At 73.8% G+C, this 57407-nt stretch carries 50 protein-coding genes and 1 pseudogene (2 of these 51 cut by a window edge); 20 read left to right on the top strand and 31 right to left on the bottom strand.

Annotated features, from left to right (window positions below; translation table 11 throughout):
* The 3 genes from O7627_RS12860 to O7627_RS12850 form a co-directional block, all read right to left on the bottom strand.
* Window positions 1–1119, bottom strand: the 5' portion of a protein-coding gene (locus O7627_RS12860) for a methyltransferase domain-containing protein (protein ID WP_278093735.1). 27 nt of this gene lie to the left of the window's left edge; the window shows 1119 of its 1146 coding nt (coding positions 1–1119); it begins with the start codon at window positions 1117–1119; the stop codon falls past the left edge of the window.
* On the bottom strand, window positions 1116–1787 hold the full coding sequence (locus tag O7627_RS12855) for a hypothetical protein (protein ID WP_278093734.1): 672 nt from the start codon (window positions 1785–1787) through the stop codon (window positions 1116–1118). The genes O7627_RS12860 and O7627_RS12855 overlap by 4 nt, the downstream gene beginning before the upstream one ends.
* Window positions 1788–1857: 70 nt before the next feature.
* The gene (locus O7627_RS12850; protein ID WP_278093733.1) at window positions 1858–3147 is read right to left on the bottom strand and encodes an aminoglycoside phosphotransferase family protein; all 1290 of its coding nucleotides are present in this window, start codon (window positions 3145–3147) and stop codon (window positions 1858–1860) included.
* A 94-nt stretch (window positions 3148–3241) separates the two neighbouring features.
* On the opposite strand from O7627_RS12850, the gene O7627_RS12845 reads away from it, so the two are divergent.
* Window positions 3242–4156 (top strand): transglutaminase family protein, encoded by a 915-nt coding sequence (locus O7627_RS12845; protein WP_278093732.1) that lies wholly within the window; start codon window positions 3242–3244, stop codon window positions 4154–4156.
* 10 nt (window positions 4157–4166) lie between these two features.
* Here the strand turns inward: O7627_RS12845 and O7627_RS12840 are convergent, their stop codons facing one another.
* The 11 genes from O7627_RS12840 to uraD form a co-directional block, all read right to left on the bottom strand.
* The gene (locus tag O7627_RS12840) at window positions 4167–4739 is read right to left on the bottom strand and encodes a hypothetical protein (RefSeq protein ID WP_278093731.1); all 573 of its coding nucleotides are present in this window, start codon (window positions 4737–4739) and stop codon (window positions 4167–4169) included.
* Between the two features lie 85 nt (window positions 4740–4824).
* Window positions 4825–5943 carry an allantoicase gene (gene alc / locus O7627_RS12835; RefSeq protein ID WP_278093730.1) on the bottom strand — a complete coding sequence of 373 codons (1119 nt, stop codon included), beginning with the start codon at window positions 5941–5943 and terminating at the stop codon, window positions 4825–4827.
* Window positions 5940–7271, bottom strand: a complete 1332-nt coding sequence (allB, locus tag O7627_RS12830; protein ID WP_278093729.1) for an allantoinase AllB — start codon at window positions 7269–7271, stop codon at window positions 5940–5942. Before allB ends, alc begins: the two co-directional genes overlap by 4 nt.
* A gap of 177 nt (window positions 7272–7448) precedes the next feature.
* A complete protein-coding gene (locus tag O7627_RS12825) occupies window positions 7449–8630 on the bottom strand; it encodes a hypothetical protein (protein WP_278093728.1) in 1182 nt (393 codons plus the stop codon).
* Entirely contained in the window at window positions 8631–10889 is a 2259-nt protein-coding gene (gene pucD / locus O7627_RS12820) for a xanthine dehydrogenase subunit D (protein ID WP_278093727.1), read from the bottom strand.
* A 164-nt stretch (window positions 10890–11053) separates the two neighbouring features.
* Complete coding sequence (locus O7627_RS12815; protein WP_278093726.1) at window positions 11054–12409, bottom strand: 8-oxoguanine deaminase; 1356 nt, start codon at window positions 12407–12409, stop codon at window positions 11054–11056.
* On the bottom strand, window positions 12406–12906 hold the full coding sequence (locus tag O7627_RS12810; RefSeq protein WP_278093725.1) for a (2Fe-2S)-binding protein: 501 nt from the start codon (window positions 12904–12906) through the stop codon (window positions 12406–12408). The genes O7627_RS12815 and O7627_RS12810 overlap by 4 nt, the downstream gene beginning before the upstream one ends.
* Window positions 12897–13766, bottom strand: a complete 870-nt coding sequence (locus O7627_RS12805) for an FAD binding domain-containing protein (protein WP_278093724.1) — start codon at window positions 13764–13766, stop codon at window positions 12897–12899. The genes O7627_RS12810 and O7627_RS12805 overlap by 10 nt, the downstream gene beginning before the upstream one ends.
* Window positions 13766–14632: a factor-independent urate hydroxylase gene (pucL, locus tag O7627_RS12800; protein WP_278093723.1), complete on the bottom strand. Its 867-nt coding sequence runs from the start codon at window positions 14630–14632 to the stop codon at window positions 13766–13768. Before pucL ends, O7627_RS12805 begins: the two co-directional genes overlap by 1 nt.
* Window positions 14632–14991, bottom strand: a complete 360-nt coding sequence (gene uraH, locus O7627_RS12795; protein WP_278093722.1) for a hydroxyisourate hydrolase — start codon at window positions 14989–14991, stop codon at window positions 14632–14634. Before uraH ends, pucL begins: the two co-directional genes overlap by 1 nt.
* Entirely contained in the window at window positions 14988–15506 is a 519-nt protein-coding gene (gene uraD / locus O7627_RS12790) for a 2-oxo-4-hydroxy-4-carboxy-5-ureidoimidazoline decarboxylase (protein WP_278093721.1), read from the bottom strand. Before uraD ends, uraH begins: the two co-directional genes overlap by 4 nt.
* A gap of 169 nt (window positions 15507–15675) precedes the next feature.
* On the opposite strand from uraD, the gene O7627_RS12785 reads away from it, so the two are divergent.
* The gene (locus O7627_RS12785) at window positions 15676–17472 is read left to right on the top strand and encodes a PucR family transcriptional regulator (RefSeq protein ID WP_278093720.1); all 1797 of its coding nucleotides are present in this window, start codon (window positions 15676–15678) and stop codon (window positions 17470–17472) included.
* A gap of 55 nt (window positions 17473–17527) precedes the next feature.
* On the opposite strand, the gene O7627_RS12780 is transcribed toward O7627_RS12785, so the two are convergent.
* Window positions 17528–18085 (bottom strand): nucleotidyltransferase family protein, encoded by a 558-nt coding sequence (locus O7627_RS12780; protein ID WP_278098263.1) that lies wholly within the window; start codon window positions 18083–18085, stop codon window positions 17528–17530.
* 275 nt (window positions 18086–18360) lie between these two features.
* Here O7627_RS12780 and O7627_RS12775 point away from each other — a divergent pair, with 275 nt between their 5' ends.
* Window positions 18361–19191: a SigB/SigF/SigG family RNA polymerase sigma factor gene (locus O7627_RS12775; protein ID WP_278093719.1), complete on the top strand. Its 831-nt coding sequence runs from the start codon at window positions 18361–18363 to the stop codon at window positions 19189–19191.
* A gap of 85 nt (window positions 19192–19276) precedes the next feature.
* Here the strand turns inward: O7627_RS12775 and O7627_RS12770 are convergent, their stop codons facing one another.
* The gene (locus O7627_RS12770; RefSeq protein WP_278093718.1) at window positions 19277–20104 is read right to left on the bottom strand and encodes a MerR family transcriptional regulator; all 828 of its coding nucleotides are present in this window, start codon (window positions 20102–20104) and stop codon (window positions 19277–19279) included.
* A gap of 81 nt (window positions 20105–20185) precedes the next feature.
* Here O7627_RS12770 and O7627_RS12765 point away from each other — a divergent pair, with 81 nt between their 5' ends.
* Entirely contained in the window at window positions 20186–22918 is a 2733-nt protein-coding gene (locus tag O7627_RS12765; RefSeq protein ID WP_278093717.1) for an ATP-dependent helicase C-terminal domain-containing protein, read from the top strand.
* Window positions 22919–22978: 60 nt separating this feature from the next.
* On the opposite strand, the gene O7627_RS12760 is transcribed toward O7627_RS12765, so the two are convergent.
* Complete coding sequence (locus tag O7627_RS12760) at window positions 22979–23707, bottom strand: protein phosphatase 2C domain-containing protein (protein WP_278093716.1); 729 nt, start codon at window positions 23705–23707, stop codon at window positions 22979–22981.
* Between the two features lie 176 nt (window positions 23708–23883).
* A complete protein-coding gene (locus O7627_RS12755) occupies window positions 23884–24933 on the bottom strand; it encodes a transporter substrate-binding domain-containing protein (RefSeq protein ID WP_278093715.1) in 1050 nt (349 codons plus the stop codon).
* A 227-nt stretch (window positions 24934–25160) separates the two neighbouring features.
* Between O7627_RS12755 and O7627_RS12750 the strand changes: the two genes are divergently transcribed.
* The gene (locus O7627_RS12750) at window positions 25161–28220 is read left to right on the top strand and encodes a glycoside hydrolase family 9 protein (protein ID WP_278093714.1); all 3060 of its coding nucleotides are present in this window, start codon (window positions 25161–25163) and stop codon (window positions 28218–28220) included.
* Window positions 28221–28331: 111 nt separating this feature from the next.
* Here the strand turns inward: O7627_RS12750 and O7627_RS12745 are convergent, their stop codons facing one another.
* Window positions 28332–28721 (bottom strand): hypothetical protein, encoded by a 390-nt coding sequence (locus O7627_RS12745; RefSeq protein ID WP_278093713.1) that lies wholly within the window; start codon window positions 28719–28721, stop codon window positions 28332–28334.
* A 248-nt stretch (window positions 28722–28969) separates the two neighbouring features.
* On the opposite strand from O7627_RS12745, the gene O7627_RS12740 reads away from it, so the two are divergent.
* The 6 genes from O7627_RS12740 (at window position 28970) to O7627_RS12715 (ending at window position 34285) form a co-directional block, all read left to right on the top strand.
* On the top strand, window positions 28970–29752 hold the full coding sequence (locus tag O7627_RS12740; protein ID WP_278093712.1) for a helix-turn-helix transcriptional regulator: 783 nt from the start codon (window positions 28970–28972) through the stop codon (window positions 29750–29752).
* Entirely contained in the window at window positions 29743–29940 is a 198-nt protein-coding gene (locus O7627_RS12735; protein ID WP_278093711.1) for a DUF397 domain-containing protein, read from the top strand. The genes O7627_RS12740 and O7627_RS12735 overlap by 10 nt, the downstream gene beginning before the upstream one ends.
* A 273-nt stretch (window positions 29941–30213) precedes the next feature.
* Complete coding sequence (locus O7627_RS12730; protein ID WP_278093710.1) at window positions 30214–31233, top strand: alcohol dehydrogenase catalytic domain-containing protein; 1020 nt, start codon at window positions 30214–30216, stop codon at window positions 31231–31233.
* Between the two features lie 21 nt (window positions 31234–31254).
* Window positions 31255–32136: a LysR family transcriptional regulator gene (locus O7627_RS12725; protein WP_278093709.1), complete on the top strand. Its 882-nt coding sequence runs from the start codon at window positions 31255–31257 to the stop codon at window positions 32134–32136.
* Window positions 32137–32253: 117 nt separating this feature from the next.
* Window positions 32254–33198 (top strand): TIGR04222 domain-containing membrane protein, encoded by a 945-nt coding sequence (locus O7627_RS12720; RefSeq protein ID WP_278093708.1) that lies wholly within the window; start codon window positions 32254–32256, stop codon window positions 33196–33198.
* Window positions 33199–33202: 4 nt separating this feature from the next.
* The gene (locus O7627_RS12715; protein ID WP_278093707.1) at window positions 33203–34285 is read left to right on the top strand and encodes a DUF692 domain-containing protein; all 1083 of its coding nucleotides are present in this window, start codon (window positions 33203–33205) and stop codon (window positions 34283–34285) included.
* A gap of 109 nt (window positions 34286–34394) precedes the next feature.
* Here O7627_RS12715 and O7627_RS12710 read toward each other — a convergent pair whose 3' ends face one another.
* The 3 genes from O7627_RS12710 to O7627_RS12700 all read right to left on the bottom strand — a co-directional run bounded on the left by O7627_RS12710 (window position 34395) and on the right by O7627_RS12700 (window position 38786).
* The gene (locus tag O7627_RS12710; RefSeq protein ID WP_278093706.1) at window positions 34395–35819 is read right to left on the bottom strand and encodes an Nramp family divalent metal transporter; all 1425 of its coding nucleotides are present in this window, start codon (window positions 35817–35819) and stop codon (window positions 34395–34397) included.
* Between the two features lie 124 nt (window positions 35820–35943).
* Entirely contained in the window at window positions 35944–36924 is a 981-nt protein-coding gene (locus O7627_RS12705; RefSeq protein ID WP_278093705.1) for a trypsin-like serine protease, read from the bottom strand.
* Window positions 36925–37373: 449 nt separating this feature from the next.
* Window positions 37374–38786 (bottom strand): cellulase family glycosylhydrolase, encoded by a 1413-nt coding sequence (locus O7627_RS12700; protein WP_278093704.1) that lies wholly within the window; start codon window positions 38784–38786, stop codon window positions 37374–37376.
* A gap of 645 nt (window positions 38787–39431) precedes the next feature.
* Here O7627_RS12700 and O7627_RS12695 point away from each other — a divergent pair.
* Window positions 39432–39983: an endonuclease V gene (locus O7627_RS12695; protein ID WP_278093703.1), complete on the top strand. Its 552-nt coding sequence runs from the start codon at window positions 39432–39434 to the stop codon at window positions 39981–39983.
* On the opposite strand, the gene O7627_RS12690 is transcribed toward O7627_RS12695, so the two are convergent.
* The 4 genes from O7627_RS12690 to O7627_RS12675 form a co-directional block, all read right to left on the bottom strand.
* Window positions 39947–40789, bottom strand: a complete 843-nt coding sequence (locus tag O7627_RS12690) for an endonuclease/exonuclease/phosphatase family protein (RefSeq protein WP_278093702.1) — start codon at window positions 40787–40789, stop codon at window positions 39947–39949. The genes O7627_RS12695 and O7627_RS12690 overlap by 37 nt on opposite strands.
* A gap of 42 nt (window positions 40790–40831) precedes the next feature.
* On the bottom strand, window positions 40832–42379 hold the full coding sequence (locus O7627_RS12685) for a phosphatase PAP2 family protein (protein ID WP_278093701.1): 1548 nt from the start codon (window positions 42377–42379) through the stop codon (window positions 40832–40834).
* 102 nt (window positions 42380–42481) lie between these two features.
* Window positions 42482–43552, bottom strand: coding sequence for a saccharopine dehydrogenase NADP-binding domain-containing protein (locus O7627_RS12680; RefSeq protein ID WP_278093700.1), 1071 nt, complete (start codon window positions 43550–43552; stop codon window positions 42482–42484).
* Complete coding sequence (locus O7627_RS12675; RefSeq protein WP_278093699.1) at window positions 43549–44445, bottom strand: class I SAM-dependent methyltransferase; 897 nt, start codon at window positions 44443–44445, stop codon at window positions 43549–43551. Before O7627_RS12675 ends, O7627_RS12680 begins: the two co-directional genes overlap by 4 nt.
* Window positions 44446–44597: 152 nt before the next feature.
* On the opposite strand from O7627_RS12675, the gene O7627_RS12670 reads away from it, so the two are divergent.
* Window positions 44598–45563, top strand: coding sequence for a LysR family transcriptional regulator (locus O7627_RS12670; RefSeq protein WP_278093698.1), 966 nt, complete (start codon window positions 44598–44600; stop codon window positions 45561–45563).
* On the opposite strand, the gene O7627_RS12665 is transcribed toward O7627_RS12670, so the two are convergent.
* Complete coding sequence (locus tag O7627_RS12665) at window positions 45554–46606, bottom strand: YihY/virulence factor BrkB family protein (RefSeq protein ID WP_278093697.1); 1053 nt, start codon at window positions 46604–46606, stop codon at window positions 45554–45556. The two genes, O7627_RS12670 and O7627_RS12665, sit on opposite strands and share 10 nt — an antisense overlap.
* Window positions 46599–47543 (bottom strand): diacylglycerol kinase family protein, encoded by a 945-nt coding sequence (locus O7627_RS12660; protein ID WP_278098262.1) that lies wholly within the window; start codon window positions 47541–47543, stop codon window positions 46599–46601. The genes O7627_RS12665 and O7627_RS12660 overlap by 8 nt, the downstream gene beginning before the upstream one ends.
* 301 nt (window positions 47544–47844) lie before the next feature.
* Here O7627_RS12660 and O7627_RS12655 point away from each other — a divergent pair, with 301 nt between their 5' ends.
* Window positions 47845–48111, top strand: a complete 267-nt coding sequence (locus O7627_RS12655; protein ID WP_278093696.1) for a cellulose binding domain-containing protein — start codon at window positions 47845–47847, stop codon at window positions 48109–48111.
* A gap of 4 nt (window positions 48112–48115) precedes the next feature.
* Here the strand turns inward: O7627_RS12655 and O7627_RS12650 are convergent, their stop codons facing one another.
* Window positions 48116–48733 carry a bifunctional 4-hydroxy-2-oxoglutarate aldolase/2-dehydro-3-deoxy-phosphogluconate aldolase gene (locus O7627_RS12650; RefSeq protein WP_278093695.1) on the bottom strand — a complete coding sequence of 206 codons (618 nt, stop codon included), beginning with the start codon at window positions 48731–48733 and terminating at the stop codon, window positions 48116–48118.
* Between the two features lie 130 nt (window positions 48734–48863).
* Here O7627_RS12650 and O7627_RS12645 point away from each other — a divergent pair, with 130 nt between their 5' ends.
* From O7627_RS12645 to O7627_RS12625, 5 genes are all read left to right on the top strand, one after another.
* Window positions 48864–49751 carry a serine/threonine-protein phosphatase gene (locus tag O7627_RS12645; RefSeq protein WP_278093694.1) on the top strand — a complete coding sequence of 296 codons (888 nt, stop codon included), beginning with the start codon at window positions 48864–48866 and terminating at the stop codon, window positions 49749–49751.
* A 132-nt stretch (window positions 49752–49883) separates the two neighbouring features.
* On the top strand, window positions 49884–52331 hold the full coding sequence (locus O7627_RS12640; protein ID WP_278093693.1) for a phosphoketolase family protein: 2448 nt from the start codon (window positions 49884–49886) through the stop codon (window positions 52329–52331).
* Window positions 52332–52341: 10 nt separating this feature from the next.
* Window positions 52342–53322, top strand: coding sequence for a universal stress protein (locus tag O7627_RS12635; RefSeq protein ID WP_278093692.1), 981 nt, complete (start codon window positions 52342–52344; stop codon window positions 53320–53322).
* Window positions 53319–54314: a nitroreductase gene (locus O7627_RS12630; protein ID WP_278093691.1), complete on the top strand. Its 996-nt coding sequence runs from the start codon at window positions 53319–53321 to the stop codon at window positions 54312–54314. The genes O7627_RS12635 and O7627_RS12630 overlap by 4 nt, the downstream gene beginning before the upstream one ends.
* A gap of 108 nt (window positions 54315–54422) precedes the next feature.
* Window positions 54423–56042 carry a GAF domain-containing sensor histidine kinase gene (locus O7627_RS12625; protein WP_278098261.1) on the top strand — a complete coding sequence of 540 codons (1620 nt, stop codon included), beginning with the start codon at window positions 54423–54425 and terminating at the stop codon, window positions 56040–56042.
* Between the two features lie 23 nt (window positions 56043–56065).
* Here O7627_RS12625 and O7627_RS12620 read toward each other — a convergent pair whose 3' ends face one another.
* Complete coding sequence (locus tag O7627_RS12620; protein WP_278093690.1) at window positions 56066–56368, bottom strand: hypothetical protein; 303 nt, start codon at window positions 56366–56368, stop codon at window positions 56066–56068.
* Complete coding sequence (locus O7627_RS12615; protein WP_278093689.1) at window positions 56361–57014, bottom strand: response regulator transcription factor; 654 nt, start codon at window positions 57012–57014, stop codon at window positions 56361–56363. The genes O7627_RS12620 and O7627_RS12615 overlap by 8 nt, the downstream gene beginning before the upstream one ends.
* A gap of 223 nt (window positions 57015–57237) precedes the next feature.
* On the opposite strand from O7627_RS12615, the pseudogene O7627_RS12610 reads away from it, so the two are divergent.
* Window positions 57238–57407 (top strand): annotated as a pseudogene (locus tag O7627_RS12610) (nitroreductase) (its annotated part continues 781 nt past the right edge of the window); the annotation flags it as partial.

Here is a 57407-nt window from a genome sequence, read left to right as displayed (position 1 = left end):
GGCCGGCACCAGGATCGGCTGATCCGGGTCGCCGCCGGGCGCCATCGTCGTCGACCAGCGGGTGATGGCCGGCTCGCCGAGGCGTACCCAGCGGTCGAGCAGGAGGCCGAGCTGGGCGGCGTACCAGCGGTCCCGGCTGCCGGTGGCCAGGATCGCGCCGTCGGTGCCGAGCAGGGCACCGCCGTCGCCGGCCCCGTCGACCAGGGCGCAGCCGCCGGGTCCGTGGCCGCCGAGCATGCCGGCGAAGGTGACCCGCCGGTCCCAGACGCCGGCCGCGAACCAGAGGTCGTGGTAGCGGTACAGCCCCAGGCCGCGCCGCCACCGCGGCCGCCGCCGCACGGTCGGGGCGGCCAGCGGCTCCCGGGGCGGTTCCGGGTGCGCGCCCGGATAGCGGGCCGACAGCGGCCCGGCGGCGGCCATGAAGCCGGCCGGGAAGATCGGGTCGGCGGTGACGTCGCCGGCGGCCGTCCGGCCGACCCGCAGCACCGGATGGTTGCCGACGTGCCCCACCGGCACCAGGGCGAACCCGCCCGGCGCGAGCTGGTCGAGCCAGTGCGGCGAGACCCCGTTGACCCCCACCGTCACGATCACCCGGTGGTACGGGGCGGCGTCGGGCGCGCCCAGGTAGCCGTCGCCGAGCCGGACCTCGACCCGGGCCGCCTCGGCCACCACCGGCGCCACCGCGGCCAGCGAGGTACGCGCCCGCTCGACCACGTCGGGTTGCACGTCGACGCTTGTCACCTCGGCGCCCGCGGCCGCCATCAACGCGGCGTTGTAGCCGGTGCCGGCGCCGATCTCCAGCACCCGCAGCCCCTCGACCGGCCCCAACGCCTCGATCATCGCCGCCATCAGCGACGGTTGGCTCGACGAGCTGACCGGCGTCCCGTCCCGCACCTTCGTGATCAGCACGTCGTCGCGGTACACCGCGGCGAGGAACCCGTCGTCGCCCGGCCCGACCCGGCGGCCGTCGCGGCCGACGAACCCGTCGGCCACGAACATCTCCCGCGGCACCGTCGCGAACGCCCGGACCACCTCGGCCCGGGTGGCCCTGGCCTCGCGGCGCAGCCGGTCCGCGTACCAGTGGCGCAGCCGCACCGGGTCGGATCGGCGGACGGTCACCTCGGGGCCGTCTCCCCGCCGGGGCAGGCGAACGACGACCGGGGCGAGTAGGACCCCCAGTACAGCTCCAGCGGGTTGGCCGGGCGCAGCGCGTAGACGGGGTGGTCCGGGCGGAGGAACTCGACCGACTCGACCTCGAAATCGTCGACCGGCTCCATGACGTACGGATACTGCCCGACGACCCACCGGCTCTCGAACCGGCTCAGATAGTTGATCTCGCCGCGCCACACCCGGTCACCGCAGTGGCCGGCCCGGGCCACCGTCCGGATCAGCGGAACCCCGTCGACCTCGGTCACGGCCACCACTCTGCCCCGGTCGACGTCGATCGTGGTGACGCCGGGCCGGGCCGGCACCCCCCGGGACCGGGCGTACGAGCGGATCTGGGGACTGGAGGTGAGGTAGTGGTCCCACCACCGGATCGGGCCGGTGACCGCCCCGCCCGGGGAGCCGTCCAGGTCGATGCCGAAGTAGGTGACCGAGTAGGCCCCCGTGCCGGAGGTCTGGGCAAGATCGTCGACGACGTACTGGTTCATCGAGACCGGCTGGTCGGGCAGCGGCTTGACGCCGTCCGGGAGCATCGCCGCCACCGCTTCGGCGTCCGCCGGCAGCCAGCAGAAGTGCAGCATGCGGCTGTTGACGACGAGATGCGCCGCGGTGGGTGCGGTCACCGGGTCTCCTCTCCTGCAGCGGATCGTAGGCGCGACGCTACGGGCCGTCCAATTTGGAGGCAAAGACAGATTACCGACAGTCGGATGTTCCCGGTCCGCTCCATTCTGCCGCCAGTCGCAGCCAGGCGGGCACGTCGGCGGCGTGGAACGGGTGTTCGGACGGCTCGATGCGGGCCAGGAATCCGGCGTACATGGCCGCGTTGCGCAGCGCCGCGACCGGGCGCAGGAGCGCGACCGCCCGGTCCGGGTCGCAGCCGGGCACGTCCCGGCGCCAGCGGTCCCGCCAGGCCGCCAGCAGCTCGGCCGCCGCCGGCGGCGGCAGGCCCTCGGCGAGCCGGAGGATGTCGAACGCGGGGGGTCCGACGAACGAGTCACCCCAGTCGATGATGACGGGGTGGCGCCCGTCGGACCGCACGTTGCCCGGGTGCAGGTCGCCGTGGACCAGGGTCTCCGGCACCCCGCAGGACGCCACCCGCGCCAGCCGGTCCGCCAGCCCGTCGAGCAGGTCCCGGACCGGGCCCAGGTCCGCGCCGTGCCGGGCCAACTCGCCCCGCACGGTCCGCGCCAACGCCACCCCCCGACCATCGGGTACGCCCCGAGCGACGAGTTCCGCGGTCCGGCCGGCGGCCAGCGTCTGGATCCGGTGCTGGCTCGCGCCGATCGCGTGACGTTCGGCCAGCTCCGCTCCGTACCGGTCCTCGCCGGGCACGTGGTCGAGCAGCAGCCGGCCCTGCCCGGCCGGACCGTCGTCGGCGGCGAGCAGGGTCGGCGCCGCGCCCGGGGCGACCTCACCGAGCCAGCGCAGCACCGCCGCCTCGTGCCGGAAGAACGGCGGCACCTGCTTGAGCCACACCGGCCCACCCGGCGCCATCGCCCCGGTCGGTGCGGTCGGTGCGGTCGGTGCGGTCGCCCCGGTCGGCCCGGTCGGTTCCAGCCGCCAGATCGCGGACAGGTTCCAGGCGCGCTGCTGGATCGCGGTGTGGCCGGCCCGGCCCAGCCGGGCCAGGGCGGCCGCCGCCCAGTGCAGACTCCGGGTCGGGCCACCCGGCACCGCCCAGGGCGCCCGCAGCGGATGCGGTGCCAGCACCGCCGGGTCGGGCAGCCCGGCGTCGGCGAAGGTCGGCGCGCCGTCCGGCGCCCGATCGAGCTGGGCCAGGTAGCGGAGCGCCCCGCCGGGCGGTGCACTCCGGTCGGCATCCACCAGCCGCAGCACCGAAACGTCCACCCCGAACCGTTCCCGGGCCCCGTCGACCACGTCGCTGACCTCCTGCCACCAGGGCATCGCCACCTGGTACGGCGGCAGCGCGCCCAGCGGCGCGCCGAGTGGATCGACGAGCAGCAACGTCACGGTCCGGGACACCGCCGCATGCTAGCCCGCGGGCGGCCGATGGGTCAGGCGAGATTCCGGGCACTCCATCGGGCGACGGGCGGCCGCCGGGCACACAATTGCAGTCATGGCGCAACCAGCGGGCGGGGTCGAGAGTGTCCTCGAGTTTCAGGTCTCGGAACCGGCGACGGTGGTCGTCCAGATGGCGTTGCCGGGGCGGCCGGACGGGGAGCGGCTCTCGGTCACCGGCGCGGGTGGGCTGCCGCTGTCGGAGCCACCCGTCGAGCTGCCGCCGGCCGGACGGCTCGACGGCGGCCGGCAGCACCTGCTCCGGCTGCCGGCGGGACCGGTCACCGTGCGCTACACCGCGCCGGTTCCCGCCCCGCCGGCCACTGGTCGGCGGGCCGAGCCGGGTACCGCCGACCAGAGCCAGGAGCCGTTGACCTCCGGCCAGCCGCCCGAGCCGGCGACCTGCGGCCAACAGCCGGAGCCGTTGACCGAGCTGGACCGGGTGCTCGCGCTGCGACCCAGCCGGTACTGCCCGTCCGACCGGCTGGCCGGCTTCGCGCTGGGTACTTTCGGCCACCTGACCGGCGACGCCGAGCGGGTCCGCGCCATCACCGACCATGTGTGGCGGCACCTGGCGTACGAGGCGGGGGTGAGCGGCCCCAGCACGGACGCCGCCGACACGTTGCTGGCCGGACGCGGGGTGTGCCGGGACTTCGCGCACCTGACCACCGCGCTGTGCCGGGCGGTCGACGTCCCGGCCCGGGTGGCCGCCGTCTACGCCCCCGGACTGTCCCCGATGGACTTCCACCTGGTGACCGAGGCGGCGGTCGACGGCGCCTGGTACGTCTGGGACAGCACCCGGCTGGCGCCCCGGCAGAGCCTGCTGCGGATCGCCACCGGCCGGGACGCGGCGGATGTGGCCTTCTCCACGGTGCTGGCCGGGCGGCTGGAGCTGACCGGGATGCAGGTCACCGCCGTGGCCCCCGGCGACCTACCCACCGACGACCACACCGCACCGGTGGCGCTGGCCTGAACGCGGCGGGTCAGCTCCACCACTGGCGGACCGACACCTGCGCGCCGCCGCCGTTGTCGCCGAGGTTCGGATCGTTGAACGAGAAGACCAGCTGCGGTGAACCGACGTCCCGGCCGCTGAACAGCACGCACCAGCTGTCGATGCCGACCGGGAACCACCTGTTCGCCCCGTAGATGACGCCGGTCCGGGGTGACCAGACCGACCCGGCGGTCACCTTCGCGACGAGGGCCCAGCGCGGCGAGTCCGGGGCCGGCCAGCCACTGTTGCGGCCCGGGGCCGGCAACTCGCCGGCGATGTTCTTCGAGGTGCCCCAGTAATCGATCCGGACCGTCCCGTGCGCGGTGATCCGGAGAACGTCGCCGTCCTGGATCCCGGCCGGCGCCGCCCACGGTGTCTGGTGGTTGCCCGGCGCGGCCCAGAAGACGGCATCGCCGTGCTGCGGCCGGGCATTGTCGTAACAGTCGTCGAGCGGCAGGGCCAGCGCCGGCGCGGCCGGCCCCGTCACCGCCAGCGCGGCCCCGGCGAGCACCCCGACCAGCCCGGCCGCCACCGACCTACCCCACCTGCCCGGTCCGAGCCCCATCCGCGTCCCCTCCAGAGTCGGGTCTGAGTCCCATCCGCGTCCCTCCAGAGTCGCGTCTGAACCGGCCCGACCGTAGCCGCCGCCGTCAACCCTCCGACCCGGCCGTCCACTCCGGCCAACCACCGACGATCGCGCGGGCGTGGGCCGGTGGTAACGCGGCCCGCCAGGCGCGACGCAGCTCGGCCAGCCCGGCCGCATCGATTACCCCGGACAGCCGCATCCGGGCCATCCCACCGTCCGGGTAGACGTCCAGCCGGACCTCGGTGACCGTCGGCCCGACGCCGGCCCCGGCCGGACCGGGACTGCCCACGATCGGGCCGAAGCCGACCGGGAACCGGTGCCGGGTGTCCGGCTGCAGCCGGGTCCGGGGCAGGATCTCGACCCAGGCCGCCGGGTCGGCCGGGTCGGCGACCCGGGTGTCCACCCCGGTCAGCCGGGCCGCCGCCGGGGCGTTGCCCTTGAAGTGGCTGGTGTCCAGCTCCACCAGGCGGATCCGGCCGGGCGCGGCGAGCCGGACCCGGACCCAGTCGTTGCCGGCGTCGCGGCGCCGGGCGGTCTCCCAGCCCTCCCCCATCACCCGGGCCAGCCCCGGCATGATCAGCTGCTGCGGCGAGCCGTAGAACATGTCGCTGCAGCCGACCACCAGGCCGCCGTACTCCATCGCCGCGAGATCAACCAGGCCGTCGGGGAAGAGCCGCGGATCGGGTACGACGGTGCCGTGCACCCGCAACCGGGCCACCCCGCCGTCGGGGTAGATCCGCAGCCGGACGTGGGTGTACCGGTGCCGGTCGGTGACCGGGAACGGGTTGCGGGCGTCGCCGCGCAGCGCCGACCGGGCCACGATCGGCGTCCACTCGGCGGCGGCCAGCTCGGCCGGACCCGGATAGCCCTCCATCCCGCACGCCTCCACCGACGCGTACGGCGGGTAGTTGCCGGTGAAGAAGGCGGTGTCCACCACCACCCCGTGGATGACGCCGGGCGCGCCGAGCCGGACGATCGCGTGGTCGTCGCCGGGTTCCCGGCGGCGGCGGGTCTCCCAGCCGTCGTACACCTGGCCCTTGGCGCCGAAGGTGGCCGGGGCGAAGGTCGGCGGCGCGGCGGTGATCAGGTTGTCGCGGGCGGCGAAGAACTCGTCGTTGGCGTGCACGACGGTGCCGCCGAGCGCCCGGGAGGCCAGCTCCGGCAGGTCGGTGAAGTCCGTCATCCGGCCGCCCCGTTCCTGGTCAGCAGCCGGCCGGTCGGCGGGCCGTGCGGGGTCACCGGCCGACCGCCCAGCCAGGCGGCCCGCACCACCCCGGTCAGCCGCTGACCGGCGTACGGGGTGACCGGATGCCGGTGCCACAGCAGCGCCGGGTCGACGGTGAACTCGGCGTCCGGGTCGACGGCGATCAGGTCGGCGTCGGCGCCCGGGGCGATCCGGCCCTTGGTCGGCAGGCCGGCGACCCGGGCCGGGCTGGCGGCCATCCAGCGGGCGACGTCGGCCAGGGTGTGTCCGCGGCGCCGGGCGGCCGTCCAGACCACCGGGAGGCCGAGCTGCACCGACGCGATCCCGCCCCAGGCGGCGGCGAAGTCGCCGGTGTCGAACCGCTTGAGCGCCGGTACGCACGGCGAGTGGTCGGAGACGACGCAGTCGATGTCGCCGTCGGCGAGCGCCGCCCAGAGCGCGTCCCGGTTGGCCTCGTCCCGGATCGGCGGGCAGCACTTGAACTGGGTGCCGCCGTCCGGGACCGCCTCGGCCGACAGGGCCAGGTAGTGCGGGCAGGTCTCCACGGTGACCGCGACGCCGTCGGCGCGGGCCGCCGTGATCAGCGGCAGCGCGTCGGCGGCCGACAGGTGCAGGATGTGCACCTTCGCGCCGGTGGCGCGGGCGGCCTGCAACGCGACCGCGACCGCCCGGGTCTCGGCGGCCGGCGGGCGGCTGGCGACGAAGTCCGCGTACCGGTCGGACGGCGGCGCGGCGGCGACCGCGGCGGGATCCTCGGCGTGCAGCACGAACAGCGCGCCGGGCACCGCCCGCAGCGCGGCGACCAGTCCGGCGGGGTCCAGCGGCGGGAACTCCGGCACCCCGGAGTCGATCAGGAACGCCTTGAATCCGAACACCCCGGCGGCGTGCAGGTCCGGCAGGTCGGCCAGATGGCCCGGCACCGCGCCGCCCCAGAAGCCGACGTCGACGTGGCAGCGGCCGGCCGCGGCCAGCCGTTTGATCCGCAGTGCGTCGGCGGTGACGGTGGGCGGCAACGAGTTGAGCGGCATGTCCACGATGGTGGTCACCCCGCCGGCCAGCGCCGCCCGGGTGGCCGTCTCGAAGCCCTCCCATTCGGTCCGGCCGGGCTCGTTGACGTGCACGTGGGTGTCGACCAGGCCCGGCAGCAGAGCCAGCTCACCGAGGTCGACGCCGTCCGCCGGGAAGTCGTCGTGCTCGGTCAGCCCGACGATCCGTCCGGCGTGGATCCGGACCACCGCGGCCCGCTCCCCGTCGGGGGTGACCACCCGCCGGGACCGTACCGCCAGCACGCCGACTGCCTCGGTCATCCGCCACCTCCTCGCCGGATCATCCGCCACCTCCTCGCCGGGTCAGCCGGCCCGACTGCCGGGATCGCCGGCCCAACTGCCGGGATCGTCCGTTCACCTGCCGGGCCTGACGGCTCACCTGCCCCGGCTCGCCGCTTACCTGCCCCGGCTGGTGGCTCTCCAGCCCCGGCTGGTGGCTCACAGCGCGGCCAGGTCGGCGCGGGAGAAGCCGGTCTCCGACTCGTCCAGGGCGCCGCAGTCCAGGCCGCGCAGCAGGAACCCGGCGAGCGCGCGAGCCGTCGCCGGCTCGTCCAGCACCCCGGTCTCGCGCCGGTCCAGGTAGGCCCGCAGCCGGTCGGTGGCCGCCCGGCTGCCGTCGCGGAAGAACGCGTAGGTGGCCGCGAACCGGGTCGGCAACTGCGCCGGGTGCAGGTCCCAGCCCTGGTAGAAGCCGCGTTCCAGGGAGCGGCGGACCAGGCTGGCGTGCTGCGCCCAGGCGGCGTGCACGGCGGCCGGTTCGCCGACCGGCAGCAGGTTCGTCGAGCCGTCGCAGACCCGTACCCCGGTGCCGGCCGCCGTCACCTGCATCACCGCCTTGGCGAAGTCGGCCACCGGGTGGGCCAGGCTCTGCTGGCCGGCGGCGATGCCGCAGGCCGCGCTGTAGTCGTAGGTGCCGTAGTGCAGGCCCGCGCAGCGCCCGCCGGCGGCGGCGATCAACCGGGCCGGGGTGGCGGTGCCGTCCCCGCCGAACACCGCCGGCGGCGTCTCCACCTGCACCTCGAAGCGCAGCCGACCGGCCGGCAGGGCGTAGGAGCGCTCCAGTCGGTCGCAGAGCACGGCCATCGCCGCCACCTGCTCGGGCACGCTCACCTTTGGCAGCGTCACCAGCACGTCGGCCCGCAGGTCGGCGGGCAGTTCGGCGAGGAGGAGGTCCAGGGTGCGCACCGCCCGGTGCCGGGTGGCCGGCTCCAGGCTCTTGATCCGCAGCCCCCAGAACGGCGGTCGTTCGCCGGTGCGCAGCGCCCGCGCCGCCGCCCGTACGGCGGTGTCCTCCTCGGCGTCGCCGCGCCGGCCGTAGCCGTCCTCGAAGTCGATCCGCAGGTCCTCGACCGGTTCCGCGCGCAGCTTGGCCAGCACCCGGTCGTGCAGCTCCGCCGGGTACGGCAGCGGCGGGTTGGCCCGCAGCGCGGCCAGCGCGGCGGCGCGCCACCGGTCGACCAGGTCGGCGTCGTACCGGTCGGCCGGCACGTAGACGGTGTGCACCGGCTGCCGGCCGGCGGCGTCGCCCGGGTAGCGGCGGCGCAGCTCGGCGTCGACCGGGGCCAGCCGGTCGTCCAGCTCGGCGTAAACCTCGGCCGCGAGCCGGCCCGGCCCCGCCACTCAGCCCACCCCGGTCAGGTGCTCGGGGCGGACCGGCACCCGGGGCAGCGGCAGCCCGGTGGCGGCCCGGATGGCGGCCACCACCGCTGGCGTCGAGGAGATGGTCGGCGGCTCCCCCACCCCGCGCAGCCCGTACGGGGCGTGCGGGTCGGCCAGCTCCAGCACGTCCACCGCCATCGGCGGGACGTCGAGGATGGTCGGGATCAGGTAGTCGGTGAACGACGGGTTGCGGATCAGCCCGTCGACCACCTGGATCTCCTCCATCAGCGCCAGCCCGAGGCCCTGCGCGGTGCCGCCCTGAATCTGGCCGAGCACCGCCGCCGGGTTGACCGCCTTCCCGACGTCCTGGGCGGTGGCGATCTCCACCACCCGGACCAGGCCGAGCTCGGTGTCCACCTCGACGGTGGCCCGGTGCGCGGCGAACGCGTACTGCACGTGCGCGTCGCCCTGGCCGGTGACCGGGTCGAGCGGGTGGGTCGGCCGGTGCCGCCAGCGTACGGTCTCCTCGATCGGCTCGTCACTGACCAGGTCGACCAGGTCGGCCACCACCGCACCACCGGCGTCGACCACCTTGCCGTCGACCAGCCGCAGCTCCGCCGGTCCAGTCGGCAGCCGGGCCAGCAGCCGGGCGCGGACCGCCTGGCAGGCCGCCCGGACCGCGCCGCCGGTGACGTAGGTCTGCCGGGACGCCGACGACGACCCGGCGCTGCCGACCGAGGTGTCGGCGGCCGCGACGGTCACCCGCGCGACGCCCAGCTCGGTGCGGGCGATCTGCGCCTGCACGGTCACCAGGCCCTGGCCGACCTCGGCGGCGGCGGTGTGCACCAGCACCGCCGGCACCCCGCCGAGCAGTTCCAGCCGGACCCGGGCGGTGGAGTAGTCGTCGAAGCCCTCGGAGAAGCAGACGTTCTTGATCCCGATGGCGTAGCCGACGCCGCGGACCACCCCCTCGCCCCGGGTGGTGTTGGCCACCCCGCCCGGCCACTCCCGCGGGTCGCCGCCGGCCGGCGGCGGGGGCGGCCGGTCACGGACCAGCTCCAGCAGCCGGGCCACCGGCGCCGGGCCCTCCACCCGCTGCCCGGTCGGCAGCACCGAACCGGTCTCCATCGCGTTGCGCAGCCGCACCTCGACCGGGTCCAGGCCGAGCGCGGCGGCCAGCTTGTCCATCTGCGACTCGTACGCGAAGCAGGCCTGCACCGCGCCGAAGCCGCGCATCGCCCCGCACGGCGGATTGTTGGTGTGTACGCCGTACGCGTCCATCACCACGTTCGGCACCTGGTACGGGCCGATGCCGAGGGTGGCGGCGTTGGCCACCACCGCCGGGGTGCTGGAGGTGTACGCACCGCCGTCGAGCAGGATGCGCGCCCGCACATAGACCAGCCGGCCGTCGGCGGTGGCGCCGTGCTCGTACCGCAGGGTCGCCGGATGCCGGTGCACGTGGCCGAAGAAGGACTCCTCCCGGGAGTAGACCATCTTCACCGGCCGGCCGGTGCGCAGCGCCAGCAGGCTGGCGTGCACCTGCATCGACAGGTCCTCGCGGGCGCCGAACGCGCCACCGACGCCGGCCAGGTGCAGCCGGACCAGATCGGTGGGCAGGCCGAGCGCGGCGGCCACCTGCCGCTGGTCGACGTGCAGCCACTGGGTGGCGATCCAGAGGTCGACACCGCCGTCGGCGGCCGGCACGGCCAGCCCGGACTCCGGCCCGAGGAATGCCTGGTCCTGCATGCCGACCTGGTAGTCGCCGGTCACCACCACCTCGGCGGTGGCGGCCGGGTCGCCGCGCCGGACCGGTACGTGCCGGACGAGCTGACCGGCGGCCAGCGCCGCCTCCGGGTCGGTGACCGGCGGCCGGACCCGGTAGTCGACGGTGATCAGGGCGGCGGCGCGGCGGGCCGTCTCCGGGTGGTCGGCGGCCACCACCGCGACCGGTTCCCCCTGGTAGCGGATCTCGTCGTAGGCGAGCACCGGCTGGTCGACGACCTCCAGCCCGTAGTGCCGCTCACCCGGCACGTCCTCGGCGGTCAATACGGCGTGCACGCCGGGCAGGGCGAGCGCGGCGGCGAGGTCGATCCGTGCGATCCGGGCGTGCGGGTGCGGGCTGCGCAGGGTCGCCCCCCACAGCATGTCGTCGGCCCAGAGGTCGGAGGAGAAGGCGAACTCGCCCTTGGCCTTGCTGGTGCCGTCCGGTCGCAGCGGGCTCTGCCCCACCCCGCCGGGCACCACGGCGGCCGGCGCCCCGACCCCGGTCGTCACGCTCATCGCTGCCCCCTGACTGCTGGTGCCGACGCTCGTCGCTGGCCCCTGGCTGCCGGTCCCGACGTTCGTCGTTGGCCCTTGACGCCTGGTGCCGACGCTCGTCGCTGGCACTTGACGGCTGGTGCCGACGCTCGTCGCGGTTGCCCGTGCACCGGCGGACCCGTACCTCATCGGCGGGCCTTGCGCAGCAGCGCCCGGTGCGCGCGCCGGCCGCGCCGGACCAGGTCCCGTTCGTCCACTGTGCGCAGTTCGGCGCGCTCCACCACCGGCCGGCCGCCGACCAGCAGCAGCTCCAGCGGGGCCGGCGGGCCCAGCACCAGGGCGGCGACCGGGTCGTCGATGCCGGCGTGCCCGAGCCCGTCGAGCCGCCATAGGGCGACGTCGGCCAGCTTGCCGACCTCCAGCGAACCCAGCTCCGCGGCCCGCCCCAGGCAGCGGGCGCCGCCGACGGTGCCCAGCGCCAGCGCCTCGCGGGCGGTCAGCGCCGCCGGGCCGCCGCGCAGCCGGGCGGCGTAGAGCGCCTGCCGCAGCTCGGCGCCGAGCTGCCCCGCCTCCTGCGAGGCGGGGCCGTCCACCCCGAGGCCGACCGGCACGCCCCGGTCGAGCAGGTCCCGGACCCGGGCGGTGCCGGCACCGAGCCGGGCGTTCGAGCTCGGGCAGTGCGCCACGCCGGTGCCGGTGCCGGCGAGCCGGTCCACCGCGGCGTCGTCGAGGTGTACGCCGTGCGCCAGCCAGACGTCGTCGCCGAGCCAGCCGAGCTGCTCGGCGTACTCGACCGGCGTACAGCCGTGCTCGGTGCGGCAGTAGTGCTCCTCCTCGACGGTCTCGGCGAGGTGGGTGTGCAGCCGGACGCCCGCCGACCGGGCCAGCTTCGCCGCCTCGGTCATCAGCTCCGGGCTGACCGAGAACGGCGAGCAGGGCGCGACCGCGACCCGGACCATCGCGTCGGCGGCGGGATCGTGGAACCGGTCGATCGCGTCGGCGGTGCCGGCGAGCGCGTCGTCGATGGTCTCCACCACGTGGTCCGGCGGCAGCCCGCCCCGGGACGCGCCGAGGTCCATCGAGCCGCGGCACGGGTGGAACCGCAGCCCCACCTCGCCGGCCGCGGCGACCTGGGCGGCCATCAGGTCGCCGGCGCCGGCCGGGTGGACGTAGTGGTGGTCGGTGCTGGTGGTGCAGCCGGACAGCGCCAGCCAGCCGAGGCCGGCGGCGGTGGTGGCGGCGACCGTCTCGGCGTCCAGCCCGGCCCAGACCGGGTAGAGCGTGGTCAGCCAGCCGAACAGGTTCTCCTGCTGGGCCAGCCCCCGGGTGGCCCACTGGTACAGGTGGTGGTGGGTGTTCACCAGTCCCGGGGTGGCCAGGCAGCCGGTGCCGTCGACCCGGCGCACCGAGCGGTGGTAACGGCCGGCGTGCCCAGGGCCGACCGCGACGATGCGGCCCTCGTCGAGGACCAGGTGCCCGTCAGCGTACTCGGTGCCGGCCGCGTCGACGGTGGCGACCGCGCAGTTCTCGATGATGATCACGACTCGGCCCGCCGGGCGGCGGCCAGCCGGACCGCGTCCAGGATCTTCTCGTACCCGGTGCACCGGCACAGGTTGCCGGCGAGCGCCTCCCGGATCTCCGGATCGCTCGGCCGGGCCCGCCGGGCCAGCAGGTCGTGGACGGCGACGATCAGGCCGGGCGTGCAGAATCCACACTGGATGGCGCCGGTCTCGACGAAGGCGCTCTGCACCGGGTCGAGCGGCACGTCCTCCCCGACCGGTTCGGCGGTGCCGGCGGCACCGGCCAGTCCCTCCACGGTGGTCACAATGCGGTCCTGCGCCTGACCAGCCGCGACCAGGCAGGCGCAGACCGGCGTGCCGTCCAGGTAGACCGTGCAGGAGCCGCACTCGCCCTGCTCGCAGGCGTTCTTGGCGCCGGGCAGGCCGAGCCGTTCACGCAGCACGTACAGCAGGCTCTCGCCCGGCCAGACGTCGTCGGCCCGCCTCGGCTGGCCGTTCACCACACAGGTCAGCCGCATCCGTCTCCCCCTTCGCGGTGCTGCGCCCAGGCCCAGGCCAGCGTCCGGCGGGCCAGTACCCGCAGCGCGTGTCGCCGGTAGGCGGCGCTGCCGCGTACGTCGTCGATGGGCGCGGCGGCGGCCGCGACCAGGTCGCCGAACCGGTCGACCACCGGCGCCGGCAGCGCCGCCCGGTCGTGCCAGGGCAGCTCGGCGGCGAGCAGCTCCTCGGCTTCTCTCGCCCGCAGCGGGGTCGGACCGGCCGAGCCGATCCCGGTGCCGGCGGTCCGGGTGGCCGGACGCAGGGCGAGCGCGAACGAGCAGACCGCGATCACCATCGCGTTGCGGGTGCCGACCTTCGCGAACTGCTCCGGCCCGGCCGGGGTCGGCACCAGGACCGCGGCGATCAGCTCGTCCGGTCGCCGGACGCTGCGCTTGGGTCCGGTGCAGAACTCGGCCACCGGCACCCGCCGCACCCCGCCCGCCGAGGCGAGTTCGACGAGCGCGCCGGCCGCCAGCAGGGGCGGCAGCGCGTCGCCGGCCGGCGAGGCGGAGCCGAGGTTGCCGCCGACGGTGCCCCGGTTGCGGATCTGCGGCGAGCCGACGGTCCGGGCGGCCAGCGCCAGCCCGGGCAGCCGGCCGGCGAGTTCGTCGAGAATCCGCCGGTAGGTCACCCCGGCGCCGACCCGCAGCAGGTCCCCGTCGGTGCCCCACTCGGCCAGCTCGGTCACCCGGCCCAGGTCGAGCAGGGCCGGTGGCCGCCGCCGGTCGAAGTTCAGCTCGACCATCACGTCGGTGCCCCCGGCGATCGGCAGCGCGTCCGGGTGGGCGGCCTTCGCGGCCAGCGCCTCGGGCCAGCTGGCCGGCTGCAGGAACTCCATCACGAACCGCCGGCCGGGTGCTCGCGGGTCACCGTCGCCTCGATCAGCCCGTACGGCCGGTCGGTGGCGACGTACACCTCGTCCGGGTTGTCCAGCCCGAACGGGGTGAGGTCGACAAGCAGGTGGTGCCGGTTGGGCAGCCGGAGCCGGATCTCGGCCACCTCGGGCCGCTCCCGCAGCACCCGCTCCCCCATCGCGTAGAGGGTCTGCTGCAGCGAACGGCTGTAGGTTTCCACGAAGGCGCCGACCAGGGCCGCCCGCACCGCCCCGTGCGAGTCGTCGAAGTCGACCTCGACCCCGGTGTGCCGCCAGCGGGCGTCGACGGCGGTGGCGAGGATCCGGTCCGTGGTCTCCGGCAGGGTGGTGTATTCGTCGCGCGGGTAGCCGGTGAACTCCGAGCCGGTGGAGTTGAGCAGCGTCAACCCGATCAGCCCGGACTCGACGGTCACGCTGCCCGGCTGGTCGCTGCCCGGCTGGTCGGTGACGGTGACGGTGGCGAGCCGGGTCTCGCCGCCGTCGCGCTGGAACGAGTGCGGGCCGAGCCGCCGCCACGGGTCCTCCTCGATCCGGACCCGGGCGCTGTGGATCGCCGGCTGGGAGTCCACGAAGTGCCGGGCCAGCCGGAGCGCGAACGTCTCGATCTCGGCGATGCCGTGCCGGCGGGCGAACGCGTACACCGTGTTCTTCTGGGTGTCGGTGGGAAGCACGTGGGCGTTGTCGCCGGTCAGGTGGGTGTCGGCGAGGTCACCGGTGAGCGCGACGCTCACCGTCAGGTCGCGCAGTTCGTGCCGGGCGCCGTCGCGTACCACCCGGACCAGGCGCACCTCCGCCTTGCCGTACCGGTTGGCGCCGAGTGTGATACCCATCAGCTGCCCAGATAGGTCGTGTAGCCGTACGGGCTGAGCAGCAGCGGCACGTGGTGGTGCCGGTCGGGATCGCGGACCTGGAACGCCACGGTGATCTCCGGGAAGAAGGCGCCACCGCCGAGGTACGGCTCCACGTAGAAGATCAGCCGGTACCCGCCGGCCTGCCAGCCGAGTCGGGGCACCCACCGGCGCAGCCGCCCGTCGTCGTCGGTGTGGCCCTGCGCGAGCTGGTTCCATCCGCCGGTGTCGCGGCGCTCCAGCCGGACGTGCACCCCGGCGGCCGGCTCGCCGCGCGCGGTGTCCAGCACGTGGGTGGAGATTCTGGCGTACGCCTGCGCGGCGCCGGCCGGTTCGGTCATCCCAGCAACCTCTCCAGGCGTAGCAGGGCGATCCGGCGCAGCTCCTCCCGGACCACCAGCCGCTCCGTCTCGTCGTCGTTTCCGAGCCGCTCGCGGGCCGCGGCCAGGATCTCCGCCTCGGTCCGCCCGCTCGCGAAGATCAGGAACAGCTGGCCGAAGCGCTGCTCGTACTCGCGGTTCGCCGCCGCCAGCGCGGCCCGGGTGCCGGCGTCGGCGCCGGCGACGCCGGCCTGCTCGCGGCGCGACCAGGCGGACTCGCGGTCCGCGCCGGCCGGTCGTTCACCGATGCGCGGGTGGGCGGCCAGCGCCTGCGCGACGCCGTCGGGGGTCAGCCGCCGCAGCGCGGCGTCGGCGCGGCCGAGCAGCGCCGGCAGGTCCGGGTACGGCCGACCGGCGACCACCTCCCGTACCCAGCCGTCGGCCGCGCAGCAGGTCCGCAGGTCCCGTTCCGCCTCGGCGGCCGGGGCGGTGTTGAAGACGGCCAGACCCGGGTGGTGACCGGCGATTGCGACCACCCCTCTCGACCCCGTTCCGAGAAACTGGTGAGAAGTACAGCACCGGGGTACGGCCACCGGGAACCGGTGGGACGACCGAAGCCGAAACATCGCGGCCCTATCGTTTTTGTAGCTTCCTCCAAACCCCGCCGCCCGGCGGGGCGGACCGACCAGGCGAGCGGAGCCCGTGATGCTGCTGCGTGAGGCGTTGGACCTGCCGGCGCTGCGGCTGACCGTACTCGCCGGCGCCGACGACCTCGACCGACCGGTGTCGCGGGTCTACGTCACCGACCTGCCGGACCCCCGGCGCTACCTGACCGGCGGCGAGATCGTGTTGACCGGGCTGATGTGGCGGCGACGGCCGGCGGATTCGGAGCTCTTCGCGGCCGCCTGCGCGGCCGCCGGGGTGGCCGCGATCGGGGCCGGCGACGCGGCGTACGGCAGCGTGCCGGACGACCTGGTGGCGGCCTGCCGCCGGCACCGGATCCCGCTGTTCGAGGTGCCGGTCGAGGTGTCGTTCCGGGAGATCCTGGACGGGGTGAACCCGACGCTGTGGGCTCGGCGGGCCAGCGGCCTGGCCACCGTGCTGGGTCGTCACCGTGGCCTGGTGGCGGCGATGGCCGGCGGCGCCCGGCTGGCCGATCTGCTCCCGCCGGTCGCCGCCGACCTGGGGGTGGACTGCTGGGTGCTGACCCCGACCGGTCGGCTGGTCGCCGCGACGGCGCCGCTGCCGGCGACGACCGGCGCGGCGGCGGCGACGGCCTACCTGACCGCCGTCCGGCTGCCCACCCCGGTCGTGTTGGACGGCCGCCCGATGGTGCTGGCGGCGGTGCCCGGCCGGCCCGAACACCGGCTGTCCGGCTGGCTGCTCGCGGTGGCCGCCGCCGGCGGACCCCTCGGGCCGAACCGCAACGGTACGGCCGCCGCTGCCGGACCCCTCGGGCCGAACCACACCGGTACGGCCGACGGCGGGCACCCGGGGACGGACCGGGCCGGGATGGCCGTCGCCGGCGAGCCGTCCGCGCCGGATCTGGCCGGGGTGGCGGCCGAACTGGTCAGCCCGGTGGCACTGGAGCGGGCGCAGTTCGACGAGGCGGGCCGGATCGAGCGGCGGCTGGCCGACCAGGTCGGCGCGGTGCTCGCCGGCCGGGGGGCGGGCGCCGACCTGCCGGGCCGGCTGCTCTCCTGCGGGCTGCCGCCCGACGCCACCTTCCTGGCGGTGGCGGCCCGGCTGACCGGGTTGCGCACGCCGCCGGAGCTGGCGGTGGCGGTCTGCGAGGAGGTGGTCCGCACGGCCGGCGCCGGGCAACCGGCGGTGGTCACCGGAGCCGGACCGCCGGACGGCGTACTCGGGGTGCTGGTCGTGGCACCGCCGCAGGTGGCGACGGTGGTGGCCGGCATCCGGGCGGCGGCGACCGGACTCGCCGCCGGGTTGACCGGCACCAGCCGGCTGGCGATCGGCGTCAGCGACCCGGCCGACGGAGCGGGGGCACTGGCCGGCGCCGTGGAGGAGGCCCGGCACGCCCTCGGCGCGGCCACCGCCGGCACCGAAACCGCCGGCACCGAAACCGACGGGACAGCCACCGCCGGGACAGCAGTCGGCGGGGTGGGGCCGGCCGGCGGGACGGCGGGGCCGGGCGGTGCGCCGGAGCGGGTCCGGGTGGTGGCCGCCAGCGAGCTCGCCTCGCACCTGATGCTGCTGGCCGGGCTGCCCGTCGACGCGCGGCGGTCGTTCCGGGACCGGCTGCTCGGTCCGCTGCTCGCCTACGACCGGGCGCACGACGCGGAACTGGTCCGCACCCTCGACTCGTTCTTGGCCAGTTCGGGCTCGTGGAGTCGGTGCGCGGCGCTGCTGCACGTACACGTCAACACGCTGCGGTACCGGATCGGCCGGATCGAACAGCTCACCGGACGCGACCTGACCCGGTTCGAGGACCGGGTGGATTTCTTCCTGGCTCTTCGCCTGCCCGCCGAGACGACCGGGTAGCGGCCCACGGGCCGGCCCGGTTTCCGCCGGCCCGTTTCCGCCGGTCCGCCACCGGTCAGGGCGACGGGGTGTCCAGATCGGTGTCGTCGGCGACGTCGGCGCAGTCGACCACCCGCACCTGCGCCGCCCGCCCGCGCAGGTAGGGGCGCGCTCCGACGTCGCCGACCGCCAGCGCGGCCACCCCCGGCCAGTGCCGCCGGCCGAGCAGCACCGGGTGGCCGCGCCGGGGGCCGTAGCCACCGACCGCGAGCGCGTCCGGGCCGGCCAACGAGACCAGCCTGCGGACCGCCGCCGGGGTGACGCCGGGCATGTCGACGAGCAGCACCATGGCGGCGACCGCCGGGGTGCCGGCCAGCGCGCCCAGCCCGGTCCGCAGCGACGAGCCCATTCCGGTGGCCCAGTCGGGGTTCGTCACGTGCGCAGCGGTGCCCAGATCCGCCTCCGCCAGGATCCGGTCCGCGGCCGCGCCGAGCACCGCCAGCACGGGCGCGCAGCCGCCCTCGGCGGCGGTGCGGACCGCCCGCTCCACCAGCAGCCGGCCGTCGAGGCGGACGAGCGCCTTGGGCCCGCCGTAGCGCCGCCCGGCGCCGGCCGCCAGGACGATCGCGGCCACCGAGGAGGTGGGATCGCCGGGCGTTGCGGGTAGTTGAGCACTGGACGTTCCGGGTGGATGGACCACGCCGGAAGCGTAGTTCAGCAAAATTCTTGGCGAGATTTGCCCGATATGAGTTACATGAGGCTTTTATCCATCAGCCTTTCGGCTAGATTTCCTCGGACTGATCGGGTTAGTGTGTCCACTGAACAGCCAAGCCGGCCGATACGACCGGCGCCTGATTAACCAAACAGCGACTTGTCTTTTTCCGCGGACGAGGTGCAGGGAGGACCACCATGACCGCGTCAACCACCACTGAGCAGACCACAGCTCCGGCGGCCACCACAGCCGACGTCGAGCTCGACCCGAAGGCGCTCTCCGACAGCGCCACCGACCTGCTCCAGGCGATGGCGGCCCTGCCGGCCACGCACCCGTCGCGGGCTGCCCTGCGGGCCAAGGCCATCGAGGCGTGGCTCCCGCTCGCCCAGCACCTCGCGCACCGCTACAGCGGCCGCGGCGAGCCCAGCGACGACCTGGTGCAGACCGCGTCCGTCGGGCTCATCAAGGCGGTCGACAAGTTCGACCCGACGCGCGGCGTCGACTTCGCCGGCTACGCGATCCCGACCATCATCGGCGAGCTCAAGCGCCACTTCCGCGACCGCACCTGGGACATCCGCGTGCCGCGCCGGCTGCAGGAGCTGCGGCTGAGCATCTCCGAGGCGAACAGCAGCCTGCTGCAGACCCTCGGCCGCTCGCCGACGGTCGCCGACATCGCCGCGCACCTCAAGCTCACCGAGGAAGAGGTGCTGGAGGGCCTGGAGGGTGCCCGCGCCTACAACGCGGTTTCGCTCTCCACCCCGACCGGGGACGGCGAGCGGGCCACCGAACTCGGCGACATGCTCGGCGGCGAGGACGGCGAGTTCGAGCTCGCCGAGCTGCGGGTGGCGCTCGGGCCGGCCCTGGCCAGCCTCGACGAGCGCGAGCAGAAGATCCTCACCCTGCGGTTCTACGGCAACCTGACCCAGTCGCAGATCGCCGACCAGATCGGCGTCTCCCAGATGCACGTGTCGCGGCTGCTGGCCCGGGCGCTGACCAAGCTGCGCGGTCAGCTCGGCGACTCCTACTGAGCCACCTGAATCACCTGCTTGCCTGATACACACCGCTGGCGGCGGTCGGTTCCCCTGCGGGGAGCCGGCCGCCGCCGCGTTGTGGTCAGTCCCGACTGACGGCCAGCTGCAACTCGTGCACCCAACGGTCCGGCCGGTCCGGATCGAACTCCAGGCACACCTCACGCGCGAAGCCGACCATCCGGTACCCGTTCTCCTCGATCCACCGGGCCAGCATCTGCATGCTGCGGTCCGCCTCGTCCATCGAGCCGCGGTGCACGATGGTGGCCGCGGTCGGGATCGCCGGCAGATCCCGTACGTCGAAGTCGTACCCGGTCGTCGTGGTGACGCCGACCGGCACCGCCGCGTGCACGGTCACCGCCTCCCCCGAGCCGGCGACCGGTTCGTAGTAGGCGACGCTCGGCCCGGTCGGCGACACCCCCGCGGCCTCGATCCGGCGGAGCACCTCCGGATAGAGCGGCTGGATGACCGGACCGATGTCGGCCCCCTGGTAGCTCGCGGCCACCGCCGTCAGTTCCGCCACCCGGACAGCGGGGACCGCCCTGAGTACGACGTCCTCGGTGCTCATCTGACCCTCCCTTTCGATCATCCGGAGCCGCGCCTCGACGCCGGCCAGCCGGGCGGTGTCCGCCGCCATCCGATCGGCCAGCTCGGCCCGCCGCAGCCGCAGCATGCCGCGCAGTTCCCCACCGTCGACCTGGCCGTCGATGATCATCCGAACCTGCTGGAGCGTGAAGCCGAGATCCTTCAACGCGATCACCCGGTTGAGTCGACCGAGCTGCGCGGCCGTGTAGAAGCGGTACCCACTGGCCTGGTCCACCTTGGCCGGCACGAGCAGGCCGATGGCGTCGTAATGCCGCAACATCCGCACCGACACCCGGCCGAGCCTGGCGAAGTCTCCGATACTGAACATGGTCCCCCTACGGTCGGCCCTGACACGGTGGCAGAGTCAACCGGCGTCCGGCCACGGCACCGGGTGCGGCAGACTTGCCGGGTGTCCGCCGACCTCGCCGCCGATCTGCCGGTCCGGCACCTCCTACCGGCGATCCGGGACACCCTTCGCCGGGCCGGCGCCGCCGTCCTGGTCGCCCCGCCGGGCAGCGGCAAGACCACGCTGGTGCCGCCCGCGCTGCTCGACGACGTGGCCGGGAAGGTCGTCATCGCCCAGCCGCGCCGGGTCGCCGCCCGCGCCGCCGCGCACCGGATCGCCGCGCTGCTGGGCGAGCGGGTCGGCGGCACCGTCGGCTACGCGGTACGCGGCGAGCGGCGGTCCGGTCCCCGTACCCGGGTCGAGGTGGTCACCACCGGCCTGCTGGTCCGGCGGCTGCAGGCCGACCCCGAACTGGCCGGCACCGACGCCGTGCTGCTCGACGAGTGTCACGAACGGCACCTCGACTCCGACCTGGCGCTCGCCTTCTGCGTGGAGGCACGCGCCGCGCTCCGCCCCGATCTGCGGTTGCTGGCGATGTCCGCCACCGCCGAGGCCGAGCGGTTCGCGGCCCTGCTCGGCCCGCCGGGCCACCCGGTGCCGGTGCTGGCCGCCGAGGGGACCCCGCATCCGGTCGAGGTGGTCTGGGCTCCCCCGCCCCGGCCGCTCGACGCGCCGCACGGGCTGCGCGTCGACCCCCGGCTACTCGACCACGTCGCCGCGACCGTCCGGTGGGCGTTGCGCGAGGCCACCGGCGACGTGCTGGTCTTCCTGCCCGGCGCCGGCGAGATAGCCGCGGTCACTGGCCGGCTGGCCGACCTGCGATTTCCAACCGATCCGGCCAAGGACGGACCGGTTGGCAGGGACCGGGCCGGGGGTCCCCGGGAGCCGGAGGGGCGGGTGGAGCTGGTGCCGCTGCACGGCCGGCAGTCCGGCTCGGCGCAGGATGTCGCGCTGCGGGCGGGCGCGCGGCGCCGGGTGGTGCTGGCGACGGCGGTCGCCGAGAGCAGCCTGACCGTGCCCGGCGTCCGGATCGTGGTCGACGCCGGGTTGAGTCGGGTGGCCCGCACCGACCTGGCCCGCGGGCTCGGCGCCCTGGTGACGGTGCCGGTGTCCCGATCGTCGGCCACCCAGCGCGCCGGCCGGGCCGGTCGGCAGGGTCCCGGCCGGGTCTACCGGTGCTGGTCGGAGGCGACCCACGACCGGCTGCCGGAGCACCCGGAACCGGAGATCGCGGTGGCCGACCTGACCGGGTTCGCGCTGCAGCTGGCGGTCTGGGGGCACCCCACCGGCGCCGGGCTCGCCCTGCCCGACGAGCCACCGCCGGCGGCGCTGCGGATCGCCCGGGAGACCCTGGCGGCGCTCGGCGCGGTGGACGCCGACGGGCGGGCGACCGGGCGCGGACGGTCGATGGCCGCCGTCGGTGCCCATCCCAGACTGGCCCGGGCGCTGCTGGACGGCGCCGGTCCGCTCGGCGCCCGCCGGGCCGCCGAGGTGGTCGCCCTGCTCGCCGAGGATTCGCTGCGCGGCACCGCCGGTGGCGACGACCTGGCCGCCGGCTGGCGCCGACTGCGGTCGGGCGCCGACGCGGCGGCAACCGCCCGGTGGCGGGCCGAGGTTGACCGGCTGCACGCGGCCCTGCCACGCCCGACCGGGAAGCAGGTGACCGGCAAGACCACCGGCCCCGGTCGGCTGGACCCGACCAGCAGCCAGTCCCGCCGTTCGACCGCCAGCCAGGTCAGCAACCCGACCAGCGGCCAGGCCGGCAACCCGACCAGCGACCCGGCCAGCGGCCAGGCCGGCCGTTCGGCCGGGTTGCCGGACGATCTGGCGGCTGGGCTGCTGGTCGGGTTCGCGTACCCGGAGCGGCTGGCCCGGCTGCGCGAGCCGGGCGGGACGGCGTACCTGATGGCCGGTGGCACCGCCGCGGACCTGCCGGCCGGCTCGGCGCTGGCCGGCTCGCCCTGGTTGGCGATCGGGGTCGCGGACCGCCCGGCCGGCCGCCGGTCGGCGGTGATCCGGCAGGCCGCGGTCATCGACGAGGCGACCGCCCGGGAGGCCGGCGCCGCGCTGCTGCGGCAGGAGCGGGAGGTGCGCTGGGCCGGCGACGACGTGGTCGCCCGGGACGTCCGATCGCTGGGCGCCATCGTGCTGTCGGAACGCGCCCTGGACCAGCCCGACCGGGATCAGCTCACCGCCGCCCTACTGGACGGTCTGCGCCGGGTCGGGCTCGACCTGCTGCGCTGGTCGGACGGAGCCCGGTCGCTGCGCGCCCGGCTGGCCTTCTGCAGGGCGGCGCTCGGCGACCCGTGGCCGGACGTCGGCGACGAGGCGCTGCTGCGTACCGCCGGGTCCTGGCTCGGCCCGGAGCTGGCGACCGCGCGGCGCCGCACGGACCTGGGCCGGATCGACGTCGCGTCGGCCCTGCGCCGGCTGCTGCCCTGGCCGGCGGCGGCCCGGCTGGACGAGCTGGCCCCGGAGCGGATCGCCGTGCCCAGTGGCTCCCGGCCCCGGGTCGACTACGCCGACCCGGCGGCGCCGGTGCTGGCGGTGAAGCTGCAGGAGACCTTCGGCTGGCGGGCGGCGCCGCGGATCGGCGACGCGCGGGTGCCGGTGCTGCTGCACCTGCTTTCGCCGGCCGGCCGGCCGGTGGCGGTCACCGCCGACCTCGGCTCCTTCTGGCAGACCGGCTACCCGCAGGTCCGGGCGGAGCTGCGGGGCCGCTATCCACGGCATCCGTGGCCGGAGGACCCGACGACCGCCGTGGCGACCGCACGCGCGCAGCCCAGGCGGCGCTGAGGCGGGCTCGGTTCTCGCCGGGCGCGGCGGCGCCAGCCCACAGCGGGCGTCGGGGTGGGTTCAGTCCTCGGCGACCACGTCGGCGACGATGACGGTGATGTTGTCCGGGCCGCCGGCCCGCAACGCGAGGTCGACCAGGCGCTGCGCGCAGTGCTCGCGGTCCGGGTACGAGGTCAGCGCCTCCGCGAGCGTGTCGCCCCGTACCACATTGGAGAGGCCGTCGCTGCAGAGCAGCCAGCGGTCACCGGCCTCCGGCACCAGGGTCAGGTAGGCGGGGCTGACCTTCTCGCCCTGCAGCGCCTGGGTGACCACGGCCCGGCGGGGGTGGCTGCTCGCCTCCTCGGGGGTGATCACGCCGTCGTCGACGAGCATCTGCACGAAGGTGTCGTCCCGGGTGAGCTGCCGGAGGTTCTCGCCGCGCAGCAGGTAGGCGCGGGAGTCGCCGATGTGGCCCAACGCCAGGCAGGTGCCGGTGGCGGAGAAGAGCAGCGCGGTCAGGGTGGTTCCCATCCCCTGCCGGTCCGGGTCCTCGGCGACCGCCTGCCGGATGCCGGCGCTGGCCACCTCCACCGCCTCCTGCAGGGCCCCGACCAGGGCCTCGTCGGGCGTCGCCACGTCCAGCGGCGCGATCGCCTCGATCACTATCGTGCTGGCGAGATCACCGGCGGCCATCCCGCCCATGCCATCGGCGACGGCGACAAGCCAGGGACCGGCATGCACCGAGTCCTGGTTTCCGCTCCGAATCAGGCCACGGTGGGTCACCGCCGCGGAGCGCAGCTTCAGGGTCATGGCAGGCAGCCTGCCAGGAAGAGGGCCACGATGTCTCTAGTAGATCACCACACCGTCACCCCTGCCGACCGAAGTTTACGTTGGGTTGCCAGAATGTGACCTTCCGCGAGCAGAGATCACCCGCCCGGTCGGCGGGACCGAGCCGGTTGGCCGGCCGGGTGCGGGCGGGCCGCCGGCTACCACGGCCACTGCCGTACCGGCACCTCGCGGGCCCCGGGCTGCCGGTCCACGGCGATCGGCTGCGGTAGGTTCATCGGCTGCTCCGGACGCAGATGGCGTTCGAAGGCGTCCTCCCAACGCCGGTCGCGCGGGTCGGTCAGCGACCGGTACAGGCAGAGGTCGACCAGGTCCCGCAGGGCCTCGTTGCTGCCGGTGTTCACCCCCCAGGACTCCTGCACGTCCAGGCCGATGTCGTGGTGCCGCAGCCGCTCCGGATGCCGGGCGACGAAGCCGGCCAGGATCGCCGCGTCGGTGGTGACCGCCTCGACCTTCCCGCGCAGCAGGTCGTCGACGCACTCACTGATCCGCTTCTTGCTGGTCAGGTCGACGCCGGCCCGGCCCGCCGCGGACTCGCTGGTGGCCGTGGAGAGGCTGCAGACCCGGCGGCCGCGCAGATCCTGGAGGGTGTCGACGGAGCCGGCGTAGTCCGTCCGGGTGACCACCGACTGCTCGGTGCTCAGGTACGGCGAGGAGAAGGTCACCCCCTCGACCCGTTCCCGTTCCTCGGTGACGCTGTAGGTGGCGATCACCAGATCGACGGTGAGGAACTGCCCGTCGTCGGTGCGGGCGATCATCCGGGCCCGGTCCTCGCTCTCGATGGCGACGAAGCGTACGGCGTCGGGCCCGAAACCCAGGTCGGCGGCGATCATCAGGGCGATGTCGATGTCGAACCCGGAGTACCTGCCGGTCTCCGGGTCACGCAGCGACACCCCCGGCTGGTCGTCCTTCACCCCGATCAGCAGTTCGCGCTTGCCGACCAGACCCGCCTCGGCGAGCAGGTCCTGCTCCGACGGCGGGCCGGTGAGCACGACCGCGGTGACCACCGCCAGCCCGAGCAGCACCAGGCCCACCAGGAACGCGACCAGGCGTACGCCGCGGGACCGCGGCCGGCGACGGGCCGTGCGGTCGCCGGCGGTGGTGGCGCCGGCCGGGACGCCGGTGGTGGCCCACCCGGGGTCCGGTCCGGCCGGCGGGTTGCGCCGCCACGGCCCGTCAGACTCGTCCACGCCCCTCCTCACCCGCACCCCGTTGAGAACAGGGATTCATCTTTGCCCATCGCGGATGATCGACGACACTCCCCGTCCGCCCGGCGACTGGCTCCGTCCGGCGGTGGCGGGCGGCATCTTCGTCCAGGTCGGAAATGATCCAGTGCCATCGATTGACAGCCCGGAAACAGGGTGGCAACATCGGCACGACACTGGGAGCGCTCCCAATTTTCCGGAAGGATCCCCCCGTGACCCGACCTCGACGCCGCGGGCGGGCGGTGGCGCTGCTGGCCACCGTGGCCGCCGCCGCGCTCGCCGGCACCAGCCTGCTCATCCCCAACGCCCAGGCCCAGGCCGAGCCGACCGAGCACATCGCCAACGGCAGCTTCGACTCCGGCACCGACCCCTGGTGGTCGACCGAGAACGCGCCCATGTCCATCGTGGACGGGCAGCTCTGCGTGGAGGTGCCGGCCGGCCTGGCCAACCCCTGGGACGCCAGCCTCGGCCACAACGACATCCCGCTCGCCGACGGCGCCGGCTACGACGTCACCTTCCGCGCCTCCGCCAGCGCCCCGGTCACGGTCCGCGCGAACGTCCAGCTCAACGAGGACCCGTACACCACGGTCTCGTCCCGGGAGCTGGCGCTCACCGCCGACGGGGAAACCTTCGCGTACGAGTTCACCGGCAACCTGGACTCCGCCAACGGCACCCTGACCTTCCAACTCGGCGGGGCCGCCGAGCCGTTCACCTTCTGCCTCGACGACGTCTCGCTCACCAGCGAGGAAGCCGGGCCGCCGGCCGACGGCGCCGAGCAGCTGCAGAACGGCGACTTCTCCGACGGCACCACCGGCTGGTTCTCGTACGGCACCAGCAGCTTCGGTGTCGACGACGGCCGGCTCTGCTCCGGGGTGCCGGCCGGACTGGCCAACCCGTGGGACGCCGGCGTCGGACAGAACGCGGTGACCCTGCTGGCCGGCGAGGCGTACGCCTTCTCGTTCGACGCCTCGGCCGACCCCGGCGCCACCGTCCGGGTCGCCGTGCAACTGGGCGCCGAGCCGTACACCTCGTACTTCTCCGAGGAGCTGACGCTCACCGCGACCGCGCAGCGGTTCGAGCGGACCTTCACCGCCCCCGAGGACACCGAAGCCGCCCAGGTCGTCTTCCAGGTCGGCGGGAACGCCGACGCCTACACCCTCTGCGTCGACAACGCCTCGCTGCGCGGCGGCGAGGAGGAGCCGCCGTACGTGCCGGACACCGGCCCCCGGGTCCGGGTCAACCAGGTCGGCTACCTGCCGGGCGGGCCGAAGCACGCCACCGTCGTCACCGAGGCGACCGAGGCACTGGACTGGGAGCTGCACTCGGCGGCCGGCGCGGTCGTCGCCTCCGGCCAGAGCACCCCGCGCGGCGTGGACCAGGCGTCGGCCCAGAACGTGCAGACCATCGACTTCTCGTCCTACCGCACAGCCGGCACCGGCTACACCCTCGTCGCCGACGGCGAGACCAGCCACCCGTTCGACATCGCCGCCGACCTCTACGAGCAGCTCCGGTCGGACTCGATGCAGTTCTTCTACATCCAGCGCAGCGGCATCGCCATCGACGGCGACCTGGTCGGCGAGGAGTACGCCCGCCCGGCCGGCCACCTCGGGGTGGCGCCGAACCGGGGCGACACCGACGTGCCCTGCCAGCCCGGGGTCTGCGACTACCGGCTGGACGTGCGCGGCGGCTGGTACGACGCGGGCGACCACGGCAAGTACGTGGTCAACGGCGGCATCGCCACCTATCAGCTGCTGAGCGCGTTCGAGCGGACCAAGACCGCGCCCACCGCCGACGGCGGCGCCGGCCTGGCCGACGGCACCCTGCGGCTGCCGGAGAACGACAACGGCGTGCCGGACATCCTCGACGAGGCCCGCTGGGAGCTGGAGTTTCTGCTGCGCATGCAGGTCCCGGCCGGTCAGCCGCTGGCCGGGATGGCGCACCACAAGATGCACGACCGGAACTGGACCGGCCTGCCGCTGCAGCCGGAGGACGACCCGGAGCTGCGCGAGCTGCACCCGCCGTCGACCGCCGCGACGCTCAACCTGGCCGCCACCGCCGCCCAGTGCGCCCGGCTCTTCGCGCCGTACGACGCGGCGTTCGCGCAGCGCTGCCGCACCGCCGCGACCACCGCGTACGCGGCGGCCAAGGCCAACCCGACCCGGTACGCCGACCCGAACGACGGCAACGGCGGCGGCACCTACAGCGACAACAACGTGACCGACGAGTTCTACTGGGCGGCCGCCGAGCTGTACCTGACCACCGGCGGGCAGCAGTACCTGAACGACCTGACCGCGTCGCCGCACCACACCGGCGACGTGTTCGAGCCGAACGGCTTCGGCTGGGGCAGCACCGCCGCGCTGGGCCGGCTCGACCTGGCCACCGTGCCCAGCGGCCTGACCACCGCCGAGCGCGACCGGCTGCGGGCCTCGGTGGTCGAGGCCGCCGACGCCTACCTGGCCACCGCCGCCGGGCAGGCGTACGGGCTGCCGATGCCGGGCAGCCCGGGCAGCTACTTCTGGGGCGCCAACAGCAACATCATCAACAACGCCGTGGTGCTCGTCACCGCCTACGACCTGACCGGTCAGGTGTCCTACCGGGACGGGGCGGTCGAGGCGATGGACTACATCCTCGGCCGCAACGCGCTGAACCAGTCGTACGTGACCGGCTGGGGCGAGAACGCGGCGGAGAACCAGCACAGCCGGATCTTCGGCAACCAGTACGACGAGTCGCTGCCGAATCCGCCGGCCGGCTCGATCGCCGGTGGCGCGAACGCCAGCCTGGACGACCCGTTCGCCAAGCAGCTGCTGGACGGCTGCGCGCCGATGTTCTGCTACGTCGACGACATCGCCTCGTACGCGACGAACGAGGTGGCGATCAACTGGAACTCGGCGCTGGCCTGGATCTCGTCGTTCCTGGCCGACCAGGGCGGGGCGAGTGCACCGGTCGCGTCGTCGTGCAGGGTCACCTACACCAACTACGGCTCCTGGGCCGGTGGCGGCGGTTTCACCTCGCAGGTGACGATCACCAACACCGGTGACGCCGTGATCGACGGCTGGACGCTGCGGTTCTCGTTCCTGGGTGACCAGAAGCTGCGGGAGGCGTGGATGGTGCAGGCCAGCCAGACCGGCGCCACGTTGACCGCCCGCAACGAGAGCTACAACCGCCGGATCCAACCGGGCGCCACGGTCACCTTCGGCTTCAACGCCACCACCGGCGGCGGCCCCAACCCGTCGCCCGGACTCTTCACCCTCAACGGCGCGGCCTGCTCCTGAGGCGCCCGTGGTCGAGGGTCGGCCCGCCCACCGGCAGGGGCGGGCCGGCCCTCGACGCACCCAACCTGGATCTTGGTAACTTCGGCCCCAGGGGGCGATTTCTTGCCAGGATCACGTGTCCGGGTCGTCCTCGTCGCCCAGGAGGTCGTGGAGGCGTTGCTGGGCCTGTCGGCCGTACCAGCACAGGCCGGTCTCCTCGCCGAGTTGTTGACCGCACAGGCAGGTGATGTCGTCCCGTGGCTGGTGCCGGGCCAGCATCATCCGCAGGGTGTCCGCCTGGACGTGGGCCGGAGTACGATCAGGAACCGGATCACCGAAGCCGCCGGACAGGGTGCCGGTGGGAAATGCCGGCGCGACGAATCCGCCGCCGTTCGGAATATCCGGTCCCGGCCCACCATCGGTGTCGACCCACCGGTCCAACGGCCGATTACCCGGCCGCGAAAGATCGTGATGTCCACCGATCCGCCGGCCGTTGATCGGCCGCCACTTCCTGCGTTTCACCGGCCGTTCCTGATCCTCGTCTTCCGGATTCACGATTTGCCCCCCAATCCGTGAGTGCCGATTCCCGGACGCCCCGCACCGCACATCCACGCCACCCCGGGCACCGGCGCCTGGCTGCCTTTCCTGTCGTGTCCACCCTGGACCGAGACGGCTCCCCGATGGAAGATGGGAAATGGCGTCGCGTGCCGCCGTACGCCCGGAACAGGGGACCAACACCGTCTGGCGAGATGTGAGGAACGTGAAGGGCTATGTCAGCGAGCGAGTATCTGATAGGGGAACTGCGCCGTACCCGCGAATCGTTGGGGTTGACCCAGGAAGCGTGGGGTGCGCGCATCAAGTTCTCGGCACAGCACGTCAGCTCCGTGGAGCGCGGGGTGCGCCCCGCGCTCCCCGACTATCTGACCGCCGTCGATCGCGCTTTCGGAACGAACTACCTGACCTTCTACCGCAAGTTCGTCCTTGAGGAGTCGTCCCCGGTGTGGCTGCGCCCGTGGCTCGACCACGAACGGGAGGCCACCCTGCTCCGGTACTTCGAACTCGCGGTGATCCCCGGCCTGTTCCAAACCGAGGCGTACGCACGCGCGGTCATCGGCACGACCAAGGCCGGCCGGCCCGCCGAGGACACCCTGGCGACCCGCCTCGCCCGCAAGGAGATCATCACTCGCGAGGACAACCCGCCCCGGATCGTCGCGATCCTCGACGAGGGCGCCCTCTACCGCTCGGTGGGCGGCGCGGAGGTCATGCGCGAGCAACTGCTCGCCCTCATCGAGGCCATCGAACTCCCGAACGTCAGCGTATTCATCGTGCCGTCCCACGTCGGCGCCTACGCCGGCCTCGACGGCCCGGTCGCGCTCGCCACCGCACATGGGCACACGGTCGGCGTGAGGGACGCCCCCGGGGCAGGTGACGTGGTCGAGGACCCTGCCCGCCTCGACATTCTCGAACGACAGTGGGAGGCCATCCGGGAGTACGCTCTGCCACAAGATATGAGCCTCGATCTCATCAAGAAGGCGGCGGACTCGTGGACCTGAACGTGCCGCGCTGGCGGAAGTCGACCCGCAGCAACGGCAACAGCAACTGTGTCGAGGTGGCCGGAAACCTGCCCGGCCGGGTGCTGGTCCGGGACAGCAAGGACCACTCCGGCCCAGCACTGACCTTTCACCCGACCGCCTGGCGCTCCTTCGTGACGGCCGTCCCGTCCGGCGAGGTGGCGAACTGATCAAATGTCGAAAAGGGTCGCTGCGGAGCCTCGCAGCGACCCTTTTCATCATTTGATCTCTGGTCGCCTGGGCCATCGCGGCTATCCGAGACCGGCTCCACCACCGGGTAGACCCGAGCCGACGCGCCCGCGCACATGCCGACCGCACGGCGTCCGCGGCACCGGGAACCCATGCAGGTCAGGCATGAAGGGGATGCGGAACAGGTCTTGGACGGGTGAATCCGGCCGTTCGTAGCGTCATGCCGTGATCTCCCGAGCCAAGGAGGAGTGTGCATGGCTACCCAGATGCAGGCGGTCGTCGTTCCGAAGGTGAACGCCCCGTGGGAACTACAGAACGTGGATCGGCCGGAGGCCGGCCCCAACCAGGTGCTGGTGCGCGTCCGCGCCTGCGCGATCTGCGGCACGGACGTGTGGATGGCGAACGGCACATTGTCGTTCCGCGAGTTCCCCCTGGTCCTCGGACACGAAGGCGTCGGTGAGGTGGTGGCCGTGGGCGCGGGGGTCACCCAACGCGCGATCGGCGACCGCGTCGGCCTCCCGATGGTGCAGAAGCGGTGCGGTAGGTGCGACTTCTGCCGTGAGCAGCACCCGAACAGCTTCGTCACCGCCGCGAACTGCGCGGCCCCGATCCTCACCGGCGTCAACGTCGACGGCGCGCACGCCGAGTACATCGTCGCCGACGTCGATGGGACCGTGCTGCTGCCCGACGGGGTCTCTTACGAGCTCGCGGCGCCGACCCTGTGTGCCGGCTTCACCGTCTGGGCCGGCCTGCGCCGGGCGGAGGTCAAGCCGTCCGGTCGGGTCGCCGTAGTCGGCATCGGCGGACTCGGTCACCTCGCGATCCAGTACGCGACGGCCGCGGGTTACCACGTCACCGCGGTGACCCACAGCCCCGACAAGGAGGACCTCGCCCGGCAGCTCGGCGCCGACGAGGTCGTCGCCGACGGCGCGGGGCTCCAAGCCGTCGGTGGCGCTGATCTGATCATGTACACGGGCAGCAACCACGCGGCGCTCGCCAGCGCGATGGGCGGCCTGCGCCCGTGGGGCAAGGTCGTCATGATGGGCATCGCCACCGACGAGCTGACGCTGCCCGCGCTGCCCCTGGTGTCGAACAGCCACCAGATCATCGGCTCCGCCCACAACGGCTACGAGTACCTCGTCGAGGCGCTCGACTTCGTCGCACGCGGCGCCGTCAAACCGATGATCGAGCTCTTCCCCAAGGATCGCGTGGCCGAGGCGTACGACAGGGTCGTCAACGGCGACGTCCGGTTCAAGGCTGTGGTCACCTACTGACTTTTTACCTACCATGCGTGCATGGCGGACCTCGACCTCCGACTGGTGCGGTACTTCACGGTCGTGGCCGCTCATCAGCACATCGGCCGGGCCGCCGCCGAGCTGCGCGTCGCGCAACCGTCGCTGAGTCGTCAGATCCAGCGGCTCGAGGAGCAGCTCGGTGTCCGGCTGTTCGACCGCACCGCACACGGCAGCCAACTCACGCCGGCCGGCCGCGCCTTCCTCGTGCAGGCGAACGAACTGCTCGGGGCCGCCCGCCACGCCGTCACGAACGTCCGGGCCGCCGCGACATCGGGAACGATCACCATCGGCTACATGCCCGGCCTGCCGATCACACCGGCGGTGCGCGACCTGCGCGAGCGCCACCCCGAGGCGGAGATCCACACCCGCTACCTGACGTGGGAGGACACCCGGTGCCTCGCGGAGCACCGGGTCGACGTGGTGATCGCCTGGCAGCCGTTCGTGTTCCCGATGGAGGGCTACCGCGTCACGGTCCTGTACGAGGACCCCCGGGTGCTCGTGGTTCCCACCACGCACCGGCTGGCCGGGCGCACGTCCGTCACCCTTGCCGACTTCGCCGACGAACCGTTCGTGGAGTTCCCGATGCCCGGCGCGTCGGCGCAGTGGCGGGCCTTCTGGTGGCCGGAGCGTCCGGACGGCGGCCGGCGCCCGGTGGGCCCGGCCGTGCACACCGTGCAGGACAAGTTCGAGGTGGTCGCGTGCGGCAAGGCCGTGATCATGCATCCGCGCAGCGACCGGAGCGGCCTGATCCGCCCCGACCTGACCTCGATCCCGATCGACGACCTACCGCCGTGCCAGGCCGTGATGTTGACCCGCCCCGTCGAGGACAACAGCATGGTCGACGAGTTCCGCCGGTCGGCGCTGAACTGTCTCCCCGGCTAGCGACCGCAGTGGCGAGCTGATCCCTGGTTGCCCTGAGGCCGGCAGGCCGGTTGGCGGGCGGTGCTACATCTGGAGGTGTGGCGGTGTCCGAATCGGACCGGGCGAGAGGGGTGACCGGTGATCGGCGGACTGGAGCTGGGCGCGGTGGCGTACCTGTTCGTCGCCGTCGTCTTCGTGGGGTTGGTGGCGCTTACCCGGGCCGCCGTCACCGGTACCGGCTGGTTGCCCGAGACCGGGACCACCCGGTGGACCCGGGAGGGTGCGGCCCGGACACTTGCCGACCTGGGTCCGTACGAGCTGGCCTATCTGCGCGGCGGGGCCGGGCACGCCGTCGACACCGCCTTCGCGGTGCTGCACAGTGCCGGGAGGGTGCGGGTGTCGCGGGCCGGCCAGCTCAGCGTCGTCGAGGGGGCGGCGGCGCCGGTCGATCCGGTGGAGCGGACCGTGTACGACGCGCTGGCCGGCTCGTCGCACGGGAGGCCGGCGCGCGAACTGCGTAAGCGGACGGTCGGCGCGTCCGCCGTCACCGGACTGCGGCGGCGCCTGGTGAGCCGGATGCTGCTGGTTCCCCGCGAGACGTTGACCCCGGCGTACACGCAATTGGCGGTCCACCTGGGCATCTCCATCGCGGCTGTGGTCGTACCCGTGGTGATGTTTCTGCTCGCGGGGCCGCCGGCGACGGGCGGCGCGGGCGTGGCGGTGGGGCTGGCGGTCAGCGCGGTGACCGCCGCCGTGGGTATCCGCAGCTTCCAGGCCGGGTTGCGGGCGGTGGCCGCGATCGGTGTGCCCAGAAGCTGGAACGACCGGACCTTGCCCGGTGACCGGCTGCCGCCGGTGGTCGACGGCGAGCTGCACCGCTGGGCGGGCGAGCTGCGCCGCACCCGGACGCCGGCCGCGGCCGCTTCGGTCGGGGTGGCGGTCGGGCTCTGCGGGCTGGTCGCGCTCGGCGACCCGGCCGTCGCTGAGGCCCTGGCCGAAGCGGAGAACGAGACCGGATCAGGGGGCGGCTGCGGCGGCGGGTGCGGCGGGTGCGGGGGCGGCGGCTGCGGATGCGGGGGGTGAGGTGATGCTCGGCGTGGGCATCGGCTGGCGGCCCGAGATCGACCTGACCGTCGAGCGGCTCCCGGGGGTGGACTTCGTCGAGGTGATCGCCGAGAACCTGCGGCCCCGCCGGCTGCCGGCGTCGCTGCGCCTGCTGCGCGAGCGCGGGGTGACGGTGATTCCGCACGGGGTCGGTCTCGGGCTGGGCGGCGCGGAGCCGCCCGACCGGCGGCGGCTGGCTCATCTCGCCGAGTGCGCCCGGGCGCTCGGGGCGCCGCTGGTGAGTGAGCACGTCGCGATGGTCCGCGCCGGGCGGGTCGAGGCCGGGCACCTGCTGCCCGTCCCCCGGACCCGGGACAGCCTCGACGTCCTGGTCGACAATGTACGGCTCGCGCAGGCCGCGCTGCCGGTGCCGTTGGCGCTGGAGAACGTGGCCGCCCTCTTCGGCTGGCCCGGCGATGAGCTGACCGACGGCGAGTTCCTGACCGCACTCGTCGAGCGGACCGGGGTGCGGCTGCTCGTCGACGTGGCGAACCTGCACACCAACGGGGTGAACCAGGGCGTCGACCCGCTCGCCACGCTGGCCCGGCTGCCGCTCGACGCGTTGGCTTACGTGCACGTCGCGGGCGGATACAGCCGGGACGGGATCTGGCACGACACGCACACCCGGGCACCGTCGGAGGAGATCTACCGGCTGCTCGGCCGGCTCCGCGCACTGGCCCGACCGCCTGGGGTGCTGCTGGAGTGGGACGGCGACTACCCCGCCGACCGGGTGCTGAACGACGCGCTGGCCCGGATCCGGGGGATCGTCGGCGCCCGGCCGACCAACGACACGCCAGCCACCGGTACGCCAACCGCCGATCCACCGACCACCGGCACGTCGGCCGCGGCTACGCCGGCCACTGGCTCTCCGCCATCGGGATGGTGGCCGGTGCGCATCAGGGGCGACGTCCGGCACGGTCCGGCCCGGGCCAGGCTCGCGCAGCGGTACGCCCCGCTCGTCGACGCCCTGGTGCGCGGCGCACCAGCTCCGGCCGGATTCGACCCGGAGCGGATCCGGCTGCAGGCGGAACGGTTAGCCGTGCGTCGCCGCCGGCACACCCACTGACGATGGGCATGCCGCCGCTCAACCGCCGGGCCTGCCGTTCGCTGCCGGCCCCCTGCCGTTGCCGGGACCGGCCTCTGCCGGGGCCTGCCCGGCCCCCGCTGCCGCCGGGTCAGCGCAGCCACTCCAGCAGGGTCTCACCCTGCTGCCAGATGGTCAGCACGGAGAAGACGCCGAACAGCAGCACCGCCCAGATCAGCGCCGCGACCCGGTAGGAGCGGGGGCGGATCGGGGCGGGCAGCACCCGCCGGTTGACCACCAGCAGAAGGATCGCGTAGATGAACATCATCAGGCCGCCGACGCAGGCCGAGATCACCAGCAGTGGCAGCGGCTGGCTGAAGCCGGCCAGCAGGATCAGGCAGCCGATCACCACCAGGCCCCACACCAGCGCGAAGTAGATCTTGCTCTCCGATGCCCGGCGCAGGTACGACGTCTTCAGCACGTCGGCGGCCAGCCGGCTGGTGTAGTCGACGATGCCCACCGCGGCGGCGAACAGCGACAGCGCCCCGATCACCCAGAACAGGGTGCCGAACCACGGACCGACCAGCTCCTTGAGCCGGTTTCCCTCGACCTCCAGGAAGTCCACGCTGTTGGCCAGCCCCGGCACGCCGTAGACGGTGGAGTACGCGAGCATCGACATCAGCACAATCGTCGTGAAGGAGACCAGGACGAAGGTGGCGAGCTGCTCCTGGTTGGCGACCTTCCACCAGCGCCGCCAGCGGGCCAGGTTCTCCTCGGTCGGCTCGAAGACGAAGCCGGTCGTGTCCGGGGCGGCCTCCTCCCGGCCGGTGACCGGGCTGACCAGCCGGGGCACGTACCGGCCCATGCCGAAGCCCTTGTCCCGGATCCAGTTGGACTGCACCAGGTTCTGGCCGCCGCCGGCGCCGGCGAACACCAGCGCCGAGAGCATCAGGGCGAAGCCCAGTTCCATCGGGAACTCCGGCGCGGTCACCGCCCGGGGCAGCTCACCCCAGGTCTCGGCGGAGATGGCGAACGCGACGGCGACCGCTATGAAGAGGATGACCAGGGCGACCTTGGCGAACTCGATCCGCTCCAGGGCGGTGTAGACGACCGGGGCCAGGGTGAGGATCACCCCGATCAGCAGCAGGATGCCGACGGCGATCCAGGTCGCGTCGCCACCGAACAGGTAGGTGATCATGGTTGCCGAGCTGGACGCCCAGCCGGGCCAGAGGTTGGCGAAGTACACCATGATCGCGAAGACCAGTCCCCAGTGCCGCCAGAACCGCGAGAAGCCGGTGAGCGCGGTTTCGCCGGTGGCGAGGGTGTACCGCTCGATCTCCATGTTGAGGAACCACTGGGTGACGATGCCGACGGCCGCCGCCCAGAGGAAGATGAGGCCCACCTGGGAGGCGATGTAGGGGTAGAGGATGAACTCGCCGGAGGCCAGGCCGACGCCGGCGGCGATGATGCCGGGCCCGATGATCCGCCCTGCGGATCGGGGCGGCTCCGGCATGTCCCGGACGGCGGGGGCCGGCACGTGCCGGGTCGGAAAGCGGTCGGCGGCGGTCTGCGTCATCGGGGACCTCCCACGATTGGCCGGTGGCCTCCCGTACCCGGCACCTGGCCGGTCTGAAACCTGGCGGTAACCGATGGCCTGGGTCGGGCCGGTCCGGGCCCGACCCAGGCCGATCCCCCGTCGGTCAGGGCGCGGCGCGCCAGGCCTGCATGTTGTTGAACCGGGCCTCGGTGATCCGGGTCCCGTGGTTGTAGGTGTTGTGCGGGAAGAGCAGGTGCGGGAAGCCGTACGCGTGGATGCCCATCGAGCAGTAGCCCGCGCAGAACGCGCTGCCTGCCCCCCGGTACTGGTAGATGGGGCTGCCGCTCATCCCGCCAATGGTGTCGTTGCTGTAGAAGATCTGGTTCGTCTGGCTGACCGCGACGGTGCGGGCGACGCTGTCGCCCCGCCAGTGCTGGCCGAACGGTTTGTCACCGGGGTAGCCGTTGATCAACGTGCTGGTGCCGGCCAGGCTCGCCGACTGCCACCAGTAGCCGAACCAGCCGGTGCTGTTGCCGACCGTGCAGTTCAGCTTGATCGCGCCGTAGTCGTGATCCTCCAGGCCGCTGACGGTCCACCCGGTCACCGAGTAGAGCCGCCGGGCGGTACACGAGCCGTACGGGGCGGAGGCGCCGTCCCGACCAGGCCAGATGGTGAGTTGCCCGGTGTACCAGGCGCCGCCACTGCCGCCGCTGTGCACGCAGTGGCCGGCCGTCGCGACGATGTCCGGGCCGTACAGCCAACCGGTGCAGTGCGCGGCGCCGTTGCGGGTGATCTGGACGACCGCGCGGGCCGGGAACGAGGTGGCCGGCGAGATCCGGATCCGGTCGTCCGGGCCGAAGATCGATTCGATGCCGATGCCGGCGGCGGTGTCCGACGGTCCGCTCGGGGCGGTCTGGGTCGCGTTCACCGGAATCCCGGTACCCGTGGAGCCGGACTGTCCCCGCACGTCGGCCCGGGTGGCGACGAGTACCCGGGACCCGTCGCTGGTCACCGAGCTGTCCGGGTTGCGGGCCGGCTTCGCCGCGCTGGCCGGACCGGCTGTCACGGTCAGGGCTGCCGCCGCGATCAGCGTGGCCACCAGCATCAGTACGGCGACCCCGGCCGGTGTTCTTCGAGTGTTCATTGTGGTCCTTTCTCGGTCCTGATCCGCCCGAACGTTTGTGAATTTCGAGGGATCGGATCACCGATTCGCTTTACCGGTTGATCGACCGGAAACCGATTCGACTGATCAATTCCTCCGAAATCTCGACAACGCTCGACCGCTCGCGTCGCTCACTGTAGGACTCCGAATACGGGAACGGAAGGACCGCGAACGGGATCCGTCCCGCCCGGACCTGTCGGATAGATTCCTGAACCTACCCAGCACTCCGCCTATGCCGCGCACCGACAAACGTGAAAGGCCCCAGGATTCGCGAATGGGTCGGGATATTGCGACAGGAATTCGCTTCTGTCGAGTCGCCCGGTCGGGAGCTTTCGAAAAGGCCGGTGGCCGGGCACGAATTTCGTGCCCGGCCACCGGCGGTGGGATCCAGGGTCCGGTCGGATTTCTCCCGCCGGGTCGGTGTCGGTCGGTCAGCTGGCGGTGCAGCTCAGCGACGGTGCACTGTTGGTCCCCGTCCAGGAGCCGATGAAGCCGAACGTGGTGCTCGCGCCGGCGCCCAGGTTGCCGTTGTAGCCGACGTTTGTCGCGGTGACGCTGTTGCCGCTGCTGCTGACGGAGGCGTTCCAGGCCTGGTTCACCCGCTGGCCGTTGCCGAACGTCCAGGTGACCCGCCAGCCGCTGATCGCCTGGCTGCCGGCGGTCACCCGCACCTCGCCCTGGAAGCCGCCCTGCCAATGCCCGGTGACCGAGTAGGTGGCGCTGCAGGACCGGGTCCCGGGCGGCGGCGTGGTGGTCGGCGGCGGCGTGGTGGTGGGCGGCGGTGTCGTGGTGGGCGGCGGCGTGGTGGTGGGCGGCGGTGTCGTGGTCGGGGGCGGCGGGGTGGTCGGGCCGGCGCCGTAGATGGTCGCCTCGCGGGCGGTCTGCCGGATGCCGTTGGCACCGTTGAAGATCCGGGTCCCCCACGAGGTGATGCTGTTGACGTTGAAGTTGCTGACCATGTCCAGGTACTCCACCCCACCGCTGTTGCCGCTCCAGGACCAGCCGATGTAGCCGATCCCGTTGGCCTGGGTGTAGGACATGATGGTGTCCTCGTCCGGGTTGCCGTCGGAGTGGTTGTGGCCGAACTCGCCGACCACGATGGGCAGGTTCGCGCCGCGGAACCGGCCCAGGTAGTCGGTGATCTCGGCGGCGGTGTCGAAGACGCCGTACATGTGGATGGAGAAGACGGTGTTGCGGGCCGGGTCGCTGTTGAAGACCGACTGGGCGTTGTCGCGCATGATGAAGCGCCAGTCCTGCCCCCACATCGGCGCGTCGACCATGATCAGGTGTTCGAAGCCGGCGTTGCGGAGCCGGGTGATCGCGTTCGAGGTCGCGGTGGGCCAGGTGGCGCTGACGGTCTCGTTGTTGCCGAACGGTTCGTTGCCGATGTTGAGGACGATGTAGTTCTCCTGGCCGGCGATGGCGCTGCGGATGCTGATCCAGTAGTCGACCGCCTGGGCCAGCGTCGCCGCCGCGCCCTCCTCGCCGTACCCGGTGGTGTCGTGCACCTCCAGGACGCAGATCAACCGGTTCTGCTTGCAGAGCGAGACGACGTTCGCCACGTCGCTCGCGCTGTTCTGGGTCCAGCGGTGACCGCTGCTGAGCACCACTCGGACGGTGTTGGCGCCGAGCGACTTGATGTCCCGGAACGAATTCGTCTGGGACGGGTACCAGGTGTGGGCGTGGCTGACCCCGCGCATGATGAATGGACTGCCGTTCGCCTCGACGATCCGGCCGTCGCTGATCCGCAGTCCGACCGCCGCGTGTGCCGGCTGTACGAAGACCAGGCCGGACAGCAGGAGGGCGAACAGTGCCGCGAGGGCGATGGAAATTCGTGTTCTCATGACCTACCTCAGGAAGAGCCCCCAGGACGGGGAGAGACGTGAGGGTTTCGGCAACTGCAGCCCGACAGTTACCGACCGGCTTCCCGCGGCGCATCGATCAGGGTAGGCGTCTACCGCACTTCACGCAACCGGTTAAGTTGGCCCTGAACGAAAGGAACTGTGGGCCGGCGCCCGGGCGGCCGGGCTGGAGCCGGGCCGCCGCGGGTGCCGTCATCCCCACCACAAGGATGCTTTCACCGGTCGTTTCTTAACCGGTTAAGACCCCTCACGCTACCCCTCTAACCGGCGGATAGTCAAGGACATCACTATATTTGCGAACCCGGGCCGCGTCGACCGGGCGACGGGTGCCGCGATTCGTCGGCCGCCACCGGGGTATCGAGCAACCGCGGGCAGGGAGGCTGCCCGGCGACGAACGAACGACGGAGAGGGCTGGTCCGGATGCGGTTCGGTGGCGTGGAGATCCGACCACTCGGCGGCGGGCTCGGCTGCCTGCTGATGATCGCGTTCTCGATCATCGCCTCGATCGCGCTGACGGTACTGGTAAACATCGTGCTGCGCTGACCATCCCGGGCGACCCCAGCCCCCCGGAACCGCCAGCTCGCCCCGGGCCGGTCCGGCCGCGCCGCAGCGGGGACACTGACGACCGTGAGCGAACAGGCTTGGCGCCGCCTCGGCGCGGTCGACGTGCACTACCCGCCCGACGGAGGGGCGCGGGCGGCGCTGCTGATCAGCCCGGACGACCGGTTCGCCGACGTGCTCGCCGAGCACGTCGCGTGGCTGGACCGGGTCGAGCCGTACCGGCCGGGGGCGTTCTTCACCCGGGAACTGCCGGCCATCCGGGCCGTGCTCCGACTCGCCGCGCCGGTCGACCTGCTCGTCGTCGACGGCTACGTGGACCTCTCCCCCGACGGCCGGCCCGGCCTCGGCGCCCACCTGCACGCCGAGACCGGCGTCCCGGTCATCGGGGTGGCCAAGACCGCGTTCCGCAGCGCCACCCACGCGATCGAGGTACGCCGCGGCGGGTCCGACCGCCCGCTGCACGTCACCGCCGCCGGGCTGCCCGACGACGACGCCGCCGCCCTGGTCGGCCGGATGGCCGGCCAGCACCGGCTCCCCGAGGCCCTGCGGCGGGTGGACCGGCTGGCCCGTTCGGTGGTCGGTCAGAGCGACAGGTCCAGCTCGGCGACCAGCGGGTAGTGGTCCGAGGCGCGGTCGGCTCCGCCGTCGCGAACCACCTGGCAACTGCGGGTGCGCTCGGCGACGGCCGGCGTACCCAGGATGTAGTCGACCCGCAGGCCGGCGGAGAACTCGGCCCCGCCCAGCCGGGTCGGCACCGTCAGCCCCGCTCCCCCGTCACCGGCCCGCCGGAACAGATCGACGAACCCGGCGTCGTACAGGGTGGCGATCGCCCGGGTGTCCACGGTCACCCCGTCCGCGCGCAGGTGCCGGGTCCGGTACGCCGGCGCCAGCCGGTGTACCCGCTCGGCCTGATCACGGGCCGCCGCCGGCGTCTCCCCGGCAGCTGGGACCGGGCCGTCGCCAGCGGCCGGGGCCAGCGAGTTCAGGTCGCCGAGCAGCAACGCGAGTCGACCGGCCGGACCGCCGGCCGCGGCCAGCCAGCCGGCCTCCCACCGGCGCCAGCCGCCGGAGTACGGCCGCAGATGCGTGCCGACCACGGTGAGCGGCCCACGATCCGTCCCGACCACCAGCCGCAGGGCCGCATGGTGGAACGGCCGGCGGACCGGGCGGGCGGAGATCACCCGGGCCGACGGGCGGACCAGCACCGCCACCGGCTGCCCCAGCCACGAGCGGGCCAGCCGACCGCGCATGCCGACCCGCTCGGCGAACCGGGCGAGGCGGCCGTCCCGGTGGAAGTCACGCAGCTCCTGCAGGGCGAGGAGATCAGGTTGCTGGTCGCGAATCACCCGTGCCAGCAGGTCCAGCCGGTCGGTTTCCGACCCGGCTCGGCGGTCGACCCCACCGTTCAAGATGTTGTAGGTCATCACCCGCAGCACGGTGGTCTCCGTCCGCCCGCCCGAAGAGGGTCAGCCGCGCCCACCGACCGGCTCGCCGGTGACCCGGACCGGTTCACCGGCATCCGGGGCCGGTTCGCCGGTGGCCCGGACCAGCTCGTCGTCGAGGGTGTCGACGTCCTCGGACTCGATGCTGGGCTGGTTGCCCTCGTACACGTCGGCGTTCGGTCGCACCACCCAGTAGAGCAGACCGATCCAGGCGGCGGTCAGCAGGATCGCCCCGGCGAAGTCGCTCGGGTGGTGCATTCCCCGGTAGATCCGGGACAGCGCCACCACGGTCGGCATGACCACCGCCGCGACCACGGAGAGCCAGCGCCACCAGCGGTCGGAGCGGGGCATCACCACGACGGCGATCGCGACCCACAGGCACGTGGTGGCCGCGATGTGCCCGGACGGGAACGACGAGGTGGGCATCGGGCCGTCCAGGTTGGGCACGTCCGGCCGGGGGCGGTCGACGGCGGCGGCGGAGGCCAGGAAGAGGCTCAGCTCGCCGAACATGGTCAGGGCGACGAAGAGCACCGGACGCCAGCGGCGCCAGATCGCCAGCACCAGCGGGCAGAAGACCATGCTGATCATCAGGATGGCGTGGGTGTCGCCGGCCTTGCTGGCCCACCAGCTCACCTCGTTCCAGCCGTCGGTGCGCCGCTCGTTGAACCACTGCGGTACCACGGTGTCCAGGGTGTCCACGAAGCTGCCCTCGACGTGGTAGCTGACCAGCATCCCGAACCCGTACAGGGCACCGAAGACGAGCACCCAGCCGGTGAGCAGTTCGGCCACGGCGGCCCTGGGATGCGGCAGCAGGTGCTCCTCGTCGGGGGCCAGCCGCAGGTCCTGGCGCGCCTCCGGCTCCAGCCCCTCGCGCAGCGAGGACTCCGGACGGCCGCGTTCCCGGCGCCAGAGCCGGAAGGCGTAGCCGGTCACCCCGAGCCAGACCAGCCCGAGCAGCCAACCGCCGATCACGTCGGAGACGAAGTGGACGCCGAGCGCGATCCGGGTCAGCCCGACCGCGAACACCAGCCCGACCACCAGACCGATCGCCGGGCCGCGCCAGCGCGGCCGCATCGCCGGCAGGAACACCAGCAGCACGGCGCCGTAGGCGACCGTGGAGCCGAGTGCGTGGCCGCTCGGGAAGCTGTCCCCGGCGTAGTGCGCCAGCGACACGTCCACCACCGGCCGCAACCGGCCGACGATCGCCTTCAGCGACGGATCCAGCAGCAGCGCCCCGGCGCCGGTGACGATCAGGTACGCGGCGAGCCGGCCCTGACGCCGGATCAGCAGGCCGACCACCGCCACGGTGACCAGCCAGATCAGGATGCTGCGCCCGCCCAGGTCGGTGATCGCCCGCAGCACCGTCACCAGCGGACCGTGGGGTGCGACCAGGTCGTTGAACCAGACCGCCGTCCCGTGGTCGGCGTCGTACAACGGTCCCCATTGGGCCCGTACCAGCAGCATGAGCAGGCCGAAGCCGACGCCGGCACCGGCGACCAGGGCCAGGCCGAGCAGGCTCCGTTCAGCGAAATGGCCGAACGGCCGCCGCAGCACATCCTTGACCGCGCCCACCCGGACGCCCCCTTCGGGTCCGTTGTCGACGTGGTTTCCGCCGACGCCTGGCGTGCCCGGTACCCGATCCGAAACCGGGCTACACCAGCGACGTCGAGAAAGCTAACCGGAGCCGGACATCGGGTTCCGGCGGTGGTCGGTCCCGGCCGGCAGCTCGTGCTGCCCGACGCCGTATTCGCCGAGCTGCGCGAAGAAGGCGGCCGGATCGAGGAACTGGTCGAGGTGTCGGACCCCGGCCGGCGCGCCGCCACCGTGCAGGTGCCGCGCCACCAGCGCGGCAACCACCCCGGTCACCCGGGCCTCGCCCCGACCGGTCAACGCGTACGCCGCGAGCCGGCCGTCGGCGGCCCGGGCGGTGGCCCGCACGGCGAAGCCGTCCGAGCCGAGCCGGAGCCGGGCCATCGCGGCGCTGACCGCACCGGCCACCCCCGGGCGGCGCAGCAGCCGCAGGGCCGGCCCGCGCCGCAGCGCGAAGACCGCCGCGGTCAGCGCGGCCGAGTCGAAGCAGAGCCGGGTCGTCACGGGTACGCCGAGAGTCCGTCGCAGCGTGTACTGATCCGAGAACGGGAACGGGTGCGTCGTGCGCCGGCCGTAACCGGGCAGTCCGACCCGCAGCGGACCCGGTCCCCCAGCCTCCGGGACGGACGCCGCGAGGTTGTCGAGCAGCCAGTCCACCGCCCCCGGCCCGTGCCGCTCGCCGGTACCGATCAGCACCGTGAGGTCCACCGCCTCGGCATCCGCGAGCCGGTCCGTGACGTGCCGGGCGAGCAGGTTGGTCAGCCCGGGGGCGAGTCCGACGCTGAGCGCGGCGGTGACCCCGTTCCGGACGGCCAGCGGGTCCAGCCGACCGATGGCCGACAGCACCCCGAGCGACGCGCTCACGTCCACGTAGTGCACGCCCCGCTCCAGACAGCGCCGTGCCACCTGTTCGTTCCCCGACTCCAGGCACATCACCAGCACCCGGGCGCCGGTGAGCACGGCCGCCACGTCCCCGGGGTCGCGCGCGTCCACCCGGCGTGCCACCAACGCGTCCGGGTGCTGGGCCACGAACGCGTCGGCCCGGCGCGGGTCCCGGCCGGCGACGACGATCCGGCCCGGCAGCGTCGGCGCCAGGGTGCGGGCGACGGCCCGACCGACCGCGCCGTACCCACCGAGCACCACGATCCGGGTCACCGGCGCCCCGCCGACTCCGGCCGCACCGCGCTGACCAGCCAGGTCGCTGCCGGGATCCGGACTCCCCCGGGTCCCGCGTAGCGGCGCAGTGCGGCGGTGAGCCGCTCCTCGGCCTGGTGCGGGGTAGGTCCGGCGGGATTCTCCAGCAGGGCCCGGACCGGGCCGCTGCCGAGGAAGAAGCTGGTGGCGGCGGCCAGCTCGGGGCCGAAGTCCATCGGGTCGTCGACCGGCGTCAGGGTGACCTGGGCCAGCCCGGCCCGGGCCAGCAGGTCGCGGACGTGGTCCGGGTCGGCCAGGGCGAACATGCCGGACTCCGGCAGCGGTGGCGGGGTGAGCGCGGTCATCGGCACCACGTACCAGTCGTTGCGGGCCATCTCCCGGGGGCACAGGAACAGCAGCCGGCCGCCGGGCCGCAGGGCCCGACCGATGTTGCCGAACGCCGCGACCGGATCGGCGAAGAACATCGTGCCGAACCGGCTGATGGCGAGGTCGAAGGTGGCCGCCGGCAGCGGATGGATCTGGGCGTCGCCGGCCAGGTAGCTGACGTTGGTCAGACCCGCCGCGGCGGTGAGCCGCCGGGCCTGGTCCAGCATCGGTGCGGACAGGTCGATCCCGACCACCCGACCGCGCGCGGCCCGGTACGCGGCGAGCCGGGTGGTCTCGCCGGTGCCGCAGCCGATGTCGAGCACCACGTCCCGGTCGCCGATCCCGGCGGCCGCGAGCAGCCGCCGGGTGATCTCGTCGCCCTCTCCGGTCGGATCGGCCGAGCCGGCGAAACCGGCCGGGCCGGTCTCCGGTCGGGCCGCCCAGTGGGCGCCCTCCGGACCGTTCCAGGCCCGCGCCTGGTCATGGTTGCCCGGATCGGCGTCGACCACGCCCCGCTGACTGGTCATGCTGACTCCCCCGTTGCTGTCGTGTCGGACGATGCGGCGCTCGCCACCGGCCAGTCGCGGCGACCGCGGTGACCGCGGCGACCGATCCAGCATCGATCGCCGCTGACATAAGCACAAATGCCGATTCGTTGGCTCTGCCATACGCTGGAGGCATGCTTGAGACGTGGCCGCTGCGGGTCCTGGTCGAGGTGGACCGGCGCGGATCGTTCTCCGCCGCCGCCGAGGCGCTGGCGATGACCCAGCCGGCTGTCTCCCGCCAGATCGCCGCCCTGGAACGCCGCTTCGGGGTGCCGTTGTTCCGCCGGCTGCCGCGCGGGGTACGCAGCACGGCCGCTGGCGCGGAGGCCGCCCGGCTGGCCCGGGACGTGCTGGACCGGCTGCTGACGATGGAGTCCCGACTGGCCGCGTACGCCGAGTTGACCTCCGGTGAGTTGCGGCTCTGCGCGTTCCCGAGCGCCAACACCTTCCTCGTGCCGGAGGCGATCCGGCGGTTCAGCGCGGCACACCCCGGGGTGACGCTCAGTCTGGTGCAGCGTGACCCGGCCCGCCCGCTGGCGGCGGTGCGGGACGGCATGGTCGACCTCGCCCTGGTCACCGAGTGGGACCTGTACGCCGACCGGCACGCCGCCAAGTACGCCGTCGATCGGTCCGGTCTGGACTGGGTGCCGCTGGACGGTCTCGATCTGGTGCCGTTACTGGACGAGGAGTTGCAGCTGGCGCTCCCGGCCGGGCACCGGCTGGCCCGACAGGCGCGGGTCCGGCTGCGGGAGTTGCCGGACGAGGTGTGGATCGAGGGTGCCCATCCGGACTGTCTCGGGCCGATCCCGCCGCTGGCCGACGCCCTCGGCGGGCCACCGCGGATCGGGTTCACCTGCGACGACTGGCACGGCAAGCAGGCCCTCGTCGCGGCCGGGGCGGGCGTGATGCTGGTGCCGACCCTGGCCCGACCGGCCATCCGGCACGACCTGGTGCTGCGCCCGACCAGCCCGGTGCTGCCGGCCCGCCGGGTGTACGCCGTGTCCGCCACCGCGCGGTCGCGGGCGCCCGCAGTGGCCGCGATGTTGACGCTGCTCGCCGGCCTCGCAGCCGCCGACCGGGACCCGCCGGCTCACTCCTGAGCGGCGCGTTCCGGGTCGCCGGCACGCTGGCTCGGAATCATCCGGTCGATCGTCTCCAGGTCCAGGTCGAGGGTGTCGGTGCGGTCCAGGTTCGGTTCCCAGCGGTCGGGCTGGGCCGGCTCGGGCACCCCCAGCCGCAGCGCCTCCAGCTGCGCGGCGAAGGAGAGCCCGCCGAAGAGGGCGATTCCGGTGAGGTTGGCCCACAGCAGCAGCGCCATCACCCCGGTGAGTGCCCCGTAGGTCTGGCCGAAGCCCTCGCTGAGCTGGACGTACCCGGCGAGCAGCAGGCTGGCCACCCACCACAACACGATCGAGATGCCGGCGCCGAAGAAGAGCCAGGAGATGCCGGGCTGCTTGCGGCGCGGGGCGTGCCGGAACAGCAGCGCGACGGCGGAGACGGTGAGCACCAGGCTCACCGGCCAGCGCAGCACGTCCCAGCCGAGGCCGGCGACCCGTCCCCACCCGTAGTGCCGCTGTAGGGAGTCGCCCATCGGCCCGCCGCCGACCAGGATCAGGAACCCGGCGAGCGCGGGCACCCCGGCGCCGAGCGCCAGCGCCGCCGCGCGCAGGTACTTCCACAGTGCCGGGCGGTCCCGCTCCACCCCGTAGATCCGGTTGGCGCCCCGCTCGACCTGCGCCATGGTGGTGGTCAGCGCGACCAGACCGGTAATCAGACCGAGTACCTGCGCGACCTCGCCCGCCTCCTCGGTGCGGCCCTCCTCGACCAGCAGTTCCTTGACCATCGCGTCGCTGGCACCGGGGGTCAGTGCGATCACCGTGTCGGCGACCACCAGCCCGCCGTCCTCGACGCCCAGGTCGCTGATCAGCCCGGTGAGGGCGATCAGGAACGGCACCACCGCCAGGCAGAGCTGCAACGCCAGCGCCCGGGCGTGGCTGAAGCCGTCGCCGTACCGGAACCGGACGAACGCGTCCCGCAGCAGGTGCCAGCCGCCGTACCGGCGCAGGGCGTGCCAGGCGTCGTCGGCCGACAGTTCCTCGTCGGCCATCAACCGGGTCTCGGGGACCAGCCGGGTACTACTCACCGGCGGCCTCGTCGATCAGGCGTTCCCCCCGTCGGGCCACGGCGTCGGCGTCCTCGGCCAGATCCGGTGCCTGCTCGGGGCGCGGCACGCAGAGCCAGAGCGCACCCGGCCGGATCTCGGCCCGCAGCGCCCGGCCCGGTTCGATCAGGTCGCCGTCCAACTCCCGCGGCTGCGGCCGGTTGCTGACGATCTGCACCCGGCGGGCCCGGAACACCTCCATCCCGGGCACCCGGTCGCGGCGGCGGACCACCGCCCAGCCCAGCGAGAGCCAGTGCCGCAGGTTGCGGGGCGTCAGCACCGCGACGTCCAGACGGCCGTCGTCGGGCTCGGCCTCGGTGAGCAGCTTGACCCCGCCCTGCAGGCGCCCGACGTTGGCGATCAGGACGGTCCGCGCCCGCCGTCGCATCGGCGGCTGGTCGTCGAGCCGGATGGTCACCCGCATCGGCCGGTCCCGCAGGTGCCGGGCGGCCCCGACAATGTACGCCGGCCAGCCGATCCGCGCCTTGGTGGTCTCCGAGGTGGCCTCCAGCATCTTCGCGTCGAAGCCCATCCCGGCCATCACCGCGAAGTAGCGGCCGTCGACCTCGCCGACGTCGAGCAGCCGGCGACCCCGCTCGATCGCCACCTCGATCCCGGCGGCCAGGTCGGTGGAGAGGCCGAGGTTGGCGGCCAGCAGGTTGCCGGTGCCGCCGGGCAGCACGGCCATCGCCACCTCGGTTCCGACGAGCGCGCTCATGCAGGACATCACGGTGCCGTCGCCGCCGCAGACGAAGAGCACGTCCACGCCCTCCTCGACCGCCCGCAGCGCCTGGCCCCGGCCGGGGTCGTCGACGGTGGTCTCGTACCAGAGAGGTTCCGGCCAGCCGGCGGCGGCGAGCGCGCCGTTCACCGTCTCCCGCAGCTCGTCCGGGTCGACCTTCACCGGGTTGACGACCACGGCCGACCGGACCCCGGCGGCGGCCGACGACGGCGCCCGGACCCCACCGCCGGTGGTCGCCGGTCGCCGGGCGTCATCCGCGCCGGCGGTCGTTGCGGCCGATCCGCCGCGGTCCTCAACTCGCCCGTCCACGGGCGTCAGTGTGCAGCACCGGCGCCGCCCGGGCGAGCCGGCGCGACGTGAGAAGGCGCCCATTCCGCCGAGGTTTCGGGCGTCCGGTGGAAGGGAAGATGCGGGCGGTCGATTGACGCCCCGGATCAGGCCGCCATAACATCGGTGGACATCGCTCGATGGGGTGGTCATGAGCGCCGGCGCCACCCCGGTCACCGCGTGGACGTTGCGCTGGTCGTTCCCCGACGGCCAGCAAGTCACCCAGCTCTGGTACGGCAGCTTCCTCCAGATCGGGCCGGACGTCACCGTCCACCACGCGCCCTGGGGCAGCATGATCCCGCCGGCGGCTCGGTCGGCCTCGGCTTCTCGGCAGCTGGACCGGCGCCAACAGCGCTCCCCGGTCGTTCACCCTGAACGGTCTGCCCTGCGCGCCGGGATGACCGCCCGGCCCGGATGAGCCGTCAGGCGACCGCGGCGCGGAACGCCGCCGCCCGGGTCCGCAGCGCGGCCAGGTCACCGCCGCGTGGGGCGTCGCCCAGCAGCGGACCCCCGACCCCGACCGCCAGCGCCCCCGCCGCCAGGTACTCGGCGGCAAGGCCCACGTCGATACCACCGAACGGCACGAACGGCACGTCGGGGAAGGGCTCCCGCAGGGTACGCAGGTAGCCGACCCCGCCGAGCGAGGCCGGAAAGAGTTTCACGGCCGACGCGCCGGCCAGGCTCGCGGTGACCACCTCGGTCGGGGTCAGCGCGCCGACCAGGGCCGGCAGTCCCAGCCGGACGCACTCGGCCACCGCCGGCGCCAACCCGGGCAGCACCACGAACGAGACGCCGGCCTGCTCGACCTGGACCACGTCGGCCTCGGTCAGCACCGTGCCGGCGCCCAGCGGCGCGTCCGGCCCGAGTTCGGCCCTGGCCCGGACCAGTACGCCGATGGCGTCCCGGGCGGTCAGCGAGACCTCGATCAGGGTGATCCCGGCCTCGGCCAGGGTCAGGATGCTCCGCAGCGCGGCGTCCGGGTCGTCGCCGCGTACCACGGCGAGCAGTCGGTGCCGGCTCAGCGTCTCGCGCAGGTTCACCCCCGCATCGTGTCAGGCCGACCGGCCGGGCACCGCCGCACGCCGCCGCGGTGACCCGTCCACCGACCGACATAGTCCAATTGCACGGAATCGGAAACGTACGGTCATTTGCCCTGCTAGCGTCCCGGCCATGCACCGGAGCCTCACGACGGGCCCCGACCGGCGGCCGGCCGAGGGCGATGTCGCCCGCACCTTCGACCAACTCGGCTACCGCATCTCGGTGGCCGGGGGCACCCGGATCGGGCACCGCTACCCGGCCAACTTCGACGTGCTACACGTCGACCGGGCGACGCCGTTCCTCGCGGTCGCCGACGGGCTGGGCGGCGGCGAGGGCAGCGCGCTCGCCGGCTCCACCGCGATGACCACCTTCGTCGCCGCGGTTCGGGCACTGGGCGCCACGGTCGGACCGGACCAGTTACGGTCCGCGGTCGCCGCGGCGCAGTCCCAGGTGAACGCGGCCGGCGCCCAGCTCGGCGAACTCACCGGATGCACCCTGACCGCCCTGGTCACCGGCCCGGCCGGGCCGGCCGGCTGGTCGCCGGGGAGTCCGACCTGGAACGCGCCGACGGCGCTCTGGACACCGTCGGTGATCGCCGGCCCGCCCCGCCCCCGACCCGGCTGGATCGTCCAGATCGGCGACTCCCGGGCCTACCGGCTCCGGGACCGCCGGCTGGAACTGCTCACCGTCGACCACACCGAGGCGTGGCTCGGCACCCTGCACGGCTGGTACCCCGCGGGTTCGCCGGCGGCGAACGCCGCCCGCTACCGGCTCACCCGGTACGTGGGGCACCCCGACTCCCCCGAGCCCGACCTGCTCAACGTGTCGTTGCTACCCGGCGACGTCTACTGCCTCTGCACCGACGGGGTCACCGACGAGATCGGGTACGCCCTGCTGGCCAGCCGGCTCGGCAGCGACGCCGACCCGATCAAGATCGTGCACGGACTGCTCGCGGACACCCTGGCGGCCGGCGGCCGGGACAACGCGACCCTGGCGGTCCTGCGGGTCGAAACCCGCTGAGCCGTCCGGCCGCACGCGCGGGTCCGGCCGGCCCGGTGGTCCAGGGTCCATCGGCCCTGCCGGTTGCGCGGTCGCCTGCCGCAGGCTGGAATCGACCTGGACGATCGACTCGACCACGAGAGGCTCAGCTGGATGGAAACCGTGCTGGACGTACCCGGCCCGCTCACCGACGAAGAGCTCCGCCGCCTGGACGCCTACTGGCGGGCGGCCAACTATCTCACCGTCGGGCAGATCTATCTGCTGTCCAACCCGCTGCTGCGGGAGCCGCTGCGCGCCGAGGACATCAAGCCCCGACTGCTCGGGCACTGGGGCACCAGCCCCGGACTCAACCTGCTCTACGCGCACCTCAACCGCTGCATCACCGCCCGCGACCTGGACGCCATCTTCGTCACCGGACCCGGCCACGGCGGCCCGGCGCTGGTCGCCAACACCTGGCTGGAAGGCAGCTACAGCGAGCTGTACCCGTCGGTCAGTCGGGACGAGTCGGGGATGGCCCGGCTGTTCCGCCAGTTCTCCTTCCCCGGCGGCATCCCCAGCCACGTCGCGCCGGAGGTACCCGGCTCGATCCACGAGGGCGGCGAGCTGGGTTACTCGCTGATGCACGCGTACGGCGCCGCGTTCGACAACCCGGACCTGCTGGTCGCCTGTGTGATCGGCGACGGTGAGGCGGAGACCGGACCGCTCGCGGCGAGCTGGCTGTCGAACGTCTTCCTCAACCCGGCCCGCGACGGCGCGGTGCTGCCGATCCTGCACCTCAACGGGTACAAGATCGCCAACCCGACCGTGCTGGACCGGATTCCGGCCGAGGACCTGCTGTCGATGATGCGCGGCTACGGCTACCAGCCGTACCTGGTGGAGGGGGACGACCCGGCCACCGTGCACCAGCAGCTCGCCGCCACCCTGGACCGGATGCTGGACGAGATCGCCGAGATCCAGCGCCGGGCCCGGTCGGCCGGCGAGGCGACCCGGCCGCGCTGGCCGATGCTGGTGCTGCGTACCCCCAAGGGGTGGACCGGTCCGGCGGTGGTGGACGGACAGCAGGTCGAGGGCACCTTCCGCGCCCACCAGGTCCCGCTCGCCGGGGTACGCGACAACCCGGAACACCTGGCCGAGCTGGAGAGCTGGCTGCGCGGCTACCGCCCGGAGGAGCTCTTCGACGCGACCGGCGCCCCGACCGCCGAGCTGACCGCGCTGCCGCCGACCGGCAGCCGGCGGATGAGCGCCAACCCGCACGCCAACGGCGGCATGCTGCTGCGCGATCTGGTGCTGCCCGACTTCCGCGACTACGCCGTCCCGGTGTCGGAGCCGGGCGGGACGATCGCCGGGGCGACCGGCACCCTCGGCGGCTGGATCCGCGACGTGATCGCGGCCAACCCCGACCGGTTCCGCCTCTTCGGCCCCGACGAGGTCGCCTCCAACCGGTTGCAGGCCGCGTTCGAGGTCACCGACCGCACCTTCCTCGGCGCCCGGCTGCCCACCGACGTCAGCCTCGCCGCGAGCGGCCGGGTAATGGAGGTGCTCTCCGAGCACCTCTGCCAGGGTTGGCTGGAGGGTTACCTGCTGACCGGCCGGCACGGGCTGTTCACCAGCTACGAGGCGTTCATCCACATCGTCGACTCGATGCTCAACCAGCACGCGAAGTGGCTCAAGGTCACCCGGCAGATCCCCTGGCGGCGGCCGGTGGCCTCGCTGAACTACCTGCTCTCCAGCCACGTCTGGCAGCAGGACCACAACGGCTTCTCGCACCAGGACCCGGGCTTCATCGACCACGTCGTCAACAAGAAGGCCGAGGTGGTCCGGGTCTATCTGCCGCCGGACGCGAACACGCTGCTCTCCACGATGGACCACTGCCTGCGCAGTCGCAACTACATCAACGTGGTGGTCGCCGGAAAGGCGCCGGGGTCGACCTGGCTGTCGATGGACGAGGCGATCATGCACTGCCGGCGCGGGCTCGGGATCTGGGACTGGGCCAGCACCGACGCCGGCGCGGAGCCGGACGTGGTGCTCGCCTGTGCCGGCGACGTGCCGACGCTGGAGACCCTGGCCGCCGCCGACCTGCTCCGCCAGCACCTGCCGGAGCTGAAGGTGCGGGTGGTGAACGTGGTGGACCTGATGCGGCTGCAGCCGGACAGCGAGCACCCGCACGGCCTGCCGGACAGCCAGTTCGACACCATCTTCACCCGGAACAAGCCGGTGATCTTCGCGTACCACGGTTATCCCTGGCTGATCCACCGGCTCACCTACCGGCGCACCAACCACGAGAACCTGCACGTACGCGGGTACAAGGAGGAGGGCACCACCACCACGCCGTTCGACATGGTGATGCTCAACGACCTGGACCGGTTCCACCTGGTGATCGACGTGATCGACCGGGTACCCGGGCTCGGCGGGCGGGCCGCCCACCTGCGGCAGGAGATGGTCGACGCCCGGCAGGAGTGCCGCGACCACACCCGCCGGTACGGCGAGGACGCCCCCCGGGTGGCGAAGTGGCGCTGGACCGCGGCGCCGGCCGGCGGCGGGCAGCCGGACGGCCGGCGGGCCGCGGCCGACCCGGCCCGCACCCTGCCGGCATCGGAATGAGGAGGCAGCGATGACGATCAGACCGATAGTGGTCGGCTACGACGGCTCCGACAGCGCCCGCACCGCCACCCGGTGGGCGCTCGACGAGGGCGCCCGCACCGGACATCCGGTCCGGCTGGCGTACGTGTTCGAATGGATGCCGGCCGGTTCCTGGCTCGGCCCCGGGCCGGGTCCGTGGCCGGACGAGACGGCCCGGCGCGAGGTGGCGGCCATGCTCGACGGCGCCGTCGCCGAGGCGGCCGGCAGCCACCCGGGAGTGGTGGTCGACGGGGTGGTGCTCGACGGTCCGGCGGCGGTCCTGCTGCGCGACCAGTCCGAGCGGGCCGCCCTGATGGTGCTCGGCAACCGCGGCCTCGGTGGCTTCACCGGCCTGCTGGCCGGCTCCACCACCGTCACCCTCTGCGCGCACGCGCACTGCCCGGTGGTGGTGGTCCGCGCCGTGGACCCGGCGGCCGGCACCCGACCCGGCCCGGTGGTGGTCGGCGTGGACGGCTCGGACAGCTCGCTGCTGGCGCTGGAGTTCGCGTTCAGCCAGGCCGCGCACCGTGGGGTGCCGCTGCTGGCGATCCGGGGCTGGAGCCCGCCGGCCACCCCGTGGGTGCCCCCGGTGCTCGACCCGGCCGAGATCACCCGCGCCGAGCAGGCCGCCCTCGACGAGGTGCTGGCCGGCTGGCGGGCCAAGTATCCGGACGTCGAGGTACGCGCCGAGGTCCGCACCGCCGGACCGGCCGCCGACCTGATCGAGGCGAGCCGGTCGGCCCAGCTGGTGGTGGTCGGCTCCCGGGGCCGGGGCGGCTTCCGGGGACTGCTGCTCGGCTCCGTCAGCCAGCAACTGCTGCACCACGCCGAATGCCCGGTGGCGGTGGTCCGGGAGCTGGCCGACCCGGCGCCGGTCGACGACGACCCGGCGCCCGGTGAACTGGTCCACGACGGGCCGGCCCTGGTGCCACCCGGCACGCCGACCCGGCCGACCGCACCGGAGCAGCCGTGACCGCCGACGCCACCTCGACGGTGGCGACCGCGCTGGCCCAGGCGGCCAGCACCGCCGGGCTCGCCCCCTCCGTGCACAACACCCAGCCGTGGCGGTGGGTGGTCCTGCCGGACCGGCTCGACCTGCGGGCCGAGCCGGACCGGCGGCTGCCGGCCACCGACCCCGACGGCAGACTGTCCACGCTGAGCTGCGGCACGGCCCTGCACCACGCCCGGGTGGCGCTGGCGGCCGAGGGCTGGCCGGCCCGGGTCGACCGGTTCCCCGACCCGGCCGAGGAGGAGCTGCTGGCCACCATCACCGTCGGCGATCGGACCCCGGCGCCGGCCGAGACGATGCGGCTGGTGCAGTGCATGCGGGTCCGGCACACCGACCGGCGGCCGGTCAGCGACCAGCCGGTGCCGGCCGAGGCGCTGGCCGCGTTGACCGCCGCCGTCGAGGCGGAGGGAACGCGGGTCCAGCTGCTCGCCGACGAACAGGTGCTGGCGCTGGCCAGCGCCGCCAGCCGGGCCCAGGAGGCCGAGTCCGAGGACCCGCAGGTGATCGAGGAGCTGCGCTACTGGACCGGCCGGGCCGCCGAGGGCGTCGGGATCAACCCCGAGGTGCTGCCGGAGCGGCCGGCCGAGACGACCGTGCCGGGCCGCGACTTCGGCCGGCCCGGCACCCTGCCGATCGGCCCGGGACACGACCGGTCGGCGGTCTACGCGGTGCTCTACGGCGACGAGGACGAACCGGAGAACTGGCTACGCGCCGGGGAGGCCCTCTCCGCGGCCTGGCTGACCGCGACCGAGCGGGGCGTCTCGGTGGTGCCGCTGAGCGGGGTGGTGGAGGTGATCAGCACCCGGGAGGCGCTGCGCCGGTCGTTGGCCAACCTCGGCTACCCGTACCTGGTGCTGCGGTTGGGGATCGCGGACCCGGCGCACGCCGGACCACCGCACACCCCGCGCCTGCCGGCGGACCAACTCATCGACACCTCCGCCGTCCGGGAGCGCTAGCATCGCCGGGTGACCGCCCCTGACTCGCTGCCGGGTGACGAGCACCAGACGCCGTCACTCGGCATCACCCCGCTGTCCCGGGTCCGCCTCGACGAGCTGCTGCAGGAGATGCTGGACCGGGTCGGCGAGGTGGTGACCAGCCGGGAACGGCTGCGTGCCCTGCTGGACGCCGTCGTCGGCATCGGCACCGACCTGGACCTGAGCAGCACGCTGCGGCGGATCGTCGAGGCCGCCTGCGAGCTGGTCGGCGCCCGCTACGGCGCGCTCGGGGTGATCGGGCCGGACCGGCTGCTCACCGAGTTCATCACCCACGGCGTCAGCCCCGAGGTGCACGCCGCGATCGGCGACCTGCCGCACGGGCGCGGCGTGCTCGGGTTGCTGATCGCCGACCCCCGGCCGGTCCGGATGCCGGAGATCACCGATCACCCCCAGTCCTACGGGTTCCCGCCGAACCACCCGCCGATGCACAGCTTCCTCGGGGTGCCGATCCGGATCCGGGACAACGTCTTCGGCAACCTCTATCTGGCCGAGAAGCAGGGCGCCCGGGAGTTCACCGAGGACGACGAGCAGATCGTGGTGGCGCTGGCCGCCGCGGCGGGCGTGGCGATCGAGAACGCCCGCCTGTACGAGCTGGCGCACGGCCGGCAGCGCTGGCTGGCCGCCGCCGCCGAGATCACCTCGGTCCTGCTCGGCGAGGTCCGCCGCACCGACGCGCTCCGGCTGGTCGCCCGCCGGGCCCGGGAGGTCTCCGACGCCGAGCTGACCCTGGTGCTGCTCTACGACGAGGAGGCCGGCCTGTTCACCGTCGAGGTCGTCGAGGGCGCCGACCAGGCCCTGGTCGGCAGCGTGCTGCCGGCCGGGGAGACCACCTTCGCCACCTCGGTGACCGACCGCCGGCACACCATGGTCGAGAGCCTGGCCAAGGCCGCCCCGTGGCCGGTCCCGGTGAGCGCCGGCCCGGCCCTGGTGTCCCCGCTGGCCGCCGGCGACACCCTGCACGGGGTGCTGGTGGTCGGGCACCGGCCGGGTCGCACCGGCCCGACCGAGGACGACGTGCCGCTGCTGGCCAGCTTCGCCGCCCAGGCGGCGCTGGCCATGGAACGGGCCCGGGGCCAGGAGGAACGCGAGCTGCTGGTGGTGCTGGAGGACCGGGAGCGGATCGCCCGGGACCTGCACGACGTGGTGATCCAGCGGCTCTTCGCCACCGGGCTGCACCTGCAGAGCGCCATCCCGCTGACCGGCCGGCCGGAGCTGACCCAGCGGATCAACACCGCGGTGGACGACCTGGACGCCACCATCCGCGACATCCGGCGGACCATCTTCGAGCTGCGGACGCCGATGAGTGCGGCGTTGCGTACCGAGATCCGGGAGGCCGTGGCGGTCGCGGCCGAGCTGCTGGGGTTCCGGCCGGTGCTGGAGCTCGCCGGCCCGGTGGACAGCGCGGTACCCGACGCGGTCCGCCCCGACCTGCTGGCGGTGCTGCGCGAGGCGCTCGCCAACGCCGTCCGGCACGCCCGGGCCAGCCGGGTCGCGGTGGCGGTCCGGGTCGCCGGCGCCAGGCTGACCCTGACCGTCACCGACGACGGGGTGGGCACCGACCCGGCCGCCGCCCGGGGCGGCCTGGTGAACCTTCGGGAACGGGCCGCGCAGCACGGCGGCGAGTTCGAGGTACGCCCGGTCCAGCCGCACGGCACCGAACTGTGCTGGACGATCCCGCTACGCGACTGAACCCGGTACGGCGGCCGGTCCCGCTACCGGTCGCGTACCTCGATCACCCGGGTGGTGGGGGCGGCGTCGCCGGCCTGCTCGCGCAGCGCCAGCCGGTCCGGGTCGGCCAGGAACGACTCCAGCCCGGCCCGGGACCCGAACCGGATCACGTGCACCTCCGTCGGCGAGTCCGTGCCGCGCATCCGGCGCTCGATCGAGCCGCCGTGCCGGCCCAGCAGCGCCAACACCTGGTCCTCGTAGCGGTGGCCCGCCGCCGCCTGGCCGGGCACCATCTCGACGACGGCGACCAGCAGCACCTCCCCGGCGGGATCGCCCGGCTCAGGCATTCGGCGCGCCGGGGCGGGGACCGAGCAGCCGGGTCGCCATCACCGCGGCCTGGGTACGCCGCTCCAGCCCGAGCTTGGCCAGCACGCTGGAGACGTAGTTCTTGACCGTCTTCTCGGCCAGGAACATCTTCCCGGCGATCTCCCGGTTGGTCAGCCCTTCGGCGACGTACTCCAGGATCCGGCGCTCCTGCTCGGTGAGCGACTGCAGCTCGCGGGGCTGCTCGACGCCGCTGCGGATGCGCTCCAGCACCCGCTGGGTCACCGCCGGGTCGAGCAGCGACTGGCCGGCCGCCACCCGCCGGACGGCGTCCACCAGGTCGGTGCCCCGGATCTGCTTGAGCACGTAACCGGCGGCCCCGGCCATGATCGCCGCGAACAGCGCCTCGTCGTCCTCGTACGAGGTCAGGATCAGTCCCTTGATCGAGGAGTCGACGGCGCGGACGTCCCGGCAGACGTCGATGCCGTTGCCGTCCGGCAACCGGGCGTCGAGGATCGCCACGTCCGGCCGGAGCGCGGGGATCCGACGGGCGGCCTCCTGGGCCAACCCGGACTCCCCGATCACCTCGATGTCCCCGGCCGCCTGCAGCAGGTCGGCGAGGCCGCGACGGACCACCTCGTGGTCGTCGAGCAGAAAGACCCTGATCATTGCTCATTTCTACCCGTTCGGCAGGGGTCGCGCACGGGCCGAAGGTCCCGCCCCGGCCGGGCCGACGACCCTGCCCAGGTGGCGCGGCCGCGGCGCACCGTGGTCGTACAGGTCCAGGTGGGTCCGCCGGCGGGCGGACCCGGCGGCGGAGAAGTCCGAGCACAGGCGAAGGGAGGGAGCGCGGCGGCGGCGCCCGGCCGGGCGGCGGTACCGCGCGTACCCGATGACCGGATACGACCCCACCCAGTTGCGGGCCGCGGTGGCCGCGGCGATCCGCGCGCCGTCCCTGCACAACAGCCAGCCGTGGCGGTTCCGGCTCTGCGACGGCGCCATCGAGGTGCGCGTCGACCCGGCCCGGCGGCTGCCGGCCAGCGATCCCACCGGCTGGGCCGC

Source organism: Solwaraspora sp. WMMD1047, from assembly GCF_029626155.1.
Taxonomy (GTDB): domain Bacteria; phylum Actinomycetota; class Actinomycetes; order Mycobacteriales; family Micromonosporaceae; genus WMMD1047.
This window is presented reverse-complemented; position numbering and strand designations above follow the sequence as displayed.

Coding starts and splice junctions, on each gene's coding strand:
- O7627_RS12625 (WP_278098261.1), top strand. CDS start 54,423: ATGCTGGACCGGGTCGGCGAGGTGGTGACCAGCCGGGAACGGCTGCGT.
- O7627_RS12655 (WP_278093696.1), top strand. CDS start 47,845: ATGAGCGCCGGCGCCACCCCGGTCACCGCGTGGACGTTGCGCTGGTCG.
- O7627_RS12740 (WP_278093712.1), top strand. CDS start 28,970: ATGTCAGCGAGCGAGTATCTGATAGGGGAACTGCGCCGTACCCGCGAA.
- O7627_RS12770 (WP_278093718.1), bottom strand. CDS start 20,104: ATGTTCAGTATCGGAGACTTCGCCAGGCTCGGCCGGGTGTCGGTGCGG.
- pucL (WP_278093723.1), bottom strand. CDS start 14,632: ATGGGTATCACACTCGGCGCCAACCGGTACGGCAAGGCGGAGGTGCGC.
- O7627_RS12670 (WP_278093698.1), top strand. CDS start 44,598: ATGCTTGAGACGTGGCCGCTGCGGGTCCTGGTCGAGGTGGACCGGCGC.
- O7627_RS12640 (WP_278093693.1), top strand. CDS start 49,884: ATGGAAACCGTGCTGGACGTACCCGGCCCGCTCACCGACGAAGAGCTC.
- O7627_RS12710 (WP_278093706.1), bottom strand. CDS start 35,819: ATGACGCAGACCGCCGCCGACCGCTTTCCGACCCGGCACGTGCCGGCC.
- uraH (WP_278093722.1), bottom strand. CDS start 14,991: ATGACCGAACCGGCCGGCGCCGCGCAGGCGTACGCCAGAATCTCCACC.
- pucD (WP_278093727.1), bottom strand. CDS start 10,889: ATGAGCGTGACGACCGGGGTCGGGGCGCCGGCCGCCGTGGTGCCCGGC.
- O7627_RS12725 (WP_278093709.1), top strand. CDS start 31,255: ATGGCGGACCTCGACCTCCGACTGGTGCGGTACTTCACGGTCGTGGCC.
- O7627_RS12845 (WP_278093732.1), top strand. CDS start 3,242: ATGGCGCAACCAGCGGGCGGGGTCGAGAGTGTCCTCGAGTTTCAGGTC.
- O7627_RS12775 (WP_278093719.1), top strand. CDS start 18,361: ATGACCGCGTCAACCACCACTGAGCAGACCACAGCTCCGGCGGCCACC.
- O7627_RS12785 (WP_278093720.1), top strand. CDS start 15,676: ATGCTGCTGCGTGAGGCGTTGGACCTGCCGGCGCTGCGGCTGACCGTA.
- O7627_RS12760 (WP_278093716.1), bottom strand. CDS start 23,707: ATGACCCTGAAGCTGCGCTCCGCGGCGGTGACCCACCGTGGCCTGATT.
- O7627_RS12690 (WP_278093702.1), bottom strand. CDS start 40,789: ATGACCTACAACATCTTGAACGGTGGGGTCGACCGCCGAGCCGGGTCG.
- O7627_RS12805 (WP_278093724.1), bottom strand. CDS start 13,766: ATGGAGTTCCTGCAGCCGGCCAGCTGGCCCGAGGCGCTGGCCGCGAAG.
- alc (WP_278093730.1), bottom strand. CDS start 5,943: ATGACGGACTTCACCGACCTGCCGGAGCTGGCCTCCCGGGCGCTCGGC.
- O7627_RS12615 (WP_278093689.1), bottom strand. CDS start 57,014: ATGATCAGGGTCTTTCTGCTCGACGACCACGAGGTGGTCCGTCGCGGC.
- O7627_RS12620 (WP_278093690.1), bottom strand. CDS start 56,368: ATGCCTGAGCCGGGCGATCCCGCCGGGGAGGTGCTGCTGGTCGCCGTC.
- O7627_RS12810 (WP_278093725.1), bottom strand. CDS start 12,906: ATGCGGCTGACCTGTGTGGTGAACGGCCAGCCGAGGCGGGCCGACGAC.
- O7627_RS12840 (WP_278093731.1), bottom strand. CDS start 4,739: ATGGGGCTCGGACCGGGCAGGTGGGGTAGGTCGGTGGCGGCCGGGCTG.
- allB (WP_278093729.1), bottom strand. CDS start 7,271: ATGACCGAGGCAGTCGGCGTGCTGGCGGTACGGTCCCGGCGGGTGGTC.
- O7627_RS12705 (WP_278093705.1), bottom strand. CDS start 36,924: ATGAACACTCGAAGAACACCGGCCGGGGTCGCCGTACTGATGCTGGTG.
- O7627_RS12645 (WP_278093694.1), top strand. CDS start 48,864: ATGCACCGGAGCCTCACGACGGGCCCCGACCGGCGGCCGGCCGAGGGC.
- O7627_RS12730 (WP_278093710.1), top strand. CDS start 30,214: ATGGCTACCCAGATGCAGGCGGTCGTCGTTCCGAAGGTGAACGCCCCG.
- O7627_RS12675 (WP_278093699.1), bottom strand. CDS start 44,445: ATGACCAGTCAGCGGGGCGTGGTCGACGCCGATCCGGGCAACCATGAC.
- O7627_RS12700 (WP_278093704.1), bottom strand. CDS start 38,786: ATGAGAACACGAATTTCCATCGCCCTCGCGGCACTGTTCGCCCTCCTG.
- O7627_RS12715 (WP_278093707.1), top strand. CDS start 33,203: ATGCTCGGCGTGGGCATCGGCTGGCGGCCCGAGATCGACCTGACCGTC.
- O7627_RS12635 (WP_278093692.1), top strand. CDS start 52,342: ATGACGATCAGACCGATAGTGGTCGGCTACGACGGCTCCGACAGCGCC.